This window comes from Leucobacter sp. gxy201 (assembly GCF_051043335.1).
Lineage (GTDB): Bacteria > Actinomycetota > Actinomycetes > Actinomycetales > Microbacteriaceae > Leucobacter.
The window spans coordinates 1-56,995 of the sequence record NZ_JAMXWS010000009.1 but is presented as its reverse complement, the minus strand read 5'-3'; the positions used below and the strand labels follow the sequence as shown (position 1 = coordinate 56,995).

52 protein-coding genes and 1 tRNA gene (1 of these 53 cut by a window edge) are annotated in these 56,995 nt (G+C 68.5%); 34 read left to right on the top strand and 19 right to left on the bottom strand.

Annotated elements, in window-relative coordinates:
- Nucleotides 1–126, top strand: partial view of a transcription termination factor NusA gene (nusA, locus tag NHL51_RS12730; RefSeq protein WP_434144331.1) — the 3' end only. It extends 870 nt beyond the left edge of the window; only the last 126 of its 996 coding nucleotides appear in the window; its start codon lies off the left edge, out of view; it ends in the stop codon at nt 124–126.
- A 339-nt stretch (nt 127–465) separates the two neighbouring features.
- On the opposite strand, the gene NHL51_RS12725 is transcribed toward nusA, so the two are convergent.
- Both NHL51_RS12725 and NHL51_RS12720 read right to left on the bottom strand, forming a co-directional pair.
- The gene (locus NHL51_RS12725) at nt 466–1,812 is read right to left on the bottom strand and encodes a 6-phospho-beta-glucosidase (RefSeq protein WP_434144329.1); all 1,347 of its coding nucleotides are present in this window, start codon (nt 1,810–1,812) and stop codon (nt 466–468) included.
- Nucleotides 1,809–2,591 (bottom strand): DeoR/GlpR family DNA-binding transcription regulator, encoded by a 783-nt coding sequence (locus tag NHL51_RS12720; RefSeq protein ID WP_434144327.1) that lies wholly within the window; start codon nt 2,589–2,591, stop codon nt 1,809–1,811. Before NHL51_RS12720 ends, NHL51_RS12725 begins: the two co-directional genes overlap by 4 nt.
- Nucleotides 2,592–2,674: 83 nt before the next feature.
- Here NHL51_RS12720 and NHL51_RS12715 point away from each other — a divergent pair, with 83 nt between their 5' ends.
- The 6 genes from NHL51_RS12715 (at nt 2,675) to infB (ending at nt 10,253) form a co-directional block, all read left to right on the top strand.
- Nucleotides 2,675–3,835 (top strand): PfkB family carbohydrate kinase, encoded by a 1,161-nt coding sequence (locus NHL51_RS12715; protein WP_434144325.1) that lies wholly within the window; start codon nt 2,675–2,677, stop codon nt 3,833–3,835.
- Between the two features lie 43 nt (nt 3,836–3,878).
- Nucleotides 3,879–5,234 (top strand): ABC transporter substrate-binding protein, encoded by a 1,356-nt coding sequence (locus NHL51_RS12710; protein ID WP_434144323.1) that lies wholly within the window; start codon nt 3,879–3,881, stop codon nt 5,232–5,234.
- On the top strand, nt 5,212–6,267 hold the full coding sequence (locus NHL51_RS12705; protein WP_434144321.1) for a carbohydrate ABC transporter permease: 1,056 nt from the start codon (nt 5,212–5,214) through the stop codon (nt 6,265–6,267). Before NHL51_RS12710 ends, NHL51_RS12705 begins: the two co-directional genes overlap by 23 nt.
- Nucleotides 6,264–7,079: a carbohydrate ABC transporter permease gene (locus NHL51_RS12700; RefSeq protein WP_434144319.1), complete on the top strand. Its 816-nt coding sequence runs from the start codon at nt 6,264–6,266 to the stop codon at nt 7,077–7,079. The genes NHL51_RS12705 and NHL51_RS12700 overlap by 4 nt, the downstream gene beginning before the upstream one ends.
- Before the next feature lie 88 nt (nt 7,080–7,167).
- On the top strand, nt 7,168–7,425 hold the full coding sequence (locus NHL51_RS12695) for a YlxR family protein (protein WP_434144317.1): 258 nt from the start codon (nt 7,168–7,170) through the stop codon (nt 7,423–7,425).
- Nucleotides 7,426–7,499: 74 nt separating this feature from the next.
- Nucleotides 7,500–10,253, top strand: a complete 2,754-nt coding sequence (gene infB, locus NHL51_RS12690) for a translation initiation factor IF-2 (RefSeq protein ID WP_434144315.1) — start codon at nt 7,500–7,502, stop codon at nt 10,251–10,253.
- 425 nt (nt 10,254–10,678) lie between these two features.
- On the opposite strand, the gene NHL51_RS12685 is transcribed toward infB, so the two are convergent.
- A complete protein-coding gene (locus NHL51_RS12685) occupies nt 10,679–11,641 on the bottom strand; it encodes a DUF805 domain-containing protein (protein WP_434144313.1) in 963 nt (320 codons plus the stop codon).
- Between the two features lie 120 nt (nt 11,642–11,761).
- Nucleotides 11,762–12,343 (bottom strand): DUF805 domain-containing protein, encoded by a 582-nt coding sequence (locus NHL51_RS12680; protein ID WP_434144311.1) that lies wholly within the window; start codon nt 12,341–12,343, stop codon nt 11,762–11,764.
- A gap of 155 nt (nt 12,344–12,498) precedes the next feature.
- On the opposite strand from NHL51_RS12680, the gene rbfA reads away from it, so the two are divergent.
- Nucleotides 12,499–12,933, top strand: a complete 435-nt coding sequence (gene rbfA, locus NHL51_RS12675; RefSeq protein ID WP_434144309.1) for a 30S ribosome-binding factor RbfA — start codon at nt 12,499–12,501, stop codon at nt 12,931–12,933.
- Nucleotides 12,934–12,954: 21 nt separating this feature from the next.
- Here rbfA and NHL51_RS12670 read toward each other — a convergent pair whose 3' ends face one another.
- Nucleotides 12,955–13,839 (bottom strand): A/G-specific adenine glycosylase, encoded by an 885-nt coding sequence (locus tag NHL51_RS12670; RefSeq protein ID WP_434144307.1) that lies wholly within the window; start codon nt 13,837–13,839, stop codon nt 12,955–12,957.
- A 111-nt stretch (nt 13,840–13,950) separates the two neighbouring features.
- Here NHL51_RS12670 and truB point away from each other — a divergent pair, with 111 nt between their 5' ends.
- The 7 genes from truB (at nt 13,951) to NHL51_RS12635 (ending at nt 21,801) form a co-directional block, all read left to right on the top strand.
- Nucleotides 13,951–14,931, top strand: coding sequence for a tRNA pseudouridine(55) synthase TruB (gene truB, locus NHL51_RS12665; RefSeq protein ID WP_434144305.1), 981 nt, complete (start codon nt 13,951–13,953; stop codon nt 14,929–14,931).
- Nucleotides 14,928–15,284, top strand: a complete 357-nt coding sequence (locus NHL51_RS12660; protein ID WP_434144303.1) for a hypothetical protein — start codon at nt 14,928–14,930, stop codon at nt 15,282–15,284. Before truB ends, NHL51_RS12660 begins: the two co-directional genes overlap by 4 nt.
- A gap of 208 nt (nt 15,285–15,492) precedes the next feature.
- Nucleotides 15,493–16,788 carry a haloacid dehalogenase-like hydrolase gene (locus NHL51_RS12655; RefSeq protein WP_434144302.1) on the top strand — a complete coding sequence of 432 codons (1,296 nt, stop codon included), beginning with the start codon at nt 15,493–15,495 and terminating at the stop codon, nt 16,786–16,788.
- Between the two features lie 115 nt (nt 16,789–16,903).
- A complete protein-coding gene (locus tag NHL51_RS12650) occupies nt 16,904–17,374 on the top strand; it encodes a hypothetical protein (RefSeq protein WP_434144301.1) in 471 nt (156 codons plus the stop codon).
- Entirely contained in the window at nt 17,374–18,321 is a 948-nt protein-coding gene (locus NHL51_RS12645) for a bifunctional riboflavin kinase/FAD synthetase (protein ID WP_434144299.1), read from the top strand. The genes NHL51_RS12650 and NHL51_RS12645 overlap by 1 nt, the downstream gene beginning before the upstream one ends.
- A gap of 129 nt (nt 18,322–18,450) precedes the next feature.
- The gene (locus NHL51_RS12640) at nt 18,451–20,589 is read left to right on the top strand and encodes a DEAD/DEAH box helicase (protein WP_434144298.1); all 2,139 of its coding nucleotides are present in this window, start codon (nt 18,451–18,453) and stop codon (nt 20,587–20,589) included.
- A 174-nt stretch (nt 20,590–20,763) separates the two neighbouring features.
- Nucleotides 20,764–21,801: a 6-phosphofructokinase gene (locus NHL51_RS12635; RefSeq protein ID WP_434144296.1), complete on the top strand. Its 1,038-nt coding sequence runs from the start codon at nt 20,764–20,766 to the stop codon at nt 21,799–21,801.
- On the opposite strand, the gene NHL51_RS12630 is transcribed toward NHL51_RS12635, so the two are convergent.
- The gene (locus NHL51_RS12630) at nt 21,788–22,066 is read right to left on the bottom strand and encodes a mycoredoxin (protein ID WP_434144294.1); all 279 of its coding nucleotides are present in this window, start codon (nt 22,064–22,066) and stop codon (nt 21,788–21,790) included. The two genes, NHL51_RS12635 and NHL51_RS12630, sit on opposite strands and share 14 nt — an antisense overlap.
- A gap of 248 nt (nt 22,067–22,314) precedes the next feature.
- On the opposite strand from NHL51_RS12630, the gene NHL51_RS12625 reads away from it, so the two are divergent.
- From NHL51_RS12625 to ilvA, 4 genes are all read left to right on the top strand, one after another.
- Complete coding sequence (locus NHL51_RS12625) at nt 22,315–23,631, top strand: inorganic phosphate transporter (protein WP_434144293.1); 1,317 nt, start codon at nt 22,315–22,317, stop codon at nt 23,629–23,631.
- A complete protein-coding gene (locus tag NHL51_RS12620; protein WP_434144291.1) occupies nt 23,628–23,927 on the top strand; it encodes a hypothetical protein in 300 nt (99 codons plus the stop codon). Before NHL51_RS12625 ends, NHL51_RS12620 begins: the two co-directional genes overlap by 4 nt.
- Nucleotides 23,928–23,989: 62 nt before the next feature.
- Nucleotides 23,990–25,186, top strand: a complete 1,197-nt coding sequence (locus NHL51_RS12615; protein WP_434144289.1) for an AI-2E family transporter — start codon at nt 23,990–23,992, stop codon at nt 25,184–25,186.
- On the top strand, nt 25,183–26,424 hold the full coding sequence (ilvA, locus tag NHL51_RS12610) for a threonine ammonia-lyase (protein WP_434144287.1): 1,242 nt from the start codon (nt 25,183–25,185) through the stop codon (nt 26,422–26,424). The genes NHL51_RS12615 and ilvA overlap by 4 nt, the downstream gene beginning before the upstream one ends.
- Nucleotides 26,425–26,823: 399 nt before the next feature.
- Here ilvA and greA read toward each other — a convergent pair whose 3' ends face one another.
- Together greA and NHL51_RS12600 are read right to left on the bottom strand one after the other, a co-directional pair.
- Nucleotides 26,824–27,309, bottom strand: coding sequence for a transcription elongation factor GreA (gene greA / locus NHL51_RS12605; protein WP_434144285.1), 486 nt, complete (start codon nt 27,307–27,309; stop codon nt 26,824–26,826).
- Between the two features lie 131 nt (nt 27,310–27,440).
- On the bottom strand, nt 27,441–27,875 hold the full coding sequence (locus tag NHL51_RS12600; protein ID WP_434144283.1) for a DUF4307 domain-containing protein: 435 nt from the start codon (nt 27,873–27,875) through the stop codon (nt 27,441–27,443).
- Between the two features lie 85 nt (nt 27,876–27,960).
- On the opposite strand from NHL51_RS12600, the gene mca reads away from it, so the two are divergent.
- From mca to recQ, 3 genes are read left to right on the top strand one after another with little or no spacing between them, the layout of a single operon-like run.
- Nucleotides 27,961–28,830 carry a mycothiol conjugate amidase Mca gene (gene mca, locus NHL51_RS12595; protein WP_434144281.1) on the top strand — a complete coding sequence of 290 codons (870 nt, stop codon included), beginning with the start codon at nt 27,961–27,963 and terminating at the stop codon, nt 28,828–28,830.
- Complete coding sequence (locus NHL51_RS12590) at nt 28,827–29,207, top strand: hypothetical protein (RefSeq protein ID WP_434144279.1); 381 nt, start codon at nt 28,827–28,829, stop codon at nt 29,205–29,207. Before mca ends, NHL51_RS12590 begins: the two co-directional genes overlap by 4 nt.
- Nucleotides 29,208–29,220: 13 nt before the next feature.
- A complete protein-coding gene (recQ, locus tag NHL51_RS12585) occupies nt 29,221–31,086 on the top strand; it encodes a DNA helicase RecQ (RefSeq protein WP_434144277.1) in 1,866 nt (621 codons plus the stop codon).
- A gap of 140 nt (nt 31,087–31,226) precedes the next feature.
- Here the strand turns inward: recQ and NHL51_RS12580 are convergent, their stop codons facing one another.
- Nucleotides 31,227–32,135 (bottom strand): NAD-dependent epimerase/dehydratase family protein, encoded by a 909-nt coding sequence (locus NHL51_RS12580; RefSeq protein WP_434144275.1) that lies wholly within the window; start codon nt 32,133–32,135, stop codon nt 31,227–31,229.
- A 126-nt stretch (nt 32,136–32,261) separates the two neighbouring features.
- On the opposite strand from NHL51_RS12580, the gene NHL51_RS12575 reads away from it, so the two are divergent.
- On the top strand, nt 32,262–33,008 hold the full coding sequence (locus NHL51_RS12575) for a TetR/AcrR family transcriptional regulator (RefSeq protein ID WP_434144273.1): 747 nt from the start codon (nt 32,262–32,264) through the stop codon (nt 33,006–33,008).
- Between the two features lie 168 nt (nt 33,009–33,176).
- Here NHL51_RS12575 and trhA read toward each other — a convergent pair whose 3' ends face one another.
- A complete protein-coding gene (trhA, locus tag NHL51_RS12570) occupies nt 33,177–33,959 on the bottom strand; it encodes a PAQR family membrane homeostasis protein TrhA (RefSeq protein WP_434144272.1) in 783 nt (260 codons plus the stop codon).
- Nucleotides 33,960–34,073: 114 nt separating this feature from the next.
- Here trhA and NHL51_RS12565 point away from each other — a divergent pair, with 114 nt between their 5' ends.
- The 3 genes from NHL51_RS12565 to NHL51_RS12555 all read left to right on the top strand — a co-directional run bounded on the left by NHL51_RS12565 (nt 34,074) and on the right by NHL51_RS12555 (nt 36,673).
- Entirely contained in the window at nt 34,074–34,859 is a 786-nt protein-coding gene (locus NHL51_RS12565) for an isoprenyl transferase (protein WP_434144270.1), read from the top strand.
- Between the two features lie 88 nt (nt 34,860–34,947).
- Nucleotides 34,948–36,282 (top strand): amidohydrolase, encoded by a 1,335-nt coding sequence (locus tag NHL51_RS12560; RefSeq protein ID WP_434144268.1) that lies wholly within the window; start codon nt 34,948–34,950, stop codon nt 36,280–36,282.
- Nucleotides 36,283–36,328: 46 nt separating this feature from the next.
- Nucleotides 36,329–36,673 (top strand): hypothetical protein, encoded by a 345-nt coding sequence (locus tag NHL51_RS12555; RefSeq protein ID WP_434144266.1) that lies wholly within the window; start codon nt 36,329–36,331, stop codon nt 36,671–36,673.
- A 68-nt stretch (nt 36,674–36,741) separates the two neighbouring features.
- On the opposite strand, the gene NHL51_RS12550 is transcribed toward NHL51_RS12555, so the two are convergent.
- Together NHL51_RS12550 and NHL51_RS12545 are read right to left on the bottom strand one after the other, a co-directional pair.
- On the bottom strand, nt 36,742–37,233 hold the full coding sequence (locus tag NHL51_RS12550; RefSeq protein WP_434144264.1) for an S-ribosylhomocysteine lyase: 492 nt from the start codon (nt 37,231–37,233) through the stop codon (nt 36,742–36,744).
- 92 nt (nt 37,234–37,325) lie between these two features.
- Nucleotides 37,326–37,628: a hypothetical protein gene (locus tag NHL51_RS12545; protein WP_434144263.1), complete on the bottom strand. Its 303-nt coding sequence runs from the start codon at nt 37,626–37,628 to the stop codon at nt 37,326–37,328.
- A gap of 384 nt (nt 37,629–38,012) precedes the next feature.
- On the opposite strand from NHL51_RS12545, the gene NHL51_RS12540 reads away from it, so the two are divergent.
- The gene (locus tag NHL51_RS12540) at nt 38,013–38,603 is read left to right on the top strand and encodes a purine-nucleoside phosphorylase (RefSeq protein WP_434144261.1); all 591 of its coding nucleotides are present in this window, start codon (nt 38,013–38,015) and stop codon (nt 38,601–38,603) included.
- Between the two features lie 70 nt (nt 38,604–38,673).
- Nucleotides 38,674–39,468, top strand: a complete 795-nt coding sequence (gene ppgK, locus NHL51_RS12535; protein ID WP_434144259.1) for a polyphosphate--glucose phosphotransferase — start codon at nt 38,674–38,676, stop codon at nt 39,466–39,468.
- A gap of 109 nt (nt 39,469–39,577) precedes the next feature.
- On the opposite strand, the gene NHL51_RS12530 is transcribed toward ppgK, so the two are convergent.
- Both NHL51_RS12530 and NHL51_RS12525 read right to left on the bottom strand, forming a co-directional pair.
- A complete protein-coding gene (locus NHL51_RS12530) occupies nt 39,578–40,594 on the bottom strand; it encodes a LacI family DNA-binding transcriptional regulator (RefSeq protein WP_434144257.1) in 1,017 nt (338 codons plus the stop codon).
- 13 nt (nt 40,595–40,607) lie between these two features.
- On the bottom strand, nt 40,608–42,275 hold the full coding sequence (locus tag NHL51_RS12525) for a glycoside hydrolase family 13 protein (protein WP_434144255.1): 1,668 nt from the start codon (nt 42,273–42,275) through the stop codon (nt 40,608–40,610).
- 203 nt (nt 42,276–42,478) lie between these two features.
- Between NHL51_RS12525 and NHL51_RS12520 the strand changes: the two genes are divergently transcribed.
- The 3 genes from NHL51_RS12520 to NHL51_RS12510 all read left to right on the top strand — a co-directional run bounded on the left by NHL51_RS12520 (nt 42,479) and on the right by NHL51_RS12510 (nt 46,358).
- The gene (locus NHL51_RS12520; RefSeq protein ID WP_434144253.1) at nt 42,479–43,726 is read left to right on the top strand and encodes a sugar ABC transporter substrate-binding protein; all 1,248 of its coding nucleotides are present in this window, start codon (nt 42,479–42,481) and stop codon (nt 43,724–43,726) included.
- A gap of 198 nt (nt 43,727–43,924) precedes the next feature.
- Nucleotides 43,925–45,421, top strand: coding sequence for an ABC transporter permease subunit (locus NHL51_RS12515; RefSeq protein ID WP_434144251.1), 1,497 nt, complete (start codon nt 43,925–43,927; stop codon nt 45,419–45,421).
- 1 nt (nt 45,422) lies between these two features.
- The gene (locus tag NHL51_RS12510; RefSeq protein WP_434144249.1) at nt 45,423–46,358 is read left to right on the top strand and encodes a sugar ABC transporter permease; all 936 of its coding nucleotides are present in this window, start codon (nt 45,423–45,425) and stop codon (nt 46,356–46,358) included.
- Between the two features lie 217 nt (nt 46,359–46,575).
- On the opposite strand, the gene NHL51_RS12505 is transcribed toward NHL51_RS12510, so the two are convergent.
- The 3 genes from NHL51_RS12505 to NHL51_RS12495 form a co-directional block, all read right to left on the bottom strand.
- A complete protein-coding gene (locus NHL51_RS12505; protein WP_434144247.1) occupies nt 46,576–47,640 on the bottom strand; it encodes a pirin family protein in 1,065 nt (354 codons plus the stop codon).
- 94 nt (nt 47,641–47,734) lie between these two features.
- Nucleotides 47,735–48,964, bottom strand: a complete 1,230-nt coding sequence (locus tag NHL51_RS12500) for an MFS transporter (RefSeq protein ID WP_434144246.1) — start codon at nt 48,962–48,964, stop codon at nt 47,735–47,737.
- A gap of 309 nt (nt 48,965–49,273) precedes the next feature.
- Entirely contained in the window at nt 49,274–49,756 is a 483-nt protein-coding gene (locus NHL51_RS12495) for a ferritin-like domain-containing protein (RefSeq protein ID WP_434144244.1), read from the bottom strand.
- A gap of 173 nt (nt 49,757–49,929) precedes the next feature.
- Here NHL51_RS12495 and NHL51_RS12490 point away from each other — a divergent pair, with 173 nt between their 5' ends.
- Nucleotides 49,930–50,415 carry a DUF421 domain-containing protein gene (locus NHL51_RS12490; protein ID WP_434144243.1) on the top strand — a complete coding sequence of 162 codons (486 nt, stop codon included), beginning with the start codon at nt 49,930–49,932 and terminating at the stop codon, nt 50,413–50,415.
- A 151-nt stretch (nt 50,416–50,566) separates the two neighbouring features.
- Nucleotides 50,567–51,670, top strand: coding sequence for an IS1249 family transposase (locus tag NHL51_RS12485; protein WP_434144241.1), 1,104 nt, complete (start codon nt 50,567–50,569; stop codon nt 51,668–51,670).
- A 120-nt stretch (nt 51,671–51,790) separates the two neighbouring features.
- On the opposite strand, the gene NHL51_RS12480 is transcribed toward NHL51_RS12485, so the two are convergent.
- Both NHL51_RS12480 and NHL51_RS12475 read right to left on the bottom strand, forming a co-directional pair.
- A tRNA-Ser gene (locus NHL51_RS12480) sits at nt 51,791–51,881 on the bottom strand.
- Between the two features lie 104 nt (nt 51,882–51,985).
- Nucleotides 51,986–54,286: a helix-turn-helix transcriptional regulator gene (locus NHL51_RS12475; protein WP_434144239.1), complete on the bottom strand. Its 2,301-nt coding sequence runs from the start codon at nt 54,284–54,286 to the stop codon at nt 51,986–51,988.
- Between the two features lie 561 nt (nt 54,287–54,847).
- Here NHL51_RS12475 and NHL51_RS12470 point away from each other — a divergent pair.
- Nucleotides 54,848–56,995: choice-of-anchor G family protein (locus NHL51_RS12470; protein ID WP_434144238.1), on the top strand; the 2,148-nt coding region annotated here is incomplete at its 3' end.

Genomic DNA, 56,995 nt, shown 5'->3' with positions numbered 1-56,995 from the left:
CGCGCGCTCGTCCCCGATTTCCAGCTGTCGCTCGCCATCGGCAAGGAGGGGCAGAACGCGCGCCTCGCCGCCAAGCTGACGGGCGCGAAGATCGACATCCAGCCAGACTCAATCATGAATGATTGAGTCGGATGTCGATCTTCGCGCATCCTGCGGAGCGCCCGCAGGCGCGACGCGGGATGTCCGGATTGTCGACATCCAGCCAGACTCAATCATGAATGATTGAGTCGGATGTCGATCTTCGCGCATCCTGCGGAGCGCCCGCAGGCGCGACGCGGGATGTCCGGATTGTCGACATCCAGCCGGCGCCGATCGCTTGTGAGAAACAGCATGGCTGTTTCGCGCGATCGGCGGCGACGCCACTGCGTCGCATCATGAATGATTGAGCCTGCACAGCGCACGGCCCCCGGAGCAACTCGAATACTCCGGGGGCCGTGCGCGTCTGCGGCCGGCTGCCGGTAGCGACTAATCAAAGACCGCCCGCACTCCGGGGATGCGCTCGCGATACGCGTCGAACAGCTGACGCGCGACCGCGACGGAGTCGACGAGCGGGTGCGCCGCGATGCCTCGCCACGCGAGGCGGGCGTCCCGGTGCAGGGACGCCTCGAGTGTGAGCTGCTCGGCGGCCTTCACCTGCTGCATGAGTCCGAGCATATCGCCGGCGACCTCGGCGACCCGCTGGGGGTGTACGCCTGCTGCGTCGACTCTGCACGGCACTTCGATCACTGCTTCGTCGGGGAGACCCGCGACGTTGCCTCGGTTGCCGACGTTCAGGATCATCGTCGCGGGCGAGCCGCCTGACAGCGCGGTCATGAGTTCGATCGCGACTCGCTGGTAGCCTCCGTCCTCGACGTCCTCGCTCAGGCGGGCGTCGCGATCCGCTTCAGCGCGGCTCTCGGCCATGTAGCTGAACTCGCGGTCGCGCAGCGCGGCCTGCCACATCTCGAGCGTTTCGGCGGGCCCGGCGCCGCGCGATTCGGCGTAGAAGCGATCCTGCTGGCGCTTGAGGTACTCGCCCCGGGTCTCGGTTCCGGAACGGATGCGCGCGGTCGCCTCGCGGGTGAAGTAGTAGTAGTAGAGGTACTCGTTCGGCAGGGCGCCGATGGTGCGGATCCAGTCGAAGCCCATGAGGCGCGCTTCCTCGATGCCGGTGAGTGAATCGTCCGATGCGAGTATCCCGGGGAGCCGATCGACTCCGTCGACGCTGAGGCTGCGGAGCCAGCCGAGGTGGTTCAGTCCGACGTAGTCGAACTCGACGCGGTCCGGTGCCGCGCCGGCGGCGCGAGTGGCGCGGCGCATCAGGCCGATCGGGGTGTCGCAGATGCCGATGACCCGGTCGCCGAGGATGCGCCGCATGGTCTCGGTGACGAGGCCGGCGGGGTTCGTGAAGTTGATGAGCCAGGCTTCGGGGGCGAGATCGCGCACGCGTTCGGCGAGGCGGGTCACGACGGGAACGGTGCGCAGGGCGTAGGCGAGCCCGCCCGGTCCGACGGTCTCCTGCCCGAGCACGCCGAGGTCGAGCGCGGTCCGTTCGTCGGCGATTCGGCCGTCGATGCCGCCGATGCGCATGGCCGAGAAGATGAAGTTGGCTCCGGTGACGGCGGCATCGAGGTCGGTGCCGGTCGTGACTCTGGGGGGTCGTGCGAGGCCGGGGGCCAGATGGTCGAGAATCTTGCGGATCGTATCGAGGCGCTCCGGCTGCACATCGTGCAGGTGCAGGTCGGTGACCCGGATGGGGGCGAGTTCGTCGCCGAGCGCGGAGAAGAGCTGGGGGATGCGGAAGCCGCCCCCGCCGATGACTGTCAGCTTCATGCGTAGATGACCTCGATTCCCAGGTCCGAGAGGGTGGACAGTGTGGCGGCGTCGGACCGCTTGGACGCCACGAGCGTATGTATGGAACCCGGCTCGCAGACCGAGAGGAGGCCGGTACCGGGGAACTTGGTCTCGTCGGCGACGAGCACCACGCGGGCCGCCGAAGCGATGATCGCGCGCTTCGCGGGGACTTCGACGACGGTGGTATCGAGCACGGTTCCGTCGGGCGCGATGCCGGAGGTGCCGACGAATGCGATGGTGGCGCGCAGATGCTGGAGCCCCATCTCGGTGATCGGGCCGACGAGGGAGTGGTAGGAGCGACGGAGGGTGCCGCCGAGGAGTACGAGCTCGACGGAGGGGTCGTCGCGGAGCTCGTCGAGGACGGCGAGGCTCGCGGTGACGACGGTCACCGCGCGGCCGCGCAGCTGTCGGGCAATGAGCGAGGTGGTGGTGCCGATGTCGAGGATCACGATGTCGCCGTCGGCGACGAGTTCGGCTGCGCGGCGGGCGACGTCGCCCTTCGACGAGTGCGAGGTCAGCGCGACCTCCTGGAAGGGGCGCTCTTCGGCTTCTTCGAACGGTGCCTCGGTCGGGGGGCGAGGGATCGCCCGGCCGCCGCCGCGCACGCGGAGCAGACGCCCCTGCGCGTCGAGTGCGGCGAGGTCGCGGCGGATTGTCGCGGTGCTCACATCGAGCCAGTCCGAGAGGTCCTGCACCGAGGCCTCGCCGACGTCAGCCACCCTTGACAGGATTCTGGCGTGACGAGTGTCGGCGAGCATGCTCCACATCATAACGCGCAGTTTCGATCACGATCAAGCAAAAGTGCTTGAACTTGATCATTTGTGCGTGATAATGTCCAGGCATGCCAGGCTCCGATGACGTCCGCATGAACGCTGCCGCCAGCGCGCCCGCAGCGACCTCGAGCGAGCCGCTCAGCGGGGTCGAACCGCTCGATCTGTTCCTCGCGGGTCCGCTGTTCTTCGACATCGTGTTCACCGGGCTGCACGACGAGCCGCAGCCGGGTACCGAGGTCATGGCCGACGGCATGGGATCCCTGCCGGGCGGGGTCGCGAACATGGCGGTGGCGGCGGCTCGGCTCGGCCTGCGCACCGGCCTCGCCGCGGGGTTCGGCGATGACGCCTACGGGCTCTGGAACTGGTCTGCGCTCGGGGAGCGGGAGGGCATCGACCTCAGCCGGTCCCGGGTCATCGACGGGTGGCACTCCTCGGTGACCGTCTCGCTCAACATGCACGGCGACCGGAGCATGATCACGCACGCCGACCGGATGCCGTTGGCGCTCGAGGAGCTCATCGGCGGTGAACGGCCCGCCGCCCGGGCCTACTTCGTCGATCTCGGCGACACCGTCGAGGACGCCGCGGCGAGTGGCGGGGGCGAGCCGTGGTGGGATGCGGCGCGCGGCACCGACACGCTGATCTTCGCCGATCTCGGCTGGGACGGCTCCGGCACCTGGAACCAGCAGCGGCTCGAGAAGCTCGACGGCTGCCACGCATTCCTCCCGAACCATGTGGAGGCGATGGCCTACACGCGCACGGATTCACCCGAGGCCGCGGTGCGCAAGCTCGGGGAGCTGGTGCCGCTCGCCGTCGTGACGATGGGCGGGGACGGCGCGATCGCGATCGACGGTTCGACCGGCGAGGAGGCCCGGGTGCCCAGCATCCCCACGCGGATGCTGGATGCGACCGGTGCCGGCGATGTCTTCGCAGCGGCGATGATCACCGGAACACTGCGCGCGTGGCCGCTCATCGACCGTTTGAACTTCGCGACCCTCTGCGCAGGGCTCGCGGTGCAGAACTTCGGCGGCTCGCTCGGGTCGCCGGGCTGGGGCGAACTCTACGACTGGCGGGCCCAGGCCCTCGCCGCGTCGCAGCACGACGAAGCCGCCGAAGCGCTCGCGCGCCGCTTCGACTTCATCGACTGCGTGATGAAGCCCGGGGCCGGCGCGGCCAAGCGGGCGCGGGCGACCATCGAGTTCGCCGATGTGAATCGGCCGAGCGGGAACTGACCATGCCACGAGACGGATCGATCATCACGAAGGAGCGATTGCAATGAAGCGGAAATTCAGACTCATGACCACGGGGGTCGCCCTGGCGGCCGCCTCGGCCCTGGTGCTCACCGGGTGCACGCCGGGTGCGAGCACCGAAGCCGTCGATCTCAGCGGGCACGAGGTCGAGACCGATGTCTCGAAGCTCGGCGACGTCACCCTCACGATCTGGGATCAGGAAGTGCGTGGCGGCCAGAACGAGCAGATGACGCAGCTCAACCAGGCGTTCGAGGAGCAGTACCCGAACGTCACGATCGAGCGGAACTCGCAGTCGTTCGACGACCTCGGCAAGACGCTCAGGCTCGCGCTCTCGGGCAATGACGCGCCTGACATCGTGCAGGCCAACAACGCGCGCAACTCGATGGGCCAGTTCGTCGAAGCGGGGCAGCTCATTCCGCTCGACCTCTGGTCGGACGCGTACGGCTGGGAAGATCGCTTCGCCGAGAGCGTGCTCAACTACACCCGCTACAGCGACGACGCCGTGACGTTCGGTTCGGGGTCGCTGTACGGTCTGCCGCAGGTCGGCGAGGTCGTCGGCGTGTTCTACAGCAAGCCGAAGCTGCAGCAGCTCGGGCTCGAGGTGCCGCAGGATTGGGCGGCCTTCGAAGCGGCGCTGCAGACCGCGAAGGACGCGGGCGAGACGCCGCTGCTGCTCGGCAATATCGAGAAGTGGCCGGGGGTGCACGTCTTCGGCCCCGTGCAGGGCGCGAACGTCGACGCCGCGGAGATCCAGAAGCTCGGTTTTGGCAACCCGGGCGCATCGTGGGTGACGCCCGAGAACGAAGCGGCCGCGCAGACCGTGGCGGATTGGGGCAAGAACGGCTACTTCAACGACGGCGTGAACGGCACCGACTACGATGATGCCTGGCAGAGCCTCGCCAAGGGCGACGGCGTCTTCCTCATCGGCGGATCCTGGCTCGCGGCCGACCTCGAAGACGCGATGGGCGACGACGTGGGCTTCTTCGCGCCGCCCGTCACCGCGGGCGAGGGCGCGCACACGACCGGCGGCACCGGTCTTCCGTTCGCCGTCACCTCGGCGACGAAGAACCCGGATGCTGCTGCTGCCTACATCGACTTCATCACCAGCGAGGATGCGATGCAGGTGCTCGCCGACACCGGCAACCTGCCCGTCGTGAACACCGAGCAGTACGCGCCGGAGAGCGGCGTGCAGGCCGATGTCTTCCGCACCTTCGGCGAAGTCACGGGCAGCGGCGTGCTGCTGCCGTATCTCGACTACGCGACGCCGACCTTCGCCGACACGCTGGGCGAGGCGCTGCAGCAGCTGCTCGACGGGAAGGTGACGCCGAAGGAGTTCACTGAGACGCTCGAGGCCGATTATGCGGATTTCACCGGCGAGTAGCCATCCGCGCCGACGCGGCGCCGCCTCCGACGACCTCGGGGGCGGCGCGGCGTACCCGCGAGGCGGCCACGGGGCGGGCGTGCCGTCGGAGACCCACGTCCTCGCCCTGGCCGAATCGCCTGCCGGGCGGGCGGAGCGGCGGTATGCCGGGCGGCCGCGCGGCGGCGGGCTCGCCGGCCCGCGCTGGCGGCCGTATCTCTACCTGCTTCCGGCCGTGCTCGTCTACGGCGCCTTCATGCTCTACCCGCTCGGGCGCTCGGTGCATCTGTCGCTGTACGACTGGGACGGGCTCTCGCTCGCGACCTTCGTGGGGTTCGGCAACTATCTCGATGTCTTCCGCGATGACCGGTTGATCGCGGCCTTCGGGCACGCACTCATCCTCATCTTCTTCTTCGCGATCCTTCCGGTCTGCATCGGCCTCGTGCTCGCGGCAGTGCTCACACGGGCGAAGGTGCGCGGGATCGGCGTGTTCCGCACGCTCGTCTTCCTGCCGCAGGTGATCGCGATGGTCGTCGTCGCCGTGGCTTGGCGGCAGATCTACGCGCCCGACGGCGCGATCAATACGGTGCTCCGGGCGATCGGCCTCGGCGGCGTCGCGCGCGCCTGGCTCGGCGACTACGCCTTCGCGCTCCCCGCGGTCGGCCTGGTGGGCACCTGGGTGTCGACGGGACTGGTCACCGTGCTGCTGCTCGCCGGCATGGCGCGCATCCCCAAAGAGCAGTTCGAAGCCGCGCGGCTCGACGGCGCGGGCCCGGTGCAGGAGTTCTTCTCGGTGATCGTGCCGGCTGTTCGGGCAGAGGTGACGGTGGCGCTCACATTGACGATCATCGCCTCGCTGAAAACCTTCGACCTCGTCTACGTCACGACGGGCGGCGGCCCGGGGGCGAGCACCACGGTGCCGAGCTACGAGGTCTTCCGCCGGGCGTTCGAACGCGGCGAGGTCGGCTCGGCAGCAGCGGTCGGCGTGACGCTCACGCTGCTCATCTTCGCGATCAACCTCGTGGTCAACCGCATCGGGGAGCGTGAACGATGAGAGTTTCGGCATTCGAGAAATCGGCGAACTACGCCATTCTCCTCGTCTTCGGGCTCATCGTGCTCTGGCCGCTCGGCACGATCCTCGTCAAGGCCTTCGGCCCGGCGAGCGTGTCCGCGGGCAAAACGGGAGCCTTCCACCCCGAGAATTTCGTGACCGCATGGGTGGAAGGGCGTTTCAGCCAGTACATGCTCACGTCGGTGCTCGTCGCAGTGGTCGTCGTGTGCGTCGCGACGGTCGTCTCGATTCTCGCGGGCTACGCGTTCGGCACCATGCGCTTCCGGGGCAGCAGCCTGCTGTTCTACGTCTTCCTGCTCGGCATTATGGTGCCGACCGAGGCGATCATCGTTCCGTTGTTCTTCGACCTGCGATCCCTGGGGCTCACCGACACGCTGTGGGGTGTGGCGCTGCCGCAGATCGCGCAGTCGACCGCGTTCGGAACGTACTGGATGCGGGCCTATTTCCGCGGCCTGAACGGGTCGATCATCGAGGCCGCCCGCATCGACGGAGCCACACCGCGGCGCATCCTGTGGCAGGTGCTCGTACCGACGGCGCGACCGGCGATCACGACGATGATCATCCTGTTCTTCATGTGGACCTGGAACGAGTTCCTGATCCCGCTGGTCATGTCGCCGACCGGCGCCTTCCGCACGGCCCCACTCGGGCTCGCGCTCTTTCAGGGCCAGTACACGCAGGGCACGGCACTGCTCGCTGCCGGCGCGGTGCTCGTCGCGCTCCCGATCGTCGTGCTGTACTTCTTCCTGCAGCGGCATTTCATCCGGGGCATGCTCGAAGGCGCCGTGAAGGAGTAGTCGCACGGGCGCCGGTTCGGTGCGGTCGTCGGCGTGTCATGGCCTCCCTGAATGTCCCGGCCCACCCGAAGTGTGGGAAACTGGTAGAATGTTCAAGGTTCGGACCTGTGTGGCATGCCGCAAGCATGCGTCGCGCGCAGATCTGCTCCGCGTAGTGCAGCACGACGGGCGTCTCATCGCCGACGATCGTGCGGTGCTGCCGGGGCGGGGGGCCTGGGTTCATCCCACGGCTCGGTGTCTCGAACAGGCAGTGGCGCGCGGAGCCTTTTCGCGTGCCCTGCGGGTGTCGGGGAGACTCGACGCCGGCCCACTAGAGAACAGGCTGAAATTACTCATGGATAACTGATGAGCGGCTCACGATGAGGCCCGTCCGCTAATTATGGTTCTCGCCTGTCTGGCGTGAACCCAGACAGGAGAAAAGTGGCAAACCCACGCGTACACGAGATCGCTACGGAGATCGGTGTCGACAGCAAGGTCGTCCTGGCCAAGCTGAAGGAAATGGGAGAGTTCGTCAAGGCGCCCTCTTCCGCAGTCGCGCCCCCGGTGGCGCGCAAGGTCAAGGCCGCACTCGCGGCCGATGGCGCGGCGAAGCCCGAGGGCGACGCACCCGCGAAGGCCGCTTCGGCGACCCCGAAGCCGGCCCAGAAAAAGCCTGCCGGCCCGAAGCCGGGCCCCAAGCCCGCACCCGGCCGCGGTAAAGCCGATGCTGCTGAAACCGCAGAGAAGCCCGCTGCCCCGGCCGCACCGCAGGCCGAAGCTCCGGCTCCGAAGCAGAATGCTGCCGGCTCCAAGCCCGGCGCCGCGGCTGCTCAGCCCGGTTCGGCCGCCCCGAAGCCCGGCACCGCTGCGAAGCCCGGATCCGCTGCGAAGCCCGGCGCGAAGCCCGGTGCGCCGAAGCCCGCCGGGCCGCGTCCCGGCAACAACCCCTTCGCGTCCAGCCAGGGCATGGGCATTCCCCGCCCGCCGCGCCCCGGCAACAACCCGTTCGCTCCGAGCCAGGGCATGGGGCGTCGACCGAACCCCGGCAACATTCCCCGCCCTGCTCCGCGCCCGCAGGGCGCCGGCGCCGGTGGCGCAGGACGTCCCGGCGGTCGCCCGGGCGGCGCAGGTCGGCCCGGTGGCGGCGGTGGCTTCAACCGTCCCGGCGGCGCCGGCGGCGGCACCGGTGGGCCCGGCGGTTTCGGTGCCCCGCGTCCCGGCGGCGGCTTCGCAGGTCGCGGTCGCGGCGGTCGCGGTGCCGGCACTGCCGGTGCATTCGGTCGCGGCGGCTCCAAGAGCAAGGCGCGCAAGTCGAAGCGGGCGAAGCGGCAAGAATTCGAGATGCGCCAGGCGCCGTCGATCGGCGGCGTGCAGGTTCCTCGCGGCGACGGCAACACGCCGGTGCGTCTGCGTCGCGGCGCATCGCTCGGAGACTTCGCCGACAAGATCGAGACGAGCGCGTCGAACCTCGTGACCATCCTCTTCCACCTGGGCGAGATGGCGACGGCGACCGAGTCGCTCGACGAGGCGACGTTCGAGATCCTCGGCGACGAGCTGGGCTACAAGATCCAGATCGTTTCGCCCGAGGACGAGGACCGCGAGCTGCTCGAGGGCTTCGACATCGATATCGAGGGCGAGCTCGAAGACGAGGGCGACGACGTGCTGCAGCCGCGGCCGCCGGTCGTCACCGTCATGGGCCACGTCGATCACGGTAAGACCCGACTGCTCGATGCCATCCGCAAGGCGGACGTCGGCGGCGGCGAGGCCGGCGGCATCACTCAGCACATCGGCGCCTACCAGGTGCACGCCACGCACGAGGGCGTCGAGCGCGCGCTGACCTTCATCGATACCCCGGGTCACGAGGCGTTCACCGCCATGCGCGCCCGTGGTGCGCAGGTCACCGACATCGCGATTCTCGTGGTCGCGGCCGACGACGGCATCATGCCCCAGACGATCGAGGCGCTGAACCACGCGCAGTCGGCCGGTGTGCCGATCGTGGTCGCGGTCAACAAGATCGATAAGGAAGACGCGAACCCCGAGAAGGTGCGCCAGCAGCTCACCGAGTTCGGTCTGGTGTCGGAGGAATGGGGCGGCGACGTCATGTTCGTCGACGTCTCGGCGAAGAACAACATCGGCATCGGCAGCCTGCTCGAAGCAGTGCTGCTCACCGCAGACGCGGGTCTCGACCTGCGCGCCAACCCCGACAAGGCGGCGCGCGGCGTCGCCATCGAGGCGAAGCTCGACAAGGGCCGCGGCTCGGTCGCGACCGTGCTCATCCAGTCGGGTACGCTGCGCGTCGGCGATGCGATCGTCGCGGGCACGGCCTACGGCCGCGTGCGTGCGATGCACGACGAGAACGGCGACGCCGTGCTCGAGGCCCTGCCCTCGCGCCCGGTGTCGGTGCAGGGTCTGTCGAGCGTGCCCCGCGCCGGTGACAACTTCATCGTCACCAGCGAGGATCGCACCGCCCGCCAGATCGCCGAGAAGCGCGAGGCGGTCGAGCGCAACGCCCTCCTGGCGAAGGCGCGCAAGCGCATCAGCCTCGAGGACTTCACGCAGGCGCTGGAGGACGGCAAGGTCGAATCGCTCAACCTCATCATCAAGGGCGACGTGTCGGGTGCCGTCGAGGCGCTCGAGGAGTCGCTCATGAAGATCGAGGTCGACGACTCGGTGCAGCTGCGTATTCTGCACCGCGGCGTCGGCGCGATCACGGAGTCGGATATCGACCTCGCGACCATCGACAACGCCATCGTCATCGGCTTCAACGTGCGCCCCGACGTCAAGGCTCGCGAGCGCGCTCAGCGCGAGGGCATCGATGTCCGGTTCTACAGCGTCATCTACAACGCTCTGGACGACATCGAGAACTCGCTCAAGGGCATGCTCAAGCCCGAGTACGAAGAGGTCCAGTCCGGTGTCGCCGAGATCCGCGAGGTGTTCCGCTCCTCGAAGTTCGGCAACATCGCCGGTGTCATCGTGCGCAGCGGTACCATCACGCGCAACGCGAAGGCCCGCGTCATCCGCGAGGGCGTCGTGCTGGCCGATGGCCTGGCCATCGAGTCGCTGCGCCGCTTCAAGGACGATGTCACCGAGGTGAAGACGGACTTCGAGGCCGGTATCGGTCTCGGCAAGTTCAACGACATCCAGATCGGCGACGAGATCGAGACCACCGAGATGGTCGAGAAGCCTCGCGCCTAGGGCTGCAAGCCGACACGGAAGCGCCCGGGGAGTTCGTCACGAACTCCCCGGGCGCTTGTGTTTCTCCAGGGATCGCCCGGCCCCTGCCTGCCCGGCCCGCTGGGCCTTGCTCAGCCCGGCCCGTGCCTGCCCGGCCCGCTGGGCCTTGCTCAGCCCGCCGTTCTGTCCCTGCCCTGCCGGGCTCACCGCGTGGGAGGTGCCCGTACGCACGCGCGGTGCCGTTGAACACGGTGCCTAACGGCACCGCCGGTGCGTAACGGCACCGCGCGTTCACGGCCACCGGGCTCACCGCGCGCTCACCGCCACCGCGCGCGCCGCTCTCAGGGCTCCCGGCTTGCACTGCGTCCTAACAGCACTGCGGCCCGCCACGAACGAGTCGTGGCGGGCCGCAGTGGGGATGCCGGGGTCAGCGCCGGCGCGCGGGGTCAGCGCTGGTCGAAGCGGCGCCCCTCGGCCTTCGACGGCATCAGCGTCAGCACGAGCACTGCGATGCTGCCGAGCCAGGCGATGTAGTTGACGAACGGGATGTAGTTGCCCAGAACGATCAGGTACAGCGGGCCGGCGAAGTTGCCGTCGTGCAGGCGGCGCCAGCCGATGGCGAACGTCGGCAGCACGGTGCCGAGCCAGACGATACCGGCGAGGATGCCGCCGATGACCATGAGCGCGATCGCGCCGCCGGCCGCAGCGCCGCCCATCGAGGGGCCGTAATCGCTGCTGTAGTCGTAGTCGTACATGGCGGTCGACATCGAGCCGAAGTACCAGAACATGCCGATCATCAGCAGTGCGGTCGGGATGAGCTGCACCAGGAAGATGAAGAGCGAAGCCCACCAGTACTCGCTGCGCGACGCGCGGCCGTTGAACTTCGCGTAGCCCTTGAAGAAGCGCTTGATGGCCTGGCCGAAGCTCGCACCGTACAGCGGGCGGGTCATATCATCGGCGCTCGTCGCGCCGTCGAACGGGCCGCCGGGGCCGGGGGTCGCGCCGTAGGCGGCCGCCGCGTACTGCGGTGCGGCGTACTGCTGCTGATAGGCCGAGCCGTACTGCGGGGCCTGCGGCGCCTGGGGAACGCCCTGCTGGGGCGCGCCGTACTGCGGAGCCTGAGGCGCCTGTGGAGCCGGGGGCTGCGAGTACTGGGGTGCCTGCGGTGCGCCGTACTGCGGTGCCTGCGGGGTCTGCGGTGCCTGCGGTGCAGCGGGCGGCTGCTGAGGCGCCGCGTACTGCGGAGCAGCCGGAGCAGCCGGAGCCGGCGGCTGCGCGCCGTTCGGGGCCGGGCTGTTCGGAGCCTCGGCGTTCGAGTGCTCGGGGTTCGCCGCCGGCGTGTTCGCGGCAGGGGTGCCCGAGGCGTTCTCGGGCGTATCGGGGCTGTCGGGGTTCGGGGGGAGCGTCACGGTGTTGGCTTCCTGATCGAGTTGGGTGAAGGGCGAGGGGCGATCCCTCTCCCTGCGGTGATGGGCTGGGAGACGGGGCCGACCGGGTTGCCGAAGCGCACCCGGTCGGCCCCGGGCCGCTTAGCGGGCGTCGAAGCGACGGCCCTCGGGTTTCGGGGGGAGCAGCGTGAAGACGAGCACGATGATGCCGCCGACAGAGGTGAGCGACAGGAACCAGAACGGGCCCGCGAAGTTCGCGTCGTGCAGGCGGCGCCAGTTGATGGCCAGCGTCGGGATGAGGATCGCGAGGCCGATGATGACCAGCAGGATGTAGCCGACGATCGCGACCGCCACGCCGCCGCCTGCCGCGGTGGCCGCCTCGGGGGTGAGCGTGGTCTCGCCGTAGACATCGGTGGTCGAACCGGAGATGGCGCTGCCGGCGACGCTGAAGGCGCCGATCATGATGAGGACGAGCGGCACGAGCTCGAGGAGGAAGGTGAAGAGCATCGTCCACCAGTACTCGCTGCGCGATGCGCGGCCCTTGAAGTTCGCGTAGTTCTTGAAGAAGCGCTTGATGGCCTGGCCGAAGCTGGCGCCGTAGAGCGGGCGGGTGAGGTCGTCAGGGGTGGTCGCGCCGTCGAACGGCTCGCCGGGGCCCGCGACGCCACCGACGGGGGCTGCATACTGCGGCTGCGGGTTCGGGCTCTGCGGGGGGTAAGTCATGGTGTGTGCTTCCTATCACGAGATCGAATCTCGGGTGGGTGTTCGAGCGGGCGTGATCCCGTTCCTATCAAGGTTAGGCGCATGCGCGCCCGCATGCCACGTTGCGTCGCCGCGTTGCGATAATCCGGTGCCGGTTCGACGGTAGGCTGGGACGCATGAGTAATCCACGTGCGGGCAAGGTTGCCGAGCGCATCCAGCAGATCATCGCGAGGCGTCTCGAGAAGGGGCTGAGGGATCCGCGCCTCGGCTTCGTCACCGTCACCGATGTGCGCGTGACCGGCGACCTGCAGCATGCGAGCGTCTTCTACACCGTGTTCGGCGACGAGCAGGAGCAGGCCGATTCGGCCGCCGCGCTGAAGGCCGCGACCGGTATGCTGCGCAGCGAGGTCGGCAAGCAGCTCGGCACGCGACTCACGCCGACGCTCGAGTTCATCCACGACGAGCTGCCCGAGAACGCGCAGCACCTGAACGATCTGCTCGCCGAAGCGAAGCGGCGCGACGAAGCGGCTGCGCAGCTCGCGGCCGGCGCCCAGTACGCGGGCGAGGCGGACCCGTACGTGAAGCCGCGCGAGGCCGACGACGTCGAGTAGTGCCGGTCGCGCGCGGCGTGGTCAGGGCAGTCGTGCGGTGCCGGCGCGCTCGATGAGCAGCCCGTCGGCGATGAGCGAATCGTAGGCCCGGCGCGCCTGCGCGGGGTCGGCCGTGCCTGGCGCGGCACCTGCGGCGAGCGCGGTCTCGACAGGGATCGCCCCGCTCGTCGCCCGGACCTTCGCCATGATGCGGCCGCGCACCTGGCGGTCGCTGCCCGCGAACTTGGCCTGCTTCGGGCGCTTCGCGGGGGCGTTGTCGGGGTAGCCGGCGCCGCGCCATTCGCAGAGCGCCGCGACGGGGCATGCGTCGCAGCGCGGGGCGCGGGCAGTGCAGACGGTGGCGCCGAGCTCCATCGCGGCGGCGTTGAACCGTGCTGCGGCGGCCGGGGCGTCGGGCAGCAGCGCCTCCATGTCGTCGAGGTCGCGGGGCGCGGGCATGCCTGCGGCGGCGCGGCCGTGCACCAGTCGCGCGATCACGCGCCGGGTGTTGGTGTCGACGACGGGGTGGCGCTCGCCGAACGCGAATGCGGCCACTGCGCGGGCGGTGTAGGGGCCGATGCCGGTGAGCGCGAGCAGCTGCTCGACGTCGGCGGGAACGCGGTCGCCGTGCTGCTCGGCGATCTCGACGGCGGCCCGGTGCAGCCAGAGCGCGCGGCGGGGGTAGCCGAGGCGGCCCCACGCGCGCACCGCTTCGCCGGGTGCCTCGGCGGCGAGCGCGGAGGGCGTCGGCCAGCGCTCCATCCATTCGAGCCACCGGGGCAGCACCCGGTCGACCTGGGTCTGCTGCAGCATGAACTCCGAGACGAGCACGCCCCACGGGTCGGTGCCGGGGGAGCGCCAGGGGAGGTCGCGCGCCTCTCGCGCGAACCAGTCGTTCGTCTCGCTCGCAATCCGTTCCGCATCCATCAGCCCGAGTCTAGGCCCGCGCTCCCGGGCGGCGGTGCAGGGGCCGCCCGTGCGGCCGCGGTACCCGGGCGGCGTCAGGATCGCGGCCCGGCCAGGCCGTAGGCTGGTGGGGTGATTCACGAGGCTGCGAGAACGCCCGAGCAGGGCGCGATACTGTTCGTCGACAAGGCGGAGGGCTGGACGAGCCATGACGTCGTCGCGAAGGCGCGTCGGACGCTCGGCACGCGCAAGGTCGGCCATGCGGGCACGCTCGATCCGATGGCGACGGGGCTGCTCGTGCTCGGCGTCGGCCCGGCGACGCGGCTGCTGACGCATCTGGTGGGGCTCGGCAAGACCTACGAGACGACGATCAGGCTCGGCGCTTCGACCGTGACCGACGACCGCGAGGGGTCGATCCTCGACATCGCGGCTCCCGTCGAGGTCGAGGAGCTGGCAGCGCATCCGGAGCGCATCGGAGCGGGCGTCGCCGACCTCACGGGCGCCATCGAGCAGGCGCCGAGCGCGGTCAGCGCGATCAAGGTCGACGGCAAGCGCGCCTACGACCGGGTACGCGACGGCGAGCAGGTCGAACTGAAGAAGCGGCCGGTGACCATCCACTCGTTCGAGATCGAGGAGCCGCGGCTCGTGGCAGCGGCGAGCCTTTCTGGCAGTGAGACGCCGTTCGACGTGATCGATGTCGATGCGATCGTCGAGTGCTCGTCGGGCACGTACATCCGCGCGCTCGCACGCGACCTCGGCGAGGGGCTGGGGGTCGGCGGGCATCTCGTCGCGCTGCGGCGCACGCGGGTCGGGCCGTTCGGCCTGTCCGGGGCGACGCCTGTCGCAGACCTCGCGGAGGGGCGTGTCGGTCGACTGTTCTCGCCCACCGAGATCGCGCGCATGCTGTTCCCGGAGCTGCCGCTCACCGACGAGCAGGCGGTCGACCTCGGCAACGGCAAGCGTCTCGAGGTCGGCGAGCACCGGGATGCGCCGCTCGTGGCGGCGATCGCGCCCGACGGTCGGCTCGTGGGCCTCGTCGAAGTGCGCAAGGGGCGCACGCGCGTCGTCACGAACTTCCCGGTACCCGTCGGCGGGCCCGAGGCGGCGCGGTGATCGCCTGGTTCGCGGCGGTCGTCATCGTCGTCGGTGTCGCGGCGGCGGTGCTGTGCCTCGTCATGGCGCTGCGCAAGCAGCCGCCGAACGATTACACGCTCGGGGCGACGCTCGTCGGGGCGCTGCTGCTGCTCGTGCAGATCGTCATCTCGATCGCGGCCCCGTTCGCCGGCAACGAGCCGGCCGGCGACCCGCTCGAGTTCTGGATGTATCTCATCGTCGCCTTCCTGCTGCCCGTCGCCGCGGTCTTCTGGGCGCTCATCGACCGCTCGCGCTGGGCGAACCTGGTGCTGGTCGTGGTGAACCTGTCGGTCGCCGTCATGACGTACCGCATGCTCGTCATCTGGGGGTAGACGGCGCATCGGGCACCGGTGCGACGAGGTGAGCCGCCCCGGTTCGTAGTCTGGGCGAAAGTCTGCGAATTGCGGCGCCGCTCTTGACAGCGATCGGCGGGAGTGGGAACGTGGGCAATCTAATGGTCCAAAAAAAGACCATTAGATTTGCTGTGCCTCAACGACGAGGCCGAGACGCGCGCAAGGCGTCTCGGCAGTAAGGATACACATGCCACACTCCACACGCCCACTGATCGCTCTCGGAGCGGCGGCCGTGCTGATCACCGGGCTCGCCGCCTGTTCGAGCCCGACTCAGAACGACGCGATGCAGGCAGCTCCCGGCTCCGAATGCCGCACGCTCGATCCGAAGATCGAATGGCCCGACAACGCACGGGAAGCCCTTGACGAGATGCTCACGACGCAGGGGTCGTGCGCCGACGACGGGGGATCGAGCAGCGATACGGCGGAACCGGTCGCCATCTTCGACTGGGATAACACCGTCGTGAAGAACGACATCGGCTACGGCACGAACTACTGGATGATCAACCACGACAAGGTGCTGCAGCCCGCAGGCCAGGATTGGAGCACGACGAGCCGGTACCTGACAGCGGCGGCGGCGTCGGCGCTCAGCGCGGCATGCGGCGTCGATACTCCTGCGGGCGCACCGCTGCCCACCTCGAGCAACGCGGTCTGCGCCGACGAGCTCGTCGCGGTGCTCGACGGCGAGACGACGTCGGGGGAGACGGCGTTCGAGGGGTACGACGCGCGACGCATCAACGCGGCCTACGCCTGGAGCGCCGCGCTCCTGTCGGGGTACACCCCGGAGGAGGCGCAGGGGCTGGCGACGGAGGCGAAGAGCGCGTTGCTCGCGGAGGAGGTGGGTGCCGGATGGACGGTCGGCACGACCGAGGTGGACGGCTATGTGCGCGTCTACCCGCAGATCAAGGATCTCATCGGTGCGATGCAGGAGGACGGCATCGAACCGTGGATCGTTTCGGCATCCGCCGAGCCGGTAGTGCTCGCGTGGGCGGATGAGGTCGGTATCGATGCAGAGCATGCGATCGGCGTGCGCAACCTGGTGACCGACGGCAAGATCGTGCCGTCGCTCGAGGGCTGCGGTGGGATTGCGGATGGCGAGGACGGCGTCATGACCTACATCGACGGCAAGCGCTGCTGGGCCAATCAGGAGATCTTCGGTGTCACGGGAGCGGCCGCGTTCGAACCGGCGCCGGCGGATGAACGCCAGATCTTCGGCGCCGGCGACTCCGACACCGATGTCACCTTCCTCGAAGACGCGACCGAGCTGCGCCTGGTGATCGATCGGAACAAGACCGAGCTGATGTGCCGCGCGCTCGACGGCGAGGACGGCACGTGGGTGATCGTCCCGATGTTCATCGACCCGAAGGAGCCGAAGGACGACGGCTACGCATGCTCGACCGACGGCCGCATCGAGCCCGACGGGAGCACCTCGCCGCTGAAGCGCGCCGACGGCAGCGTCGTCGAAGATCAGCGGGCCACGGCCTGAGCCGGTTCAGGCGCTCCGGTGCTCCGGTGCGAGGGCGTGCACCCCTCCCGCCGGAGCGCCGGCATCCGAAGTCATCTGAGCGAAGCCCACGGTGCCCCGCGCTACACTGGAGCGCGTGTCAGACGCCGAACTCCGAGAACCGGTCACTGCAGCGACCCCCGGGGCAGCGCACGATCGCATCGGCGGTCTCGGTCGCGTGCTCGTCGCCGTCTACATCGTCCTCGCGCTCGCCGCAACCTTCCGCTCGGTCTACCAGATCCTGCGCAAGTTCGATGAGGCCCCGTTCGCGTACGCGCTCTCCGCGGTCGCCGGAGTCGTCTACATCGTCGCCTCGATCGCGCTCGTGAAAGGGCGCCGCAGCGACTCCGGGGCTTGGCGCCGGGTGGCCTGGGCCGCGCTGTTCTTCGAACTGTGCGGTGTGCTCGTGGTGGGCGTGCTGAGCTTCGCAGCGCCCCAGTGGTTCGCGCACCCGTCGGTGTGGTCGCACTTCGGCAGCGGCTACCTGCTGATTCCACTGGTGCTGCCCGTGCTCGGCCTCGTCTGGTTGAAGCGCAGCGGCCGCGCGACCGAGGAGAGCGGCGCATAGTGCAGATCTACGAGACGATCCAGGAGATCGACCCCGCGGCCTTCCCCGACGGCACTGCCATCGCCATCGGCAAGTTCGACGGGCTCCATCGCGGGCACCGCGCCATCCTCGACCGGGTGCGCGATGCGGCGCCGCTGAGCTCGGTCGTCTTCACCTTCGCGAACAACCCGCTGTCGTTCCTGCGGCCCGGCAGCTGCCCGCCCGCGCTCTCGAGCCGCGAGCAGCGGCTCGAGGCCTTCGCAGCGGCTGGCATCGACGCCTGCGCGATGATCGCGTTCGACGAGAGCGTCGCGGCGATCCCTGCCGAACGCTTCGTGGAAGAGGTGCTCGTCGGCCGTCTGCGGGCGAAGCTCATCGTGCTCGGCGCCGACTTCCGTTTCGGCCATCGCGGCGCGGGCGACGCCGCACTGCTGCGCAGCATGGGGGAGCGCCTCGGCTTCGCGGTCGAGGTCGTCGACTGGGTGCGCGGCCCGCACCACGAGCAGGTGTCGTCGTCGCGCATCCGCGAAGCGATCACCGGCGGCGACATCGCCGCGGCGGCGCGCATGCTCGGCCGTCCGCCGGCTGTGCGCGGCGAGGTCGTCTACGGCGACGCGCGCGGGCGCGAGCTCGGCTTCCCGACCGCGAATCTGGGCGGGCGTATCGAAGGGCTGATTCCCGCGGACGGAGTCTACGCCGGCTGGGCCGAGGTCGGCGGCCGGCGCTACGTCGCCGCGATCTCCGTCGGCGTGAACCTCACGTTCGAGCCCGACGGCGAACCGCGGGTCGAAGCGTTCCTGCTCGATTTCTCGGAGAACATCTACGGCGAGCGCATCGAGGTCTTCTTCGGCGAGCGGCTGCGCGGCATGGTGCGGTTCGACTCCCTCGAAGGCCTGATCGAGCAGATGCACGCCGATGTGCGGCAAACCCGATCCCTGTGCACCCGAGCCATGACCGAAGAGTGGTAAACTAGTCGGAGGTCGCGCTTCGCGCAGCTGTTTTTCGGCCCCGTGCATTTCACGTGTCAGGCCCACTGTCGCAGGCCGTTCTCGTTCCGGTGAGATCTCCGGGGCGAACCACTCTGATCAGGAGACGCATTGGCAACCACCACTGCCACGCGCCACTCGGGCGCGAAGGGACGCGCGAGCGCGCGTCGTAAGCACAGCCACAACGAGGGCATCATCCCGCTGCTCGCCCGCGCCGTGCGCGAGGTCGAAGCATCGGCGCAGCGCGGCAAGGCCTCGCCCGCGGGCCGCACCAAGTTCCATGTCATCGCGCTGCTCATGCGCGAGGAACGCGCACGGGTGAAGACCGACGAGAACGTGAGCGAGGCCGAGCGCGCCGAGACGCTGAAGCGGCTCGACGGCGTCGCAGCGATCCTCGCGAAGACCGCGGCGCGCGACACGAGCCTCATCACGCTGCTCGAGCCGGCCGCCCCGATCACCGATGCGACCCGCCTGCTCAAGCGCAAGATGCTGACCCAGGCCGGCATCGAGCTGCCCGAGCTGCCCGAGGCCGAGACGAAGCCGGTGCAGGCCTACGTGCCGCCCGAGCTCGCCGAGCGCCAGGTCGAGCCGACCGGCATCGACGGCCGCATGCTCGCGAACCCCTTCCTCAGCCCGGTGCTCACCCCGCCGAAGCAGCCGACCCCGGTCGTGCGCCTCGCGAACTGGGAGCTGTTCTCGCCGATGCTGAAGGCGTTCGAGCAGGGCGGCGGAGCGGCCGCCTGCATGGAGCTGCCCGAGCCGCCCGTGCCCGACCGCCTCGCGCCCGCGGGCCTCGAGCTCATGCCGCACCAGGCCCGTTTCCTCGCGAGCGTCGGTGACGGGCATCGCAGCTTCCTGCTCGCCGACGAGCCCGGCCTCGGCAAGACCGCGCAGTCGGTGCTCGCGGCCTCCGTCGCCGACGCCTACCCGCTGCTCGTCGTGGTGCCCAACGTCGTGAAGATGAACTGGGCCCGCGAGGCCCAGCGCTGGACCCCGCAGCGCCGCGTCACGGTCATCCACGGCGACGGGCAGGGCCTCGATCCCTTCGCCGACGTCTTCGTCGTGAACTACGAGATTCTCGACCGCCACCTCAGCTGGATCTCGCGATTCGGTTTCAAAGGCATGGTCGTCGACGAGGCGCACATGATCAAGAACGTGCAGTCGCAGCGTTCGCGCAACGTGCTGCGGCTCGCGGAGAGCATCCGCGAGCGCACGCCGGGCGCCTCGCCGCTGCTCATCGCGCTCACGGGCACCCCGCTCATCAACGACATCGACGATTTCCGGGCGATCTGGCGCTTCCTCGGCTGGACCGACGCCGACAAGCCCGGCCCCGAGCTGATGGCGAAGCTCGAGAACAACGGCTGGACCCCGGCCGACCCGGCGTTCTACCCCGAAGCGCGCCAGAGCGTCATCGACATGGGCATCGTGCGGCGGCGCAAGGTCGACGTCGCCGCCGACCTCCCCGCGAAGCGCGTGGTCGACCTGCCCGTCGAGCTCGACGACGAATTCGGCCGCGGCATCCGCGACGCGGAGGCGAAACTGGCGCGAAAGCTCGTCGACCGCTTCACCGCCGTCAAGAACGGCAAGCTCGGCCAGAAGCTCGGCGACGACGCCATCATCCGCATGGTGTGCGCGCAGGAGCTCGAGGAGGCGAACGCCTCGGCCGACGGCCTGAACGTGTTCACGATGGTGCGCCAGATCGGTCAGGCGAAGGCCGGGCTCGCTGCGGATTACGCGGCGCAGCTCGCCCGCTCGGTCGGGAAGGTCGTGTTCTTCGCGAAGCACATCGACGTCATGGATCGGGTCGAGCAGCAGCTCGCCGAGGCCGGGCTCAAGACGGTGTCGATCCGCGGCGACCAGACCTCCGCCTTCCGGCAGGAGCAGATCGACGCGTTCAACAACGACCCCGACGTCGCCGTCGCCGTCTGCTCGTTGACCGCGGCCGGCGTGGGCGTCAACCTGCAGGCGTCGTCGAACGTGGTGCTCGCCGAGCTCAGCTGGACGGACGCCGAGCAGACGCAGGCGATCGACCGCGTGCACCGCATCGGCCAGGACGAGCCGGTGACCGCGTGGCGCATCATCGCCGCCCAGACGATCGACGCGAAGATCGCCGAGCTCATCGACGGCAAGGCCGGTCTCGCGGCCCGCGCCCTCGACGGCGCCGCGGCGCCCGAGGAGGACGAGGATTCGGTGCAGCTGCGCGCGCTCATGGGCGTGCTGCAGGGCGCGCTGGGGGATCGGACCGCCTGAGCCGGGCGGGGCGCTCGACACCGGCCCGCTCCGGACCGCCGACCGAAGCGCGCCCCTGGCAGCTTCGGTCCCGAAGTTGGCGCGATTGCATCTATTCGGATAGTTACCGCCATCGCTAGCATGGGATGGGTTATCGGGACATCCGCGTCTCGATGGTGAAGAAGTGGGGGACCAGTGCGCATCGGCGTTCTCTGTTCAGGTGGCGATAGTCCGGGCATGAATGCGGCGATCCGCGGCGCCGTGCTGCGCGCCGTCGAGGTGCACGGCTTCGAGATGGTCGGCTTCATGGACGGCTGGCGCGGCTTCCACGAGGGCGATCTCATTCCGCTCGACCGCCCCGCCGTGCGCGGGCTCTCGCCGCTCGGCGGCGTCATGCTCGGCACCAGCCGAGTGCAGCCCTTCCTCACCGAGCAGGGCGACGAGGTCACCATCGATCAGATCCGCGCCCGCATGGCCGAATACGGCATCGATGCGTTCATGCTGATCGGCGGCAACGGCACGCAGACCGTCGGCAGCCTCCTCACCGCGGCCGGCATCCCGGTCGTCGGCCTGCCGAAGACCATCGACAACGACCTCGACGGCACCGACTACACCTTCGGCTTCGATACGGCCGTCTCCATCGCCTCCGAAGCGATCGACCGCCTGCGCACCACCGGCGACTCCCACCGCCGCTGCATGGTGCTCGAGGTCATGGGCCGCGACGTCGGGTGGATCGCGCTGCACGCGGGCATGGCGGGCGGCGCGCAGGTCACCCTGATCCCCGAGTTCCCCGAATCGATCGAGCAGATCTGCGAATGGGTGCTGAGCGTCAGGGATCGCGGCCGCTCGTCGCTCGTTGTCGTCGCCGAGGGCTTCAAGTTCGAGGGCATCGACCAGGCCGTCACGCGCGACGGGCTCGACGGGTTCGGCCGGCCGCGGCTCGGCGGCGTCGCCGACGTGCTCGCCTCGCTCATCGAGGAGCGCACGGGCGTCGAATCGCGCTCGACCGTGCTCGGGCACGTGCAGCGCGGCGGGTCGCCGACGGCGTTCGACCGGGTGCTCGCGACGCGGTCGGGCATCGCGGCCGCCGATGCGGCGGAGGCGGGCCTCTGGGGCACCATGGCGGGCCTGCACGGCGACCGTATCGAGATGGTGCCGTTCGAACGCGCGGTCGGGCACCTCAAGATGGTGCCCGAGACGCGCTACGCCGAAGCGCGGCTCAACTTCGGCTGAGCCGCGCCTGCACCTCCTGCAGCGACGGGTTCGTGGCGGTCGTGCCGTCGGGGAAGACGACGGTCGGTACGACCGCATTGCCGCCGTTGACGGCCTTCACGAGCTCTTCGGTGCCCGGAGTCTTCTCGATATCGACGACGGTATAGTCGACGCCGGTCTTGTTCAGCATGAGCGATAGGCGCTTGCAGTAGCCGCACCACTCGGTCGAGAACATCGTGATGGTGCCGTCGGCCGGGGTGAAATCGCCGAGTTCTGGGGTGCTCATCTGGTGCTCCTAACGCCGGCCGTCGGGCCGGAGTGCGTGCGGTCGTGTACCGCCAGTCTACGAGCGGTCGCTGGGGCCGCGGCGTGAAGTGAACGCCGAGTGAACTCGCGGGGCTCGGCTTGACCATGTGCTGACAAGGTGGAACCATGAATAGCGCGCGTGTCAACGGGTTTCGCTGAACAGTTCGTGAAATTCGAGTGGCAGGTGTCGAACCTAGACCCTGAGCCCGTATCTAACGAAAGACGCCGGTGGAACTCACCATCATCGTGCTGCTGGTCATCGTACTGGCGCTCTTCTTCGACTTCACCAACGGCTTCCACGACACCGCCAACGCGATGGCCACGCCCATCGCGACCGGCGCGCTGAAGCCCAAGACGGCCGTTCTGCTGGCCGCCATCCTCAACCTCGTCGGCGCCTTCCTCTCGACCGAGGTGGCGAAGACGATCTCGGGCGGCCTCATCAACGAGGGCGACGGCGGGGTGCTGATCTCGCCCGAGATGATCTTCGCCGGGCTCATCGGCGCCATCGTGTGGAACCTCGTGACGTGGCTCTACGGTCTGCCGTCGAGCTCGTCGCACGCGCTCTTCGGCGGCCTCATCGGCGCGGCGATCGTCGGCGCCGGCATCAGCGCCGTCAACGGCGGCGTCTTCCTGTCGAAGGTGCTCATCCCGATGGTCGCTGCCCCGCTCACCGCGGGCATCGTCGCCTTCACTGCCACCCGCGTCGCGTACGCGATCACGCGTCGTCACGACGGCAAGAAGGACGGCCGCGGGCGCTTCCGCTACGCGCAGATCGCGTCGTCCTCGCTCATCGCCCTCGCCCACGGCACGAACGACGCGCAGAAGACGATGGGCGTCATCACGCTCACCCTCGTCGCCGCGAATATGCAGGATCCGGGCACCGGCCCCCACCTCTGGGTGATCATCGCCTGCGCCCTCGCGATCGCGATCGGCACCTACTCGGGCGGCTGGCGCATCATCCGCACGCTCGGCGCGGGCCTGACCCAGGTCAAGCCGGCCCAGGGCTTCGCCGCCGAGACCAGCACCGCCGCGACCATCCTCGCGTCGAGCCATCTCGGCTTCGCGCTCTCGACCACGCAGGTGGCGTCGGGCTCGGTCATCGGTTCGGGCCTCGGGCGACGCGGCTCGAGCGTGCGCTGGCGCGCCGTCGGCCGCATCGGCCTCGGCTGGCTCTTCACGCTCCCGGCCTCGGGCATCGTCGGCGCCGTCGCCGCGCTGATCGCCCACCTCGGCACCGTCGGCGTCATCATCGACGCCGTCGTCGGGCTGGCCTTCATCCTGTTCATCTTCTGGCGCTCGAGCCGCAACAAGGTCGACGCCGACAACGCGATCCCTGTGCCCGATGTCGCGGAGTCGGGGTACGCGGTGCGCATCCGCAAGAACCGCCTCAAGAAGAGCCAGCTCGACACGGGCGACCTGACCTCGGTCGCGCAGTCGGCCGTGCGCGACGATCGCGCGGCCCGCGAGGCCGAGAAGCTCGCGGCCGCCGAGGCCGCTGCAGCGAAGAAGGCCGCGAAGCGCGGCGCGAAGGGAGGGAACCGATGAACATCGACTGGCTGGCTTTCGTCCTCGTGTTCGCCGCCGCGCTGTTCGCCGCGGTGTTCGTCGTCGCGCTCTACTCGCTCGGCATCCGCTTCCTCGCTACCCCGGCGCCTCCCGTGCCGCGGGCTGACGGCACCTACGAACCGAACGGCCCCTCGCGCGATGAGGAGGACGACGACGTCGACGACCTGGGGCGCCCGCGGTGGGCGACCGTCGCCGCGAACATCTGCTTCGGCCTGTCGGTGCTCGTCGTGCTGGTCGGCATCTTCCTCATCATTCCGGCCCTCCACTTCTGGTGACGCGCCGCCCGGCTGCGAATCGCATGAAGAGAACGGTACGCGCCGCTCGCTAGGATGATCCCGTGGAGAAGGCAACGAGCGACGACGCACCCCGGGAGCCGGTGAACGCCGAGCACGAGCTACCGCTCGGCGTGCGCGTCGCCGCGGCCTGGTCGTGGCGCCTCATCCTCATCGGGATGGCCTGCGCGGGGGCGCTCTGGCTCATCGTGCAGGTGCGCATCATCGTCATCCCGCTGCTCGTCGCCATTCTGCTGACGGCGCTGCTCGCGCCGATCGTGCGCTGGTTCGAGCGCCGCGGCGCGCCCCGCTGGCTCGGCGTCGTCACCGCGCTCGTCGCGTTCATCGCCTGCGTCACCGTGCTCGTCGCGCTGATCGTCACGCAGTTGCGCAAGGGCTTCGGCGATCTCGCCGCGCGCACCGAAGAGGTGTGGTGGGAGCTGCTGAAATCGATCGAGAACAACGCGTTCGGCATCAACGTGCGCGAGGTCAACGCGTTCACCGCGCAGCTGATGAAGACGATCGAGGATCACCAGTCCGAGATCTGGAACGGCGCTCTCGGCGTCGCGACCTCTGCCGGCCAGTTCGTGACGGGCATGCTGCTCACGCTCTTCTCGCTGATCTTCCTGCTCATCGACGGCAAGCGCATCTGGTTCTGGGTGCTCGGCTTCCTGCCCGCCCGCGCGCACGCGCCGGTCGAGGCGGCCGGCCGTTCGGGCTGGGTGTCGGTCGGCCAGTACGTGCGCGTGCAGATCTTCGTCGCTTTCGTCGACGCGGTCGGCATCGGCGTCGGCGCGGCCCTGCTCGGAGTGCCGCTGCCCATCCCGATCGCAGTGCTCGTCTTCCTCGGGTCGTTCATCCCGTTCCTGGGCGCCATCACGACCGGACTGCTCGCGACCTTCATCGCGCTCGTCTACAACGGTCCCGTGAACGCCCTCATCATGCTCGGCGTCGTGATCCTCGTCAATCAGATCGAGGGCCACGTGCTGCAGCCGCTCGTGATGGGCAGCGCCGTGCGCGTGCATCCGCTGGGCGTCGTGCTCGCCGTGTCGACCGGCGCGCTGCTCGCCGGTATCCCGGGCGCCCTCTTCGCGGTGCCGCTCGCCGCAGCGGCGAACTCGATCGTCAACACGCTGGTCCGCAAAGAGTGGGAGGCCGGCACGGATCCCGTCGCCGAGTACCACCGTCTCGACAAGATCTCACAACGGGCCCGGAACCGGGCAAAGCATGTCGCAAGTCTGCGGCGCAAGGAAGGAAGATGATGACTGAGGGTGCCCCCGTTCTCGAAGACTTCGAACGCGCGCTCGGGGTGGTCCACAAGATTACTCAGCGCACACCTCTTGAGTCGTCACGATATCTAGCCGAAGTGCTCGATGTACCGCAGGTCTTCCTGAAATGCGAGAACCTGCAGCGCACGGGCGCCTACAAGCTGCGCGGCGCCTACAACCGCCTGCTGCAGCTCACCGAGGAGGAGCGCGCCCGCGGCGTCGTCGCGGCCTCGGCGGGCAACCACGCTCAGGGCGTCGCCTTCGCGGCGCGCGAGCTGGGCATCAAGGCCACCATCTTCATGCCGCGCGGCGTCGCGCTGCCGAAGCTGCAGGCGACCCGCGGCTACGGCGCCGACACGGTGCTCGAGGGCGCGACGTTCGACGACACCAAGGTCGCGGCGAAGAAGTTCGTGGAGGAGACGGGCGCGATCATGGTGCCGCCCTTCGACCACCCCGCGGTCATCGAAGGGCAGGGCACGGTCGCCCTCGAGATCCTGGAGACCCGCCCCGACGTCGAGACGATCATCGTGCCGATCGGCGGCGGCGGCCTCATCTCGGGCGTCGCGCTCGCGGCCAAGCTGCGGGCTCAGCGCGAGGGGCGGCCGATGCGCATCATCGGCGTGCAGTCCGAGAACGCTGCGCCCTTCCAGCCGTCGATCGACGCCGGTCACCCGGTGACGATCCAGACGAAGCCGACCATCGCCGACGGGATCGCCGTGGCGCGGCCGGGCGATCTCACGTTCGCGATCGTGCGCGATCACGTCGACGAGATCGTCACGGTGAGCGACGACGATATCGCTCGTGCGATCGTCATGCTGCTCGAGCGGGCGAAGCTCGTCGTCGAGCCCGCCGGTGCGGCCGGAGTCGCGGCGATTCTGTCGGGCAAAGTCAAGGCCCAGGGCGTCACCGCGACGGTGCTCTCGGGCGGCAACATCGACCCGCTGCTGCTGCAGCGCGTCATCGGCCACGGTCTCGCGGCGTCGGCCCGCTACATGAAGCTGCGCATCCTGCTGCCCGACGTGCCGGGCCAGCTCGTGCGCACGGCCACGATCGTCGCCGAGCAGAACGCGAACGTCGTCGAAGTGATTCACACCCGTCACGCGACCGAGCTGCCGGTCAGCGAGGTCGAGCTCGAGCTGCACATCGAAACCCGCGGCCACGCGCACGGCGATGCGGTGGCGCAGGCGCTGCGCGATGCCGGCTACACCGTCAGGGTGGGCGAGCGCTACTAGAAGCGCGACGCGCAGCGTCGCGCCGTGGCGCTCGCGGCCGCTACAGCGGCCGGCCCACGGAGCTTTGCGCGGGGTGGAGCGCTACTAGAAGTGCGACGCGCAGTGTCGCGCCATAGCGCTCGCGGCCGCTACAGCGGCCGGCCCACGGAGCTTTGCGCGGGGTGGAGCGCTACTAGAAGCGCGACGCGCAGTGTCGCGCCGTGGCGCTCGCGGCCGCCACTGCGGCCGGCGGTGTGCCCTGCCGTTAGCTCGCTCGGATTTGCGAGCTCATTCGGACGAACAGCGGCCGGAAGATCCGAACGAGCGCTCACATCCGAACGAGCGCACGGCGCGAAGCGAGAATCGCGAGAGGCCGCCCCCGACAGCGTCGGAAGCGGCCTCTCGCGATCTGCCGGGGCGTCAGCCGGCGTAGGTCTCCACGGCGAGGATCTTGACGGGGATCCGGTTGCCGTTCGGGGCCTCGTAGCTCGCCTCTTCACCGATCTTCATGCCGATGATCGCGAGACCGAGCGGGCTGTCCGCGCTGTAGACGTCGAGGTCCGATCCGTCGGCGAGCTCGCGGCTGCCGAGCAGGAAGCGCTCCTCGTCGCCGAAGATCTCGGCCGTGACGACGGTGCCGATCTCGACGATGCCGCTCGCCTGCGGCGCTTCGCCGACGACGGCGTGCTTGAGCAGTTCTTCGAGGTCCCGGATGCGTGCCTCCATCTTGCCCTGTTCGTCTTTCGCGGCGTGGTAGCCGCCGTTCTCCTTGAGGTCGCCCTCTTCGCGCGCCGCTTCGATGCGGGATGCGATGTCGCGTCGTCCGGGGCCCGAGAGCTCATCGAGCTCGGTCTGCAGACGATCGAAGGCTTCCTGCGTCAACCAGGTCTGTGCAGGCTCGGCCATCGGTGCTCCTCGTTTCCGTGTGGGTCCGTTGCGTCAGGCCGCAGGGGCGGGTAACGCAAACGCCCTGAGAACCTCAGGGCGTCGCCTCAGATTAGCAGGTGCGGCCGGGAAAACCGTGGAGCCGCGCGGGGCTACGCGGCTTCGACGGCCCAGCACTCCTTCACGTAACCGGCGGTCGCGGGCGTCGTCGTGAAGATGCGCGTGGTGATCGTGTGGGAGCGCTCGGCCGACGCCGGCACGAGGATGACCTTCCACCCGACGGTCGCCTTCGACGGGCTGAGGGCTTCGATCGCGCATGCGATCGGAGTCTCGGCGGGCCCGCTCACCATGAACTTGACGGTGCCCTCGGAGTCGCTGGCGGCGGAGAAGGCGATGTCCTGCGCTTCGATCTGAGTCGTCTGCTCCCAGCCGCTCCAGATGAGATAGCCGGCGCCGCCGAGCACCATGAGCACTGCGGCGGCCCAGGCGAAGCGCCGGTCGAAGCGGCCCTTGCGGCGCGTGCCGTAGCGGTCGTCGAGGTCGTGCGTCGCCGAAGCGCCCGAAACGGGGGGATGCGCCTCCGACACGGAAACCTCCGAAGTGTGCTGGGTAGACTTGATGCCTGTGCCAGCGTATCGGGGTCGCCCGGGAGGCACTTGTGAAAGGACGCGAATGACGCTCAGGCTGATCGCCGTGCACGCGCACCCCGACGACGAGTCGAGCAAGGGAGCCGCGACGTACGCGCACTACCTCGATGCGGGCGCCGAAGTGCTGATCGTCAGCTGCACCGGCGGCGAGCGCGGCGACGTGCTCAACGACCTCGTCGCACGCGATCCGAAGAGCCGCCGCGATCTCGCCGGCCTGCGCCGCGATGAGATGGCCCGCGCGCAGGGCATCATCGGTTTCGAGCACCGCTGGCTCGGCTACCAGGATTCGGGGCTGCCCGATGAGGGGGAAGCGATCCCTGCCGGGTCGTTCGCAGATATTCCGACCGAGGTGTCGGCCGAGGCCCTCGTGCGCGTGGTGCGCGAGTTCCGCCCGCATGTGATGATCACGTACAACGAGCAGGGCGGCTACCCGCACCCCGACCACATCCGCTGCCACGAGATCTCGAAGCTGGCCTGGGAGGTTTCGGGCGATGCGGAGAGCTACCCCGAAGCGGGCGCGCCGTGGACCATCAAGAAGATGTACTACGAGTCGATCTTCAACGCCGATCGCATCAGCCGCATGCTCGAGACTCTGCAGGAGCGCGACCCCGAGTCGCCGCTCATCGGCCAGTTCACCGACTTGGCTGAGCGGTTCTCGCTGCGCCCCTCCGATAGTACGGCGAAGATCGAGGTCGGCCGATTCTTCGAGCGCCGCGACGCAGCGCTGCGCGCGCACGCGAGCCAGGTGCCGCCCGACAGCCCGTTCTTCTTCTGGCCGAACGAGCTGCAGCGCGAGGCGTGGCCGTTCGAGGATTACCGGTTGGCGGCGTCGCGCGTGGCGACGAGCGCATTCGAAGCAGACCTGTTCCAGGGGATCGAGGAGGAGAACGCATGAGCATGCCGTTGAGCGTGTGGACCGTGGCGGCGAAGCTTGCGGAGGAGGACACCGAGTTCGACCCGAACATCGTGTCGCCGGGGGTGGCGGGCTTCCTCGTCACCGGGCTCTTCGCGCTGCTCGTGATCGGGCTCGGGTTCCTGCTCGTGCGCAAGCTCCGTCGCAACCAGTACCGACATGATGCGCGCGAGCAGATCGCGCTCGAACTGGCCGAGCGCGACGCGGCGGCGGGCGCGGCAGGTGCGGCGGGCGACGCGAGCACTGCCGGTTCCGAGGGTGCGTCCGGTGCCTCGGCCGAGGGCCCCGACGGCCCCGAGGACCCCGAGGGATCCGGGAGTCCGGAGCGCCCCGGGAACCCCGCGACCCCTCAGCAGTAGGCGGAAGCTTTCGATGAGCGTCGGCAGCTACGTCGGCCGCGACCCGCGCGAGGTGCTCGCCGAGGTGTTCGGCTACGACTCCTTCCGCGGCGAGCAGGAGGAGATCGTGCGCCGCGTCATCGCGGGCGGCGACGCGGTCGTGCTCATGCCGACCGGCGGCGGCAAATCGATCTGCTACCAGATCCCGTCGCTCGTGCGCGAGGGCACGGGCATCGTGCTGTCACCGCTCGTCGCGCTCATGCACGATCAGGTCGCGGCGCTGAGACTCGCCGGGGTGCGTGCGGCCGCGCTCAATTCGGCGCTGAGCCTCGATGAGCGCCGCGAGGTCGAGCGCGCCTACGCGGCCGGCGAACTCGACGTGCTCTACCTCGCCCCCGAGCGGCTCGCGGCCCCGGGCACGGTCGAGCTGCTCGAGCGGGGCCGCATCGCGCTCTTCGCGATCGACGAGGCGCACTGCGTGTCGCAGTGGGGCCACGATTTCAGGCCCGATTACCTGCGACTCGGCGCGCTCGCGGAGCACTGGCCCGATGTGCCGCGCATCGCCCTGACGGCGACCGCGACCCCCGAGACGCACCGCGAGATCACGGAGCGGCTGCACCTGGAGCAGGCGCAGCACTTCGTATCGAGCTTCGACCGCCCGAACATCCGCTACCGCATCGATTCGAAGCAGAACGCGCGCGCCCAGCTGATCTCGTTCGTGAAGGGCGAGCATGCCGGTGACGCGGGCATCGTCTACGCGCTGAGCCGCAAGCGGGTCGAGCAGACTGCTGCGGCGCTGCGCCAGGCCGGGGTCGACGCGGTGGCCTACCACGCGGGGCTGCCCGCGCACGAGCGGCTCGAAGCGCAGACCCGCTTTCTGCGGGAGGACGGCGTGGTGGTGGTCGCGACGATCGCGTTCGGCATGGGCATCGACAAGCCCGACGTGCGCTTCGTCGCCCACATCGACCTGCCGAAGTCGATCGAGGGCTACTACCAGGAGACGGGGCGCGCCGGCCGCGATGGTCTGCCGTCGCAGGCGTGGCTCGCCTACGGTCTGCAGGATGTCGTGCAGCAGCGGCAGATGATCGAGTCGGGCGACGGCGATCAGGCGACGCGCGCGAACCAGACCCGGCACCTGAATGCGATGCTGGCGCTCTGCGAGGGCGTCGAGTGCCGACGCGCTTTTCTGCTGCGGTATTTCGGCCAGGGATCGGCGCCCGATGCTTCGGGCCGGCCCGCGGGCTGCGGCAACTGCGATGTCTGCCTGAACCCGCCGAAGACGTGGGATGCGACGACGCCGTCCCAGATGCTCATCTCGACGATCGTGCGCACGCAGCGCGAGCGGAACCGCACCTTCGCGGCCGGCCAGCACATCGACGTGCTGCGCGGCGTGCAGTCCGAGCGCGTCGCTCAGCTGCGACTCGACGAGCTGTCGACCTGGGGCATCGGCAAGGAGTGGTCGGTGGCGCAGTGGCGCGGGGTCGTGCGGCATCTGCTCGCGACCGGCCTGCTCGAGGCCCGGGGAGAATGGGGTGTGCTCGCACCGCTGCCCGAGGCGCTCGCGGTGCAGCGCGGCGAGGTCTCCGTGCACATGCGCGAGGAGGTCATGACGCGGGCGGGCGGCGGGGGTCGGCAGGCATCGGGATCGAAGCGTTCGGCCGCCGCGGCGGAGCTCTCGCCCGAGCAGGCCGAGGTCTTCGAGCGGCTGCGCGCGTGGCGTGCTGCCGAGGCGAAGGAGCAGGGCGTGCCGGGGTACGTCGTCTTCGGCGACGCGACGCTCGCCGCGCTCGCGGCGCACCTGCCGACGAACGACGAGCAGCTGCTCGCGATCTCGGGCATCGGTCAGGTGAAGCTCGAACGCTACGGCGCCGCGGTGCTCGAGGTGCTCGCGGCCGAATAGGGGGGGCGACTCGATGCCCGGCCCTCGGGGTGCTCGATCCGGAGTCGTGGAGCCTCACGCACCGATCGGCGCACTCCGGTGGTGCCTCAGGCTCCACGGCAGTACCGGGGTCTGCTCCTGTGAGGAATGCCGGGCCGGGCTCAGCGCGCCGCGTGCCACTCCGCGAGCGTGCGGTCCCACGGCGTCGGCGCGAGGCCGAGCTCGGTCGTGAGGCGCCCGGGGCGAATCTCGCTCGGCGCGGCCCAGAGGTAGTGCTGTCGCGCGAGTTCGCGCAGCATGGGCGACACGATGCCGCCCGCAGCGAGTATCGCGCGGGGGAGCGGGCTCACGGTCGGGTCGCTCGACCCGTTCGTGCGAGCGGCGTCGCGCGCCATGTCGCGCTGGGATCGGGCGGCGGGTGTCGGGGCGGTGAGCACCGTACCGTCGGCGCTTGCGAGCGCGATCGCGGCGATCAGCGCGCGGGCGAGGTCAGGGATCGACGTCACCGCGTGCGGGGCATCGGGATCGCCCATCGCCCAGACCCGCCGCCCGGTGGCCGCAGGGGCGAGCACGGTCGCGACGATCGCCGACGACTGCGCGACGGCCGTCGGGCCGACGAGGTCGGAGGCGACCACCGAAGCGGTCAGCGCCGGATGTTCGGCCCGCGCCGCGAGCAGCTCGGCGCGCACTTCTCCGAGCGGGGATACCGGTGCGATGGGAGACGACTCGGCGAGGTGGCGGGCGCCGTGCCCGAACGCGTAGACCGATTCGGGGAAGACGACCGGAATGCCGAGTTCTGCGGCGACATCCATGACCGCCTGTTCGCGCTGCGGCAGCTGCTGCCGCCAGGCGCGGGCGGAGTACGGCGCGTGGATGCAGTGGAGGATCGCGGCGGCCCCGGATGCTGCGTCCCGCAGTTCCGCTCGATCCCCGGCGTCGCCCGAGCGGACTCGTGCCCCGGGCACCGCTCCCGTGCCGCGCCGGAGCATGGTCGCGTCGTGTCCGCTCCCGGAGAGGTCGGCGGCGAGCTGGCGTCCGATCTGCCCGGCTCCAGTGATGAGATAGTGCATGGTGCTCCATGTTCTGTGATCAGTGCTCTCTGAATTTCGAGAACGAATCTACGTGAAGGGCTCGACAAAATCAAGAGCAGTGATCTCTGAATTGCGCGAGCAGCCCGACGCTGGCATCATGAAGCCATGGATCGCCCACGTCGCACGCACGCAGAAGCGCGATCCCTGATGCGCGCGGGCATCGTGCGGCACGGCAGGGCGCAGCTCGCGGAGAAGGGAGCCGCGGCGCTCTCAGTGCGGGAGATCGCCCGCGGCCTCGGCGTCGCGTCGTCGGCGATCTACCGGCACGTCGCCAACCGCGACGCGCTGCTCACGCTGCTCGTCGTCGACGCCTACACCGAGCTCGCCCGCCACGTCGAAGCCGGCATCGACGTCGGGCTGCGGCCGGAGGGCCCCGCCGGCGCCGACGATGCGACGCGGCTCGGGCGACTCGCACGGGCCATGCGCGAGTGGGCGATCGCCCAGCCGGCATCGTGGGCGCTACTGTACGGATCGCCGGTGCCCGGCTACGAGGCGCCTGCCGGAGAGACGACCTCGCCCGGCACGCGCGTCATGGCGATGTTCGTGGGGGCGCTCGCCGGCGGGAGCGCCGCGAGACGCGACCCCGACGGCCCGCGGGTGAGTCCGGCCCTCGCGTCGGTGCTCGCCGCGGGAGTGGCGGATCTCGACGCTCAGCACTCGTTCCCGCAGTTCGCGCGGCTCGCGTTCGAGGCGCCTGGCTTCGCCGCCGACGCGATCGAAGCCTGGACCGGGCTCATCGGCTTGATCAGCGCCGAGATCTTCGAGCAGCTCGGGCCCGACCTCGCGCGCCATGGCGAGGAGCTGCTCGAGCGCTGGGTCGCCCGCACCGTCGTTCGCTTCGGCCTCGGCTGAGAACGACTCCCGCGCCCACTGCGCCTACTTTGCCCGTCGCGCCCGCGCGTCTCCGAAGTCGTGGAGCCCGGTTCACCGCCCCGAGGGCTCCAGTGGTGCACCGGGCTCCACGCGAACGAGGGGGCGAGAGAGGCAGGGGTGCGGATCCCCAGGGATCACAGCGTGAGGCTACCGCAGGTAGACGGGGTCGAGCGCGACGAGCAGCGCCGCCGTCCAGTGGCAGAGGAACGCGAGCACGGTGAGCGCGTGGAAGATCTCGTGGAACCCGAACACGCCCGGCACCGGGTTCGGGCGTTTGAAGCCGTAGACGACCGAGCCGAAGGTGTAGAGCAGACCGCCCACGATGATGAGCACCATGGCTGCGGGGCTCGCTCGGTAGATGTCGACGAGGAACATGACCGCCGCCCACCCGAGCAGCACGTACAGCGGCACGTACAGCCAGCGCGGCGCCGAGACCCAGAAGACGCGGAACCCGATGCCGACGAGCGCCCCCACCCACACCAGCACGAGCAGCAGCACGCCCTGGTCGAGCGGCAGGGCGAGCAGGGCGATCGGCGTGTAGGTGCCCGCGATCAGGATGAAGATGTTCGCGTGGTCGAGGCGTTTGAACACGAGTTTCGTGCGCGGCTTCCAGTTGAAGCGGTGGTAGAGCGCCGAGACGCCGAAGAGCAGCATGCTCGAGAGCATGTAGACCGCCGATGCCCATTTCGCGATCGGGCCGTGCGCGAGGCAGATGAGCACGATGCCGGCGGCGATCGTGATCGGGAACATGCCGGTATGGATCCAGCCGCGCCAGCGCGGCTTCGCCTCGACCGTCTCCCGCTGTTCGAGCGCATCGTCGAGCAGCGGCAGCGAGAGGGGGTCGGGGGCGGTGCCCGATCGGTCGGAGCCGAGGTGATCGGCGCGATCGCGCCGGGGGCCATCGTGATCGGTGCTGCCGCGTGGGGTCATGCCTCGAGTGTATGGAGGCCACAGTCCCAGCGGTGCATATATGTAGGGTCTCACCAGGTTCGCGCGCGGGCGACGCAGGGCAGCAGCGCAGCCCGCGGGCGATACACTCTGAGAGTGACAGCTGAGCAGTCGACGCCGCGCACCGGTTTTCTCTACCGGCTCTATCAGCGACGGCTGCGCCGCGAGATCGACCCGGGCCGCGTGCCGCAGCACATCGCCATGATCGTCGACGGCAACCGGCGCTGGGCGAAGCAGCGGCTGCAGGAGCGGGCGGCCTACGGGCATCGCGCCGGCGCCCGCAAAGTGCCCGAGCTGCTCGGCTGGGCCGAAGCGGCCGGCGTGCGCACCGTCACCCTCTACCTGCTCTCGGCCGACAATCTGAGAGCCAGGGATCGCCAGGAGCTCGACGACCTGCTCGGCATCATCGGCGAGCTCGCCGAGCAGCTCTCCGAGAACGAGCACTGGCGAGTGAAGCACGTCGGTTCGTGCGCGGGTCTCTCGGAAGGGCTCGTGAGCGCGCTCGCCGCAGCCGAGGAGAAGACCGCCGGCCATACGGGATTGCACGTGAATCTCGCGGTCGGATACGGCGGGCGCAGCGAGATCGCGGAGGCCGTGCGCAGCGTGATCGCGGAGCACCAGGCCGAAGGCGGCACGATCGACACCCTCGCCGAGCGCCTCACCCCCGAGGAGATCGGCGAGCACCTGTGGACGCGCGGGCAGGCCGACCCCGACCTCGTCATCCGCACCTCGGGCGAGCAGCGCCTCTCCGACTTCATGATCTGGCAGTCCGCGCACTCCGAGTTCTACTTCGTCGAGGCGCTCTACCCCGACCTGCGCGAGGTCGACTTCTTGCGCGCCCTGCGCGACTACTCGACGCGGCAGCGGCGCCTCGGCGCCTGATCCGCCGCCCACCGGCCCGTGACCGTGCACCGGCCCGTCGGAGTGCTCGGATGCGGCGTTCCGGGCCTCGAACGGCGATGATGGTCGTATGACATCCGAGACGATGACGCTGCGCGCCGACGCGATGCTGACGCCCGAGGGCCCGATCGCCGATGCCGAACTCGCATTCGACGCCGATGGGCGCATCGCCTACGCGGGGCCGCGGCGAGACGGCGCGGCGCAGGGAGCACCCGTGCTCGACCTGCCGGGGCACGTGCTCATGCCCGGCCTCGTCAACGGGCACACCCACTCGGCCATGACGCTGCAGCGCGCGGTCTCCGACGACGAGGGATTCATGCCCTGGCTCGCGACGGTGCAGCGCATCGAGCAGCAGCTCACGCACGACGATCTCGCGGCGGGGCTCGACCTCGCCATGCTCGAGATGATCGAGACGGGCACCGTCGCGTTCGCCGACATGTACTACTGGGACGAGGCGCTCATCGAACGGGTGCGAGACGTCGGCATGCGCGTCTTCGCCGGGCTCGCCTGCTCGAACGTCGACCATGTCGCCTTCCCCGGCGTTTCGAGCTGGACGGGTGCCGACGTGCTCGCCGAGACGGAGCGGCTCGCGGAGCTCTACGCGGCCGACCCGCAGGTGCGGGTCGGTTATGCTCCGCATGCGCCGTACACCTGCACGCCCGACTTCCTGCGCGACGTGCGCGAGCGCGCCCTACGGCTCGGCATCCCGATCCACACGCACATCTCGGAGTCGCGCGCCGAAGTCGAGCAGATCACCGAGCAGTACGGCAGTACTCCGGGCGTCTACCTCGATTCGCTCGCCTTCTTCGACGCCGACGTGCACGCCGCCCACTGCGTGCACCTGACCGGGCCCGAGATCGAGCGCTTCGCCCAGGCCCGTGTATCGATCAGCCATAACCCGGTCTCGAACCTGAAGCTCGGCAACGGCATCGCGCCGCTGCCCGAGATGCAGGGTGCTCAGGTGCGGCTCGCGCTCGGCACCGACTCGGTCGCGAGCAACAACTCCCTCGACCTGTTCGAGGAGGTCAAGACCGCCTCGATTCTGCAGCGCGGTGCGCACCATGATGCCGCGATCGTGCGCGCGGCCGATGTGCTCGACATCGCGACGCGGAGGGGCGCCGAAGCGATCGGCTTCCCCGACTCCGGCGCCCTCGAAGCAGGCCGCCTCGCAGACGTCATCGCGCTCGACGTCACCGGCACAGCTGCGGCGCCGCTCGACCTCGCAGCCGTGCCCGAAGCACTCGTCGCGCATCTCGGCTTCGCCGCGACCGGCGCCGACGTGCGACACGTGTTCATCGGCGGACGGCACGTGTACGCCGACGGCCGCCACCTCGTGCTCGATGCCGACGCCGTGCGCGCCCGCGCTCGAGAAGCGCGCACCCGCCTGAACGCGTCGGCCGGGTGAGGGCGATGCTCCGTCCCGGCAGGCCCGAGCGCGCACGAAGACGAGCGTGGGGACGCAGATGCGCCGGTATCTGAAGCTCGCGTCGAACCGTCTCGTGCGCGACCCCGATGCCCTGTACGTGCATCCGTACTCGGTCGACCTCAGCATCGTGCCGTTACCGGTGAGAGTGGGCGTCTCGGAGGGCGACGCCCACGGGGCACATGGATCGTGCCTCTCGCTCGACGAGGCGCTATCGCCCGAATGGGCGGAGCACTTCGTGAACGCGAAAGGGGAGTGGCTGCTGCCCTATCTCGAGCGCCTGCACCGGGGGCAGGCGGTCGAGGAGTTCGAACTGATCGCCGACTACGAACGCCGCCACGGCCGTTCCCCGCGCATCTTCGAAGCGGACTGAAGCGGCGTCGGGCGCTCGGCGATCCCTGGAGGGAGCCGCTGCGTCTCGGCGCCTGCGACGGCCCGGCCTCAGGCGAGCTGAGACCGGTCGAACGCGTCGAGGCTGATGCCCTGCTCGAGCACGGTGCGCGCCCATTCGCGGGCCGAGTGCAGGCTGTGGTCGCGGTAGTTGCCGCAGCTCTCGGCGGTCGTGCCGGGCACGTCTGCCCAGGTGACGCGCTCGGCGATGTCTTCGAGGGAGCTCTTGATGGCGGCGGCGACCTCGGCGGGGGTCGGCTCGCCCCACGCGATGAGGTGGAAGCCGGTGCGGCAGCCGAAGGGGGAGATGTCGATGAGGCCGTCGAAGCGGGTGCGCAGCAGACCGGCGATCGTGTGCTCGATCGTGTGCAGGCCCGCGGTCGGAATCTCGGCGGCGTTCGGCTGCACGAGACGGATGTCGTAGTTCGAGATCGCGTCGCCTCTCGGGCCGCGTTCGACGCCGATCAGGCGGACGTAGGGGGCCAGCACGCGGGTGTGGTCGAGGGAGAAGCTCTCGACCTCGGCAAGTTCGACATCGCTCATGCCGCCAGTGTAGGGGCGGCCCGCGCGCCGCGTCGACGAGTGTTACCCCGTGTGGCGGCGCGCGGCCGGAGGGCCGGGCATCATCGGTGCGCCTACGCCGCGTGGGCGATGCCGCGACGGGTGAGCGCGATGCGCGCCCCGTGCCCGTCGGCGTGCTCGGCGACCTGCACCTCCCAGCCCGAACGGTCCAGGTGGGTGAGGTCGCCCTCGGCCGCGCCCAGGCTGTCGGTGTCGACGAGGTAGAGCGTGCGGCCCGAGGCCCGGTAGACCGAGCGGCGCTGCGCCCAGTCGGGGATGACCATCTCGCCGTCGCCGAGCGAGTGGTACGGCGTGCGGCTCGGGGCGGCGATGCCCGCGTGCGCGGTTATGGATCTGATGCGTGGTGGTGTCGTCATGGGGTGTCCTTTCGATACCTGCTCGGGGCGACGACGCCGGCGAGCGGTGGGGTGGGGCGCATCTCGCGGGGTCGCGGAGGCGCTGGCGCTGGCGGGCCGGCGGTGCAGGGCGTGCGTGACGCTTCTGCCGCCGGAGCCGTTCAGGCGCCGATTCGCGCAGCATTTCAGATGCGCGCTGGGGTCGGAGCGACCGTCGCGGGAGTCGATTCTTCGTCGCCCCGGCAGCTGCTCGTGAGAATGGCGAGAGATGCTCGAGGGCGGAAAACGCGGGTCGGTTTCGTGCCCAGCATGCTAGTTTAGAACATTGTTTCGATAAAAGCCAGTGCCGGGTGTTCTCGATAGTTCGGCGCGAGCACGCCCGCGGGTCGGGGTGGGGAGAACGATATGACGCAGTCGGTACCGCAGCAGGTGACGGAGACCGGCACCCTGCTGGTGTTCGCGCACGCCGATGAGGCGACGGCGTTCGCCGACGTCGAGCACTGCGTGACGGGCGTCGGCAAGGTCAACGCCGCCGTCTCGCTCGCGGCGGCGCTCGCCGAGGGCGGCGTGGAGCGCGTCGTCGTGCTCGGCACTGCGGGCGTCGTCGGCGACGGCGCCGCCCGTCTCGACCTCGACACCGTGTACCAGGTGACGGGGCTCGTGCAGCACGACTATTCGCTGCCGTCGCCGCTGCTGCGGCCCTCGGGCGAGGTCGTGCTGCCCGAGGTGCGCACCGCCGTCATGGCTACCGGCGACCAGTTCGTGAAGAACGACGAGCAGCGCACCCGCATCGCGGGCCTCGGCGCGGCGCTCGTCGACATGGAGGGTTACGCCTACGCGGCTCTGTGCGCGAAGTTCGGGGCGACGCTGCAGATCTTCAAGGTGCCGTCGGACTTCGCCGACAGCTCGACGACCGACGCCGAGTGGGATGCGATCGCGGCCCGCAAGAGCGTGCAGCTGCGCGAATTCTGGGACGCGGGGCTGCGCGAGGCCTGATGCAGGGCGCGCTTGTGACACGCGGCGCCGCTGCGGTGGCGGCGAGAGAAGTGCAGTAAAATCTGAGATCATGGCGCAAATTCATCCTGCGATCGGACTCGACGTCGGCGGCACTGGAATCAAGGGGGCCGGAGTCGACACGGAAACCGGTGAGAAGCTCACGTCCCGGCATAAGGTGCCCACCCCCATCGGCGGCACGCCTGCGGATATTGCCCGTGAGGTGGGAATCATGGTCGAGGCGATTCGTGCCGAGCTCGTCGCGGGCGATCTGATCTCGGCCGAGGCGCGCATTCCCGTCGGAGTGACCCTGCCCGGTGTCGTGCGCGGCGGAATCATGCGTACAGCAGCGAATGTCGATAAGAGCTGGATCGGTACTGATGCCACCGCATTGATCTCGGAGGCCGCAGGGGCGCACTGCCGCGTCGTGAACGATGCCGACGCAGCCGGTCTCGCTGAGGTCGTATTCGGAGAAGCCGCCGGCCTCGACGGATCCACGCTCGTGCTGGTGTTCGGCACCGGTATCGGTTCGGCGCTCATCTACGACGGCGCGCTCGTCCCGAACCTCGAGCTCGGGCACATCGAGTTCGACGGCCATCCGATCATCGAGCGCCACGCCGCAGCGAAGGTGATCGAGCGGGAAGGGATCACGCTGGCCGAGTGGGCGTCGCGCGTGGAACGCTACCTCCAGCACCTCGAGACGACCATGAATCCGGATCGATTCGTACTCGGCGGCAGCATCAGCAAAGCGGCAGACGAATACCTTCCCTTCGCAGGAGTATCGGTGCCGGTTATTCCGGCCCGCCTGCGCAATAATGCCGGAATCGTCGGTGCCGCTCTGCTCGCCGCGCAAGAGGCTGCGACGTAGGCCGCCCCTGCATCGGCTCGAGCTCCCGGCTTGGGCCCGGTGAATGCTGTTCGAGTCGGGGGTGCACAGCGGTGCGATGCCGGCTTCGTTCAGGCGGACGCTGCGGGTGCTACGAGCGCGGTCGTGTAGTCGATGAACGCACGCGCAGCTCGAATGGAAGCGCGGTATCGATCGGGGCCGAGCCGTTCGCGAGTTGGTCGAGGAGCAGCTGAGCAGCCCGGGCTCCCTGTTCGCGCGGGAACTGAGCGACCGTGGTCAGTCCGAAGAAATCAGAGAGGTCGTAGTCGTCGACTCCGACGATAGATATATCGGTGGGAACGTCGAGGCCGAGATCGCGCGCTGCGAGTATCGCGCCGATGGCCATTTCGTCGGATGCAGCGAAGATCGCCGTCGGCCGTTCGCGGTAGGGCAGCCCCAGAAGCTGCTTCGCGGCCCGGTATCCGCCCTCGATCGTGAAATCAGCATCGCGCACGAGCGCCGGGTTCGGGGCGAGGTTGGCGTCTCCCAGAGCGTCTGAGAATCCCTGCTGGCGACGGAGCGGCAGATGGAAGTCGGCATCGAACTCGGGGCCGCCTCCGATGTGGCCGATGCGCTCGTGACCGAGAGCGATGAGGTGCTGGGTCGCGAGCCGTGCGATGGCGATATCGTCGACTGCGAGCGAGGGCGCCCCCGGCATCGGACCGCCGACGCCGACCAGTGGCTTGCCGATCTGGTGGAGGCGCGCGACCTCTTCGGGGCTGAGCTCGAGCGCGATGGCGATCACGGCATCGACGCGCTGCCGCAGGAGGAAATGCTCGAATACCCGACTGCGTTCGCCATGCGCCCCTTCGAGGCTGTACAGCGTGACGTCGTACCCCGCGTGGAGCAGTGCTTGTTGCGCGCCGGCGAGCACTGTGGTGAAGTACCAGCGGTCGAGCACGGGCATGAGCACGCCGACGTTCCGGGTGCGACCGCTAGCGAGGCTCGAAGCATTGGAAGAGACCACATAACCGAGTTCGGCGGCAGCGCGTTCGACGCGCTGCTTCGCCGCCGCCGAGACGGCGCCGCGTCCGGAAAGGGCTCGCGAGACGGTGGCCGTCGATACGCCCGCGAGCCGCGCGACCTCGGCGATGCCCACTACTGTCACAGTCGTAGCCTAGTCAGTGCCGGGGTGCGCGCGCATCCGGGCGGATGACCCAGGCTGTCGTGTCGCGGGGAAGTTCTCCGTCGTCAGAGAGGGGAGCGCTGACCAGCGCGACCTCGCCGGCGGGGAGCGGGACGGGGTGCTCTCCGAAGTTCGTGATGACCCGTACAGCGCCGTTCGTGAAGTCGAGGACAGCTGCATCAGCGTCGTTCCAGACAAGTGCACCTGCGCCGAGCTCGTGGGCCCTGCGCGTCGCGAGCAGAGACCGATAGAGCGACAGCGTCGAATCGGGGTCCTCGCGCTGCACATCCCGGGCGAAGTTCTCCCAGTGCTCGGGTTGCGGCAGCCAGCTCGCCCCGTTCGGGCTGAACCCTGCAGCCGGCGCTTCGGCCTGCCACGGCAGCGGAACGCGACACCCATCGCGGCCGTACCGTTCGCCGCCTGTCCGCACCCAGGTCGGATCCTGACGCGCTTCGTCGGGGATATCGATCGCTTCGGGGAGGCCGAGCTCTTCTCCCTGGTAGAGGTAGGCGCTACCCGGGAGTGCGAGCATCAGGGATGTCGCGGCCCGTGCGCGCCGGAGACCCGTTTCTTCGTCCCCGAGCCCGGTCGAGCGAGGGCCGAGCCCGTGCCCTTGGAGATTCGTTTCGGTGAGTGCGAGCCTTGTGGCGTGGCGCACGACGTCATGATTCGACAGCACCCAAGTGGCAGGAGCCCCGACAGCGCCGAACGTCGTCAGCGATGCATCGATCACGTCGCGCAGGGCGCGAGCATCCCACTTGGCTTCGAGATACGCGAAGTTGAAGGCCTGATGCATTTCGTCGTTGCGCACCCAGAGCGCGGTGCGTTCGAGCGGATCGACCCACGCCTCCGCAGCGAGGACGCGTGCTCCGGAGTAGCTGTCGAGGATCCTGCGCCACTCGCGGTAGATCTCATGGACGCCGTCCTGCGCCCAGTAGGGTGCCGGCTCGGCAGGTTCGATGCTTCCTGCGCCCATGCTCCCGGCGTCAGCTGGGGGAGTCCAATCGGGCAGCCCTTCTGCCTTGATGAGCCCGTGTGCGACGTCGACGCGGAACCCGTCGGCTCCGCGGTCGAGCCAGAACCTGAGTATGCGTTCGAACTCCTGGCGGACCTCGGGGTTCGTCCAGTCGAAATCTGGCTGCGTCGAATCGAAGAGGTGGAGATACCATTGGCCCGGCGAGCCGTCTGAATCCGTCACGCGCGACCATGCGGGTCCACCGAATACGGAGCCCCAGTTGTTCGGGGGCTCGGAGCCGTCCTCGCCTTTTCCGTCGCGGAAGTGGTAGCGAGCGCGCTCCGGGCTGCCGGGCGCGCTTGCGATCGCTTCCTTGAACCACGGGTGCTGGTCGGACGAGTGGTTCGGCACGAGGTCGACGATGATGCGAATGCCGCGATCGTGAGCGGCTGCGAGCAGGTCGTCGAAATCCGCGAGCGTGCCGAACAGCGGATCGATGTCGCAGTAGTCCGACACATCGTAGCCCGCATCTTTCTGCGGAGACGTCATGAACGGGCTGAGCCAGACCGCATCGATGCCGAGTTCGGCAAGGGAGTCGAGCTGTGAGGTGATCCCGGCGAGATCGCCGACCCCGTCTCCGTTCTTGTCGGCAAACGATCTCGGGTACACCTGATAGATCACGGCACTGCGCCACCATTCATTGCTCATGGTTGCTCACTGTAGAGATAGGGCGGCACTTTTAGCAAGCGCTTGCACAAAGATGATCGTTCAGTTCATTTCTGCAATCTGAAATGTGCTACTTGCGAATGTCGTGCGATCATGCAATTGTGTAAGCGCTTGCATTTGCAAGTCTGTGACGAGCAGGCCGCTCCGGGCCGATCGCACTCCAACCACTCAGAAGAGGTGCACCGATGAAGGTGAGAACCGCAGCAAGGATCGCCCTGGGCGTCATGATCACCGGCGCCATCGCGCTCACGGGATGTTCGGCGAACGAAGGGTCGAGCGACGGTCAGGCGGATGGTGATGGCACGCCGATCACGGTCTGGGTCGATATCGAGCGCAAGCCCGCGCTCGACACCGTCGCGAAGGGCTTCACCGAGGACACCGGCGTTCCCGTGAAGATCGTGACCAAGGATTTCGAAACCGTCGATCAGGATTTCATCAGTCAGGTACCGACGGGGAAGGGCCCCGATGTGATCGTGAGTCCGCACGATAAACTCGGCGCGTATGTCGCAGCGGGCGTCGTCGCCCCGATCGAACTCGGCGAGGTTTCGAGCGAGCTCGCCGATGCCTCGGTCCAGGCGGTGACATACGACGGCAAGGTCTACGGCATGCCGTACTCCATCGAGAACGTCGCGCTCGTGCGCAATACGGCTCTCGTCTCCGACGCGAAGACGACCTACGATGATGTCATCGCAGCAGCCGAGGCGGCCGGCACGAAGTATCGGATGCTCGTCGGGCTCTCCCCCGAGCAGGGCGACCCCTACCACATGTACCCGCTGCAGACTTCGTTCGGTGCCGCGGTCTTCGCGCAGAACGACGATGGTTCGTACGATGCTTCGAAGCTGGTCATCGGCGACGAGGCCGGCACCGACTTCGCCCGGTGGCTCGCGACGCAGGGGGCCAACGGTTCGGGCGTCTTCAACGCGAACATCGACGGGGATCGCGCGCGCGAGTTCTTCATCGCGGGCGAATCGCCCTACTATCTGACCGGCCCCTGGAACATTCCCGCGATCAAGGAGGCGGGCATCGAGTATGCGATCGACCCGCTGCCCTCGGCCGGCGGTCAGGAAGCGAAGCCGTTCATCGGCGTCAATGCCTTCTTCCTCTCCAGCAAATCGACGAACACTCTCGCCGCTACCAACTTCATAGTCAACTATCTGAGCGATGAAGACGCGCAGTTGGCCCTCTACGATCTGGGTGGGCGCCCCCCAGCGCTCATTTCGGCCTACGAGCGCGCTGCTGCCGACGACCCGGATGTCGCGGCGCTCGGCGAGATCGGTCAGGCCGGAGTCCCGATGCCTGCGATCCCGGAGATGGGAGCGGTATGGAGCGATTGGGGCAATGCGGAGCTGCAGATCATCAAGGGCGAGGGCGGAGACCCGGCCGAGATCTGGGCGAAGATGGCCTCGAACATCGAGGCGAAACTCGCGGATTGAGCGTGTCGGTCGCAACGTCGCGGGCGGGCAGTGCAGACGCTCCGCGGCGTTGCGGCGGCCTCCGAGAGATAATTGAGCGACGCGACGAGGAAGTGCAAGTCGATGATTGAAGCCCCCGCAGACGCTGGACGGCGTCGACCGAACCCGCGACCCCGAAGGGGGACGTCTTCCGTACGACATAGCCGTGCATCAGGAGCCATGGTCGCGCTGCTGACGAAGATCGTGCTGCTCGGAATCATCGACGCCGTTGCGGTGCTCGCGGTCTATCTGCTCATCGCCGGCGAGCAATGGGTATCACTGGCCGTGGTCGTCGTCGCTGTCGCCCTCGTCAACGTCATCTATCTGAAACCCGGGTTGCTTCCGGGCAAGTACCTCACCCCGGGACTCTTCTTCCTTGCGGTGTTCCAGATCTTCGTCATCGCTTATACCGGGCTCATCGCCTTCACGAACGCGGGCGATGCGCACAACAGCACCAAGGACGATGCGATCGCGCAGATCGTGAGCACCTCTCAGGCGCGTCTCCCCGACTCGCCCGCATATACCGTGCAGGTCTTCAAGCAGGGCGATGAATTCGGGCTGCTCGTCGCGGAGCCGGATGGCGGACTCGCGTTCGGCACCTCCGACGACCCGCTCGAACCTGTGAAAGCCGCGCCGGATGGTTGGAGCGAACTGCAGCTCGGCGATGTCATCAAGCAGCAGGACGAGATTCTCGCACTGAGGGTGCCTGTTTCACCCGATGTCAACGACGGCACGTTGCGCACCTCCGATGGGCAGAACGCCTATGTCTTCACCTCGAACCTCGTCTACGACGAGACGACCGACACGTTCATCGACAACGAGACGGGCATCGTCTATGAAGACGATAGCCGCGGCATGTTCCGGTCTGCGGAGGGGGAATCGCTCACGCCCGGATGGCGCGTCGTCGTCGGAGCGGATAACTTCGCCTACGCCTTCAGCGACCCGCAGATCCGCGATCCGCTGCTGCGTGTCACGGTATGGACCTTCGTCTTCGCTGCCGGATCCACGTTCCTCGTCTTCGCCCTCGGCCTCCTGCTCGCGATCGTCCTCAACCATCCGACGCTACGCGGGCGAAAGCTCTACCGAGTTCTCGTGATCCTTCCGTATGCTTTCCCGGCCTACCTGACGGGACTCGTATGGGCCGGTATGCTCAACGAGCAGTTCGGCTTCATCAATGAAGTACTGCTCGGCGGTGCACATATCCCATGGTTGACCGATCCGATGCTCGCGCGCCTCAGCGTGCTGCTCGTCAACATGTGGCTCGGCTACGGGTACATGTTCCTCGTGTGCACGGGGGCGCTGCAGTCGCTGCCCGAAGACGTCGTCGAGGCTGCGAAGGTGGACGGCGCGAGTTCGTGGCGGATCTTCAGAGCGATCAAACTCCCGCTCCTGCTCGTCGCGGTCGCGCCGCTATTGATCTCGACATTCGCCTTCAACTTCAATAACTTCGGCGTGATCTACATGCTCACCAGGGGAAGCCCGAGATTCACGGACACGACCCTGGACATCGGAGCGACCGACATCATGATCACCATGGTGTACAAGGTGGCCTTCGGCGGCGGAGGAGGCAGGGACCTCGGCCTCGCATCCGCACTGTCGATACTCATCTTCATCATCGTCACGATAGTTGCGATCGTGAGCTTCCGGCGCACGAAGTCCCTCGAGGAGCTGACCTGATATGACCGAAATCCCAGACGCTGCGACGACTCGCGCAATCCTGCTCCGAGGAGACGCGGTCCCTCCTGCTCCGCGCCGGCGCCGCACGTTCGCCGGCCGGTTCGCAGATACCGGCTGGCGGCATCTCGTCGCCTGGGCCGCGATCGCGTTCGCGCTTCTTCCGCTGCTCTACATCGTTTCCGCCTCGCTCAATCCCGTGGGCACGCTGACCGGTTCGAACGAACTCTTCTCCTCGATCTCGTTCAGAAACTACAGCCGGCTCTTCAGCGACCCGAGCGTGCCGTACGGGACCTGGTACCTCAACTCGCTCCTCGTGGCGACGGTGACGAGTCTGCTCACCGTACTGCTGTGCGCTCTCGGAGCATATTCGTTCTCGCGCATGCGCTTCAGAGGTCGCCGTGTCGGTCTCGGTGCCTTGCTCGTCATCCAGATGTTCCCTCAGTTGCTCGCCATCACGGCTATCTTTCTGCTCATGATCCAGATCAGCGATGTCTTCCCCGCAGTCGGGCTCGGCACGCATGCCGGTCTCATCATGGTGTATCTCGGCGGAGCTCTCGGCGTCAATATCTTTCTCATGTACGGGTTCTTCAATACGGTTCCGCGCGCAATCGACGAGGCGGCACGCATCGATGGCGCCGGCCACGCGCGAATCTTCTTCACGATCATGCTGCCCCTGATCAGGCCGGTGCTTATCGTCGTCGGCCTGCTCGTCTTCATCAGCACTATCGGCGAATATGCGATAGCGAGCGTGATTCTGCCCGATCTCGAGTCGCAAACGGTCGCCATCGGTCTCTTCCAGCTCGTCTCCGGCTTCCAATCGCAGAACTGGGGCATCTTCTCCGCGGGCGCGATCCTCGCAGCGCTTCCGGTGATGGCATTCTTCCTCCTGTCTCAGAAATATCTCGCCGGAGGCCTCATCGCGGGCAGCGTGAAGTGACGGTCATCGTATGCGCACCGAAACGGAGGCGGTGTTCCGGCGGCCCAGTCGCCGCCGCTATCGAGCTCATGGGCGCTACAGATAGCCGGCGACGAACAGCGCGCAGATGAAGTCGGTTCGCCGTGCCTCGTCGTGCACGACGTTGACGCCGCGGGCCCCGCGAAGGCGATCGAGCGCGAGGGCATCGCGCTCGCCGAATGGGCCGGGCGCGTCTCCGCTACTGCGTCCGAGGCCTGAGCCGCGCCAGCGGCGTCGCCGGGGCGGGCAGCGGCGGTTCAGGCTCGTCGTCGGGCAGCCCGAAGCGCGAAACCCCGACGGGCGCCTGCGCTGCCGCGGCGGGTCGCTGCAGCGCATCCTCGGATACGTCGGCGACGCCCGTGGCGGCGATCTCGGCCTGCCACTGGGCGCGCGCACGCATGACCTCGTCGTGGTCGCGGCCGATGAAGTTCCACCACATCACGATCTGCTCGGGGAACGGCTCGCCGCCGAGCACGAGCAGGCGCGCGCCGGCGGCGCCCGCTTCGAGCCGCAACGACGCCGCCCCGGTCGAGAGATAGGCGAGGGAATCCTTGGCCACCTCGGTCGGCGCTCCGCGGCCGTCGAGCGTCGCCGTGATCTCGCCGGTATCGACGAGCACGCCGTGCTCGAACGCGGGGTCGAGGGCGAAATCGAGGGTCGCACCGGCTTCGAGCGAGACTTCGGCGCCGAGCAGCGGTGTGAAGGTCGCGACGGGCGAGGTGTGGCCGAGGGCGGTACCGAGGAAGACCTGGGCGACCCAGCCCGGCCCTTCGAGCACGGGCGGCGCGTAGTGCTCGAACGTCTTCTCGCCGTGCCGGGCGCTCTCGGGCAGAGCGATCCAGAGCTGCGCACCGTGCAGCACGGTGGTGCCTCGCGTCGAGCGCTCGGAGTGGCTGATGCCGTCGCCCGCGGTCATGAGGTTCAGTTCGCCCGGGCGCACGAAGGCGTGGTAGCCGGCGCTGTCGCGGTGCTCGATCTCGCCGGAGAAGAGCCAGCTCGCGGTCTGCAGACCCGTGTGCGGGTGCGCGGGCACGTTCATGCCGCCGGTCGCCGCGACGTCGTCGGGCCCGTAGTGGTCGAGGAAGCACCAGGCGCCGATGAGCGAGCGGGCGCGCTGCGGCAGCGTGCGGCGCACGTTCATGGCGCGCAGGCCGCCGAGCGGCACGTCGCGGGGGGCGATGATCTCGATCGCCGCGGGGGAGGCGGGGTCGCCCGGATGCGCCGTGCAGATGGTCTCGCTGGGCGCGGGGTCCGGGTTGCTCATGGTCGCCTCCTGCAGGGATCGCTGCGCGAACGGTGCGCGCTGTACCAGCTTCGCGCGCCGGCCGCGCCCGCACAAGTCGTGCCGGTCGCGTCGCTCAGGATGCGGAGGCGGCGCGACCGTCGCTCCGCCGTGGCCGGTACAGGTAGCCGGCGACGAGCAGCGCGCCGATGCAGAGCGCGGCACCGCTGACGACGACCGCCTGCGGGATGCCGACGGCCGCACCGAGGAGCGCGATCGTGACGCCGCTGAAGGTCATCATCCCCTGGGCGAACATGGAGTAGGCGCCGATGACCCGGCCGCGCAGGCCTCGCGGCGCCTCGAGCTGCACGATGCTCATCTCGGTCGACTCGGCGGTGATCTTCGAGAGGCCGCCGATGAAGAGCGCGACGACGGCGATGAGATACGACCCGCTCGCCGCGAAGGCGACCGTCACGGCCCCGAGCAGCACCGCGCTGACGACGGCCGTCGGCGCTGTCGCCGGCACTTTGCGCGTCGCTTCGAGCAGGAATCCGCCGACCACACCGCCCGCACCGTTCGCGAACAGCAACACTCCGTAGGCGAGTCCAGCCGAGCCCGCGCCGAGAATCTCGGCGAACTCGGGCATCGTGTTCTGCATGACCGCCGCGACTGTGAGCGCGTTGAGGGCGGTGAGCATGAACATGGCGAGAATCGTCCGGTGCCCCCGCAGTTCGGCCAGAACGCTGAATGCCGAGATGACGGTGACGCGCCGCTCCGCGACCTCGCGGGGCTTCTCGCGGCCGTGCCCGGTGAACCGGGTGCGTGCGAGGAATATGGTGAGCGGCAGGTAGAAGAGCACGTTCGCGAACATGCCGTACCCGGGTCCGATGCCGAGCAGCAGCAGGGAGCCGATGGCGGGGCCCGCCACGAACGCGAGACTGCGGAACGTCGCGTTCAGGCGCACCGCGCTCGGCAGCTGGGCGGGGCCGACGAAGTCGTAGAGCATCATCTGCTCGGCGGGCATCCACAGGCAGCCGGCGATGCCGTGCAGCACGAGCAGCACGCAGGCGTGCCAGAGCTCGAGGGTGCCGGTGAGGAAGAGCACGCCCCAGCACACCGAGACGAACATGAAGAGGCCCTGCGAGATCTGGATCAGCCGGCGGCAGTCGAAGCGTTCGGCGAGGGCGCCCGCGTAGACCGAGAAGAGCAGGAACGGCAGCCAGTGGCTGACGATCTGGAAGCCCACGAGCCACGGCTCGTGGAACACCTGCCAGAGTACCCAGTAGGCGAGCACGTGCTCGATGTTGTCGGCCATCATCGACAGCGATCCGCCCGAGATGTACAGGGCCGAGCTGCGATTGCGCATTGCAGAGAATCGGCGCGGATCTTCCCTCGGCGGTTCGAATGCGGTCACCGCATCACCATATCCCGATCGGCGGGTGCGTCAGGCCTCTGGTGCGCGCCGGACGGGATCGCAGGTGCACGCGGCGCAGCCGACACGAGAGAGGAAGCGAGAGGTGAGAGCGAATGTTCGCCTTTGAACACTCGCTGCGACCACTCTCTCCCGGAACACTGGTGAGCGCAAGTCGAAGAGGCGACGGAGACCGAACCGTGACCTGCGCGCGGGGCCCCTCCACCTGGGCGCGGCGGTGAGGCCCCGCGGGGCGATCGAGCGCTACGCGAGGAGCTCCTGCAGGGCTGCCTTCAGCTCTTCGCTCGTGTGGGTCTCCTGATCGAGGTTCTCCTGCAACAGGGTCGCGGCATCTGCGAGGTCGAGCTTCTCGGCGTGCAGTATGAGCCCGGAGTACGTGGCGATCTCGAAGTGCTCGTTGCCGAGCGCGCTCATCAGCGCGACCTGGTTGTGGAGCGTCGCATCCGACTTGTCGAGCAGGGCTTCGGCCTGATTCTTGATTCCGGTCGATGCCGGCGATGGCGCCCGAGTCGCGTCGGTGCCCAGCAGCGCGAACACCTGCTCGAGCTTCGAGATCTGTTCGCGGGTCTCGTCGGCATGGTGCGAGAAGAGTTTCTTGATCTTGCTGTCTCGGGCTGCGTCGTGCAGCTGGCCGAGCGCTTCGAGCGATCCGTCCTCCATCTTCAGCGCGCTGCGCACCTGATAGTGGAAGAGCTCTTCCGGAGTCGTGAGCTTCTGCTGTGCCATGTCATTCCTTTCGATTGCGCGTTGCGGAACGCTCCATCAGTGTGCTGAGGGTCGCACCCTGTTTCCAGGGGGTTGATTTGTCGTCGCAGTTCTGGGCAGGCTGAAAGTCGACGTGCGCCCGGCGGTCGGCCGCGGCGAGACCCGGAGACGCGGCCGAACGGAAGGGGCAGGGGATGGATTGGGAGACGGTGTTCCTGCCGAGCACCTCGGTGCTCGAGCTCGTGCTGCGCGGCACGGTGCTGTATCTCGCCGTTTTCGTGTTGATGCGGGTCGCGGGCCGGCGCGAGTCGGGGGAGCTGAACATGGCGGACCTCATTCTGGTGCTCGTGATTTCGGAGGCCGCGAGCATCGGCATCGGCGGCGAGGCGCACTCGATCGCCGACAGCATCGTCGTGGTCGTCACGATTCTGCTGTGGAGCATCGCGCTCGATGTCGCATCGTACCGATGGCACTGGGCTTCGCGGCTGGTGAAGCCCGCCGTGCGCCCACTGATCGTCGAAGGAGTGCTCGACCTGCGCACCGCGCGCCGCGAGCTCCTCACCCGCTCCGAGATCGATTCGGCGCTGCGCCAGCAGGGCATCGACGACATCGCCCGGGTCTACCGCGCCTTCGTGGAGCCCAATGGCACCATCAGCGTGATCGAACGCCCCGGCGGCTGAGCGCTACGGCGCGGATCGCCTCCGGCCGGCCGAGACCAGTCCTGTTGCCAGGTGGTTGCGGGTTACCGGCCAGAAATAGTGGATGGAAACTCGTTCTAGCCGCATAACCACGCCGTAAACCCGCACCCGTCTTACCCCGGCACCCTTAACTGTGCCCAACCCCCTCAACACGACCACCTGCGTGCTATGCGGAACCAAACTCGTCAAGAACGGGAAACACCCCTCGGGCACACAACGTTGGAGATGCCGCAACTGCGGCGCCTCGAGTACCCGTAAACGCCTTGACCTCACCCAGCGTGAGCAGCTCCGCGAGTTCGTTACCTGGCTCACCGGGAAACACTCCCAAACGGAGATCGACGGCACCCGCACCGGCCGCTCGTTCCGTCGCCGAACCGCCTGGTGCTGGGACCTCCAACCAGCCCTACCGCCCTGCGACACGGTCTTCCACGCCGTCATGGTCGACGGGATTTGGATCGGGACCTGGTGCCTCCTCATCGCGTTCTCCGACACCGGCCACGTCCTCGCCTGGCAATGGTCCGGCGGGGAAACCAGCGCCGCTTGGACCGCCCTCCTCGAACAGATCCCCGCACCCGGAATCCTCGTCTCGGACGGCGGCAGCGGACTCCCCTCCGCACTCCGACAAGTCTGGCCCCACACGAAACATCAACGCTGCATCTTCCACCTACAACTCAACATCACCCGGCACCTCACGAGAAACCCCCGCACCACAGCTGGCCGAGCACTGCGTCGACTCGTCACCCAGCTCAGCGACGTACAAGACGAGGACGACGCGATCGTATGGCAGCAACGCCTCGATGAATGGTGGCGCACCTTCGGATACCTCACTCGGGAGCGCACCCTGCTGCGCAACGGGGAATTCGGGTACACCCACGATCGACTCCGCAAAGCCTGGCTCCTCGTTCAGAACGTCGTCAGGAAGGATCTCCTCTTCACCTACGTCGTCTACGGGAACCCGAGAACGACTTCACCCCTCGAGGGCGGAGTGAACGCGCTACTGCGGGACGTGCTGAAACGGCATCGCGGCATGAACGAGGAACACCGCAGACGCGCCGCCGAATGGTTCCTCACCCTGCAAGAGCTCCCTCTCGGAGAAGCCCTCACTACCGCGGCACCCGTCCCGAAGAAACCATCCCCGAGAGCGCCGGAAACTCCGCACAAGCCAGCACTCTACGACACTGGCCTCCAAGCAGCCGACGGGCTCTGGAAGCGGGCCGGATGGGCAGGTCGGGGATGAACACACCCGACGCCATCCACTCTTTTTGGCCGGTAACCCGTGGTTGCCGCGGAGCGTTCGGCAGGAACGAGGAAACCCCCGCGATCCCTGTCGTTTCAAGGGATCAAGCGGGGGTTTCGGTGGCGGTGACGGTGGGATTTGAACCCACGGTAGGGGGTTACCCTACACAACATTTCGAGTGTTGCACCTTCGGCCGCTCGGACACGTCACCGCGAAAAAGAATACGACATGACGAGGGGGTTACGCGAATCGAGGGGAAATCGCCGGGCGTGTTGCTGCCGGATCAGTGCCGCATCGGTGCCGCTTCGGCGGACGTCAGCGCCCCGAGGGCCCGCTGGTCTCATCGGCGAAGCGATCCTTCAGCTGGTCGCGCGTGGCAAGACCGAGCTTTGCGCGCGCCTGCGCGATGTGCGACTCGACGGTGCGCACGCTGCAGCGCATCTCCTCGGCGATCGCCCGATTGCTGAGGCCGGTCGCGGCGAGCTTGGCGGCCGCCGTCTCGCGCGGGGTGAGGCGCTCGCGCTGACCGGTGCTCGGGGTGCAGGCGTCGAACCATGGCACCGCGGCCGAGATCTTCGCTTCGAGCGCCGTGATGCGCTCGTCGGTGCTCGCCACGCTGCCGCTGGCGCGTCGGCGCAGGTAGATGCGCCTCGCTTCGCGGTAGGCGTGCAGGCCAGGGGCCCAGAAGCCGTGGCTCACGAGCTCCTCGCCGGCGCGGATGAGCGCGGCGGGGTTCTGGTCGCGCACCGCGTCGAGGTGCCGGCGGATGGCCGGGCGGTCGGGCGCCTCCTCGAACTCGGCGGCGTCGATGCGGATGCCGCTGTACCGGGCGTACTCATCGAGGGGAGCGCCGAGCCGGTCTGCGGCGGTCTCGTCGAGCAGGCCGACGCAGTACTGGAAGAGCGGGCTCAGCTGCCCGGTGACGGGGGCCGGCGCGACCTCCTGCGCCGGGATGCGGCCCGACTGCTCGATCACGGTATGCAGTCGCCAGGGCAGGAAGCGGGGCACGCGGCCGGCGAACTGATCCCACTCCTGCAACGCACGTGCGCCGGCACCGCACATGACCGCCGTATGCGATGCGTGCAGGTGCGTGAGCCAGATGCGGTGGCGCGACTGGCCGGGCAGCATCGCGGTGAGTTCGGTCGTTCCGCCGTCGGGCGCCGCGAACATCGCCGAGAAGAGCCGGGTCATGCTGCGTGCGACGGTCGCGGTCTCGAGCGCGTCGCGCGAACTATCGTTCGCGCCCACGGCGAGCTGAGCGATGCGCTGCTCGACGCGGCTCCCGGCGAACTTCCGGTAGCGCAGCCCGAAGAACGACGCCTCGAAGGTGATCAGCTGCTCGGCGAGCAGGGAGACCTCGGGGAGCCGATGGCCGCGGGCGATGCGCAGCAGGGCCGGAATGTCGGCACCGAGCGGCTCGGTGTCGTTCCAGCGGTGCGCGACGAGCTGCGCATCGAGCCACGCCTCGTCGTCGGGCCCGATGTCGGGGTCGCACTCGTGCGGGATGCCGGACTCCGCGGTGAGCCGTGCGCGGAGCAGCAGCAGCGCGAAGCGGTGGCTCGCATCGAGCGACGGCAGGTCTGAGTTGGCCCGCGGCGGCTCGGCGGTCAGGATCGCCTTGAGACCGGTGTGGGCATCGCGCAGCACCGTGGTGAGGCGGGCGCGCTCGAGGGCGGAGAGCCCGGGCCCGTTCTGCCCGAGACGCAGCAGGATGTCGCGCGCCTGGGCGCCCTCGCCGAACGAGACGAGGTCGCCGATGACACGGTGGAAGAACTGCGGGTGCTGCGACTGGGGCACGGTGCCGGCGGCGTCGGTCGCCGCTGCGGAGCGCTGGTGCAGCACCCGACTGCAGAAGATGGCCTCCTGGTCGGGCAGCGGGATGCCGTAGTACTCCTGGGCGAGCAGATGGTCGGCGACTGCGAGGCGGGTGCGTGCGAGCTGCTCGGAGTCGGCGAGCCGCTCGAGGGCTGCGGCGTACAGGCTCGGCACCCCGACGAGCGAGCCCGGGCCGGGTACGGAGAGCAGGATGCCCGCCTTCTCGAGCCGAGCGGCGGCTTCGTCGCCGATGAGGTCGGCGACGCCGCTGCGGCTGCGCGCGCCGGTCTCGGCGAGCACGATAGCGGCGGCGATGCCCGCGGCATCGAGGTGCCGCGTCGCGAGGTCGGCCGCCTCTTTCAGCGATGCGAGGCGCATGTGCTCGATGTGCAGCCGGCCGATGCGGGGTCGCGGCACGAGCTCCAGGGATCCCGCAGCCTGCAGCTTCATGAGGTCGAGCGCCCACCCGGGGCGTCCCCACGAGAGCCTGCCGATCGCTTCGGCCGTGACCGCATCGATGGAGGCGCCCGAGTGCACGTGCACGAGCCGGGCGATCTCGTCTTCGGAATAGGGGTCGAGCCGCACCGTGCGGGCATCGTCGAGGCTGCGTTGCAGCGCGGGGGCGTCGAGCCCGATGCCCCCGATGCCGGAGAGGGGAGCATCAGCGCCCGAAGCCTCGGTGAGGCTGCCGACGAGTGCGGCGCCCGCGGCCAGTCTGCGCTCGGCCGCGCGCAGCAGCTCCGGTGGTGCGGCGACGTAGTCGTCGAGGAGCAGCAGCGCGCGCGGCGGTGCATCATCCAATGCCTCCGATGCCCGGCGATCCAGCGCATCGATATAGCAGTGTGCGATGTCGCGCTTCGACAGGGCTACTGAGAGCGCCCGCAGGGCGTACGTCTTACCGCTTCCCGTCGGTCCGCTGAGCACCACCGATCGTTGCGTATCGACCGTGCCGAGAACCGTGTGAACAAGCCGTTTCGCATTCGACGTGCTTCCCCCCTGCATGAGCATCCCCCCGAGCTCGTCCAGACAACTGGAATCAGAGCTTTGAGCCCCGACGTGATCCCAGAATAGGCATTCTTGACCGTTTACGCAGGCTTCGGACTCGTGTCTCCGGTGCTCGGGGCGTGTCCCGCAGAGCATCTCTCTGCGTAGTCGATCACTGGATTATCAGTAGCAATTCGATTGTGAATGAGTATCTCGAGGCCTTCATGTGCGAGGTACGCATTTCCGTGGACGCAGTCTCTCTTTGCTGAGAGTCTTCTGTACGGGTATCTCTGTGGCAGCTGTGCACCTTCACGGGCGAACAGATGGGGCAGGGGTACGCGGATAGACCTACTCGCGGGATGACAATTGGGGAGTCTCTTGGAAACGAACACGCACAACGTGAGGAAGCGCAGACGCAGTCTGCGTCCACTCGCGCTCGGAACAGCGGCGGTCACAGCGCTCGCCGCCGGCGTACTCACGGCGCCGCTCATGGCCTCGGCCGACAACCAGGCCGACCAACTGCCTGACGGCACGGTCTCGGCCGCGCACGGTCACGGGCTCTACACCAATCTGCTGGGGCTCGATCTTCTCGGCACTGCCACAGCATTGTCGTACGCGCCCGATCAGGTCGGACCCGAACAGAGCGAGATCGACGCCACCCTTCTGGGCGCTCTCGATCTGAACCTCGGCAATGTCACCCTGCCGCTGCTGAAGAACCCTGACGACCCGAACTCGCAGGGACTGCTCTCCCTCGGCGAGCTCGGGCTGATCTCGAGCTATGCGTCGTCTCCTGACGACCTCAACTCCGTGGCCGCATCAGGCCTCATCACCGATGATGGCGCGCTCGACCTCGAGGCGAACCCCGACGGTGAACTCGAATCTGCCCACGTCGATCTGTCGGCATTGCTGGCCCAGCTGATCGGCCAGGAGGCGGTGGACAACCTGATCGACCAGGCGCGCATCGAGGTCGGTGCGCTCGGCGCTCGTGCGGAGAAGGCCGACGGCGAGATCTCGAGCGAGTACATGGTCGCCGACCTCAACGTCGATGTCAGCAGCCCGCTCGTGGGCGGGCTGACCGGCACGGTCGACGGCGTGCTCGGCGAGCTGTTCAGCGGTGTCGAAGGCCTGGTCGGTACGGGCGGCGCAGTTGAGTCGCTGGTCAGCGGTGTGCTGTCAGGCATCGATGCGTTGGATGTTCCGTTCGTGCTCAACACGAGCGCGACGCTGAATGAACTCTCCGTCAATACAGAATCGCTGACTGATGAAATTCGTGCGGCGCTGCTGCAGGCTCCGCTCGAGAACGCCGAAGGCAGTATTTCGGTGAACCTCGCCGACGGCACGATCAACGTCAAGCTCGGCCAGGTCCTGGTGGACAGCACGGGCGCCGCTGATCTCAACTCCCTGCCGGCGAACACCGAGGTGCTCAGCGATACCGTGATCAACGCCATTCTCGACGGCGTGTCTGACGCGCTGATCGGCCCCGGCGAGAATTCGCTCGTCACCAAGGTCGTGAACCTCGTGACCACCGGGATCTATGATGTCGAACTCAACGTCGATCTCAGCCTGGCCATCAATGTGATTGGCGTTATCAACCTGGCCGACGCACCGGTCACGGTGAAGGGCACCCTGGGGGAGTTCATCGAAGGCAACGCAACAGTCGACGTCAGCAAGATCAAGGTAGCCGGTATCCCGGTGGGTTCTGTGGTACAGCCCGTCACTGACCTGCTCACTGATTTGGTTGGCGATATCGGCGGCCTGGTGAAGCCCCTCGTCGAGAACGTTGTCGCACAGGTCCAGCCGCTGCTCATGAGCGCGCTGCAGCCGCTCGTCACCGATCTCATGGATAACGCTCTCGAACCGATCCTGAGCAAGTTGGTGCAGCTCCGCATCAACGAGCAGCCCACCGCTACTCCGTTCGAGGAAGCCGGCGGAGATCTGGGCGATGGCAGCTTCACCGTGCGGGCGCTGAGCCTGAACGTGCTGCCGCAGGCGGGTACCGGAAGCGCGATCCCTGTGCAGATCGGTTCGGCGACTGTCATGGCCGAGGACCCGGTCGCAGAGCTCACCGCGACGCCGAACCCGGTGAAGCAGGGAGAGACCGTGACCGTGAGCGGCTCGGGCTTCACTCCGGGCGAGACAGTCACTGTCACTCTTCCCAACGGCGACGTTTGGGACGATGTGGTTGCAAATGAGGATGGAGAGTTCAGTTTCGGTTGGACTGTCCCTGCGGACTACGCGCCCGGAAACGCAGTCTTCAAGGCTGACGGTGCGACTAGCGGGCGTTCTGCTTCGGCGACGACTGTAGTCGAGGCCGCGGATACCGGCGCTGATGCGAACACGAATGCGTCGGCTTCGGCTGCTGCTTCGGCGAACGCGGACGATGACAGCAATGCTTCGGCTCAGGTCGCGGCGCAGGCTGCGGCTCTCGCGGATGCGACGTCGACGGCTTCGGCTGCGGCGGATGTGACGGCGAATGCTGCGGCTGAGGCTGCTGCTGATCCGGATGCGTCGACGGCTGCTTCGGCT

Coding starts and splice junctions, on each gene's coding strand:
- NHL51_RS12725 (WP_434144329.1), bottom strand. CDS start 1,812: ATGAAGCTGACAGTCATCGGCGGGGGCGGCTTCCGCATCCCCCAGCTC.
- NHL51_RS12720 (WP_434144327.1), bottom strand. CDS start 2,591: ATGCTCGCCGACACTCGTCACGCCAGAATCCTGTCAAGGGTGGCTGAC.
- NHL51_RS12715 (WP_434144325.1), top strand. CDS start 2,675: ATGCCAGGCTCCGATGACGTCCGCATGAACGCTGCCGCCAGCGCGCCC.
- NHL51_RS12710 (WP_434144323.1), top strand. CDS start 3,879: ATGAAGCGGAAATTCAGACTCATGACCACGGGGGTCGCCCTGGCGGCC.
- NHL51_RS12705 (WP_434144321.1), top strand. CDS start 5,212: ATGCGGATTTCACCGGCGAGTAGCCATCCGCGCCGACGCGGCGCCGCC.
- NHL51_RS12700 (WP_434144319.1), top strand. CDS start 6,264: ATGAGAGTTTCGGCATTCGAGAAATCGGCGAACTACGCCATTCTCCTC.
- NHL51_RS12695 (WP_434144317.1), top strand. CDS start 7,168: ATGTTCAAGGTTCGGACCTGTGTGGCATGCCGCAAGCATGCGTCGCGC.
- NHL51_RS12680 (WP_434144311.1), bottom strand. CDS start 12,343: ATGACTTACCCCCCGCAGAGCCCGAACCCGCAGCCGCAGTATGCAGCC.
- rbfA (WP_434144309.1), top strand. CDS start 12,499: ATGAGTAATCCACGTGCGGGCAAGGTTGCCGAGCGCATCCAGCAGATC.
- NHL51_RS12670 (WP_434144307.1), bottom strand. CDS start 13,839: ATGGATGCGGAACGGATTGCGAGCGAGACGAACGACTGGTTCGCGCGA.
- NHL51_RS12655 (WP_434144302.1), top strand. CDS start 15,493: ATGCCACACTCCACACGCCCACTGATCGCTCTCGGAGCGGCGGCCGTG.
- NHL51_RS12630 (WP_434144294.1), bottom strand. CDS start 22,066: ATGAGCACCCCAGAACTCGGCGATTTCACCCCGGCCGACGGCACCATC.
- NHL51_RS12620 (WP_434144291.1), top strand. CDS start 23,628: ATGAACATCGACTGGCTGGCTTTCGTCCTCGTGTTCGCCGCCGCGCTG.
- ilvA (WP_434144287.1), top strand. CDS start 25,183: ATGATGACTGAGGGTGCCCCCGTTCTCGAAGACTTCGAACGCGCGCTC.
- greA (WP_434144285.1), bottom strand. CDS start 27,309: ATGGCCGAGCCTGCACAGACCTGGTTGACGCAGGAAGCCTTCGATCGT.
- mca (WP_434144281.1), top strand. CDS start 27,961: ATGACGCTCAGGCTGATCGCCGTGCACGCGCACCCCGACGACGAGTCG.
- NHL51_RS12590 (WP_434144279.1), top strand. CDS start 28,827: ATGAGCATGCCGTTGAGCGTGTGGACCGTGGCGGCGAAGCTTGCGGAG.
- recQ (WP_434144277.1), top strand. CDS start 29,221: ATGAGCGTCGGCAGCTACGTCGGCCGCGACCCGCGCGAGGTGCTCGCC.
- NHL51_RS12580 (WP_434144275.1), bottom strand. CDS start 32,135: ATGCACTATCTCATCACTGGAGCCGGGCAGATCGGACGCCAGCTCGCC.
- NHL51_RS12575 (WP_434144273.1), top strand. CDS start 32,262: ATGGATCGCCCACGTCGCACGCACGCAGAAGCGCGATCCCTGATGCGC.
- trhA (WP_434144272.1), bottom strand. CDS start 33,959: ATGACCCCACGCGGCAGCACCGATCACGATGGCCCCCGGCGCGATCGC.
- NHL51_RS12560 (WP_434144268.1), top strand. CDS start 34,948: ATGACATCCGAGACGATGACGCTGCGCGCCGACGCGATGCTGACGCCC.
- NHL51_RS12550 (WP_434144264.1), bottom strand. CDS start 37,233: ATGAGCGATGTCGAACTTGCCGAGGTCGAGAGCTTCTCCCTCGACCAC.
- NHL51_RS12545 (WP_434144263.1), bottom strand. CDS start 37,628: ATGACGACACCACCACGCATCAGATCCATAACCGCGCACGCGGGCATC.
- NHL51_RS12540 (WP_434144261.1), top strand. CDS start 38,013: ATGACGCAGTCGGTACCGCAGCAGGTGACGGAGACCGGCACCCTGCTG.
- ppgK (WP_434144259.1), top strand. CDS start 38,674: ATGGCGCAAATTCATCCTGCGATCGGACTCGACGTCGGCGGCACTGGA.
- NHL51_RS12525 (WP_434144255.1), bottom strand. CDS start 42,275: ATGAGCAATGAATGGTGGCGCAGTGCCGTGATCTATCAGGTGTACCCG.
- NHL51_RS12520 (WP_434144253.1), top strand. CDS start 42,479: ATGAAGGTGAGAACCGCAGCAAGGATCGCCCTGGGCGTCATGATCACC.
- NHL51_RS12515 (WP_434144251.1), top strand. CDS start 43,925: ATGGTCGCGCTGCTGACGAAGATCGTGCTGCTCGGAATCATCGACGCC.
- NHL51_RS12510 (WP_434144249.1), top strand. CDS start 45,423: ATGACCGAAATCCCAGACGCTGCGACGACTCGCGCAATCCTGCTCCGA.
- NHL51_RS12505 (WP_434144247.1), bottom strand. CDS start 47,640: ATGAGCAACCCGGACCCCGCGCCCAGCGAGACCATCTGCACGGCGCAT.
- NHL51_RS12500 (WP_434144246.1), bottom strand. CDS start 48,964: ATGCGCAATCGCAGCTCGGCCCTGTACATCTCGGGCGGATCGCTGTCG.
- NHL51_RS12495 (WP_434144244.1), bottom strand. CDS start 49,756: ATGGCACAGCAGAAGCTCACGACTCCGGAAGAGCTCTTCCACTATCAG.
- NHL51_RS12490 (WP_434144243.1), top strand. CDS start 49,930: ATGGATTGGGAGACGGTGTTCCTGCCGAGCACCTCGGTGCTCGAGCTC.